Annotated in this window: 15 protein-coding genes (1 of these 15 only partly in view); 12 read left to right on the top strand and 3 right to left on the bottom strand. The window is 72.5% G+C overall.

Translation table 11 applies throughout. From position 1 onward, the window contains the following. Positions 1-998, top strand: a 998-nt coding sequence (locus ACFWVE_RS08340; RefSeq protein WP_384009479.1) for a hydrogenase expression protein HypA, incomplete at its 5' end; no start/stop codon positions are given. Between the two features lie 90 nt (positions 999-1,088). Here ACFWVE_RS08340 and ACFWVE_RS08335 read toward each other — a convergent pair. After that, complete coding sequence (locus ACFWVE_RS08335) at positions 1,089-4,418, bottom strand: right-handed parallel beta-helix repeat-containing protein (protein ID WP_384009477.1); 3,330 nt, start codon at positions 4,416-4,418, stop codon at positions 1,089-1,091. Between the two features lie 122 nt (positions 4,419-4,540). On the opposite strand from ACFWVE_RS08335, the gene ACFWVE_RS08330 reads away from it, so the two are divergent. Then, positions 4,541-5,806, top strand: a complete 1,266-nt coding sequence (locus tag ACFWVE_RS08330) for a S8 family serine peptidase (protein ID WP_384009476.1) — start codon at positions 4,541-4,543, stop codon at positions 5,804-5,806. A gap of 107 nt (positions 5,807-5,913) precedes the next feature. On the opposite strand, the gene eccCa is transcribed toward ACFWVE_RS08330, so the two are convergent. Continuing rightward, positions 5,914-9,912 carry a type VII secretion protein EccCa gene (gene eccCa / locus ACFWVE_RS08325; RefSeq protein WP_384009487.1) on the bottom strand — a complete coding sequence of 1,333 codons (3,999 nt, stop codon included), beginning with the start codon at positions 9,910-9,912 and terminating at the stop codon, positions 5,914-5,916. Between the two features lie 392 nt (positions 9,913-10,304). Here eccCa and eccD point away from each other — a divergent pair, with 392 nt between their 5' ends. From eccD to ACFWVE_RS08275, 10 genes are all read left to right on the top strand, one after another. Continuing rightward, on the top strand, positions 10,305-11,702 hold the full coding sequence (gene eccD / locus ACFWVE_RS08320) for a type VII secretion integral membrane protein EccD (protein WP_384009475.1): 1,398 nt from the start codon (positions 10,305-10,307) through the stop codon (positions 11,700-11,702). 19 nt (positions 11,703-11,721) lie between these two features. Then, positions 11,722-13,242 carry a type VII secretion protein EccB gene (gene eccB / locus ACFWVE_RS08315; RefSeq protein WP_384009473.1) on the top strand — a complete coding sequence of 507 codons (1,521 nt, stop codon included), beginning with the start codon at positions 11,722-11,724 and terminating at the stop codon, positions 13,240-13,242. Positions 13,243-13,591: 349 nt separating this feature from the next. Next, positions 13,592-13,942, top strand: coding sequence for a hypothetical protein (locus ACFWVE_RS08310; RefSeq protein WP_384009471.1), 351 nt, complete (start codon positions 13,592-13,594; stop codon positions 13,940-13,942). 200 nt (positions 13,943-14,142) lie between these two features. Further along, positions 14,143-14,463: a WXG100 family type VII secretion target gene (locus ACFWVE_RS08305; RefSeq protein ID WP_055690800.1), complete on the top strand. Its 321-nt coding sequence runs from the start codon at positions 14,143-14,145 to the stop codon at positions 14,461-14,463. A 28-nt stretch (positions 14,464-14,491) separates the two neighbouring features. Beyond that, the gene (locus tag ACFWVE_RS08300) at positions 14,492-14,935 is read left to right on the top strand and encodes a type VII secretion system-associated protein (RefSeq protein WP_384009469.1); all 444 of its coding nucleotides are present in this window, start codon (positions 14,492-14,494) and stop codon (positions 14,933-14,935) included. Between the two features lie 84 nt (positions 14,936-15,019). After that, positions 15,020-18,484: an AAWKG family protein gene (locus ACFWVE_RS08295; protein WP_384009467.1), complete on the top strand. Its 3,465-nt coding sequence runs from the start codon at positions 15,020-15,022 to the stop codon at positions 18,482-18,484. A 16-nt stretch (positions 18,485-18,500) separates the two neighbouring features. Beyond that, the gene (locus ACFWVE_RS08290) at positions 18,501-19,004 is read left to right on the top strand and encodes a YbaB/EbfC family nucleoid-associated protein (protein WP_384009465.1); all 504 of its coding nucleotides are present in this window, start codon (positions 18,501-18,503) and stop codon (positions 19,002-19,004) included. 2 nt (positions 19,005-19,006) lie between these two features. Continuing rightward, a complete protein-coding gene (locus tag ACFWVE_RS08285) occupies positions 19,007-19,354 on the top strand; it encodes a hypothetical protein (RefSeq protein WP_359740701.1) in 348 nt (115 codons plus the stop codon). Then, the gene (locus ACFWVE_RS08280; protein ID WP_384009463.1) at positions 19,355-41,515 is read left to right on the top strand and encodes a lonely Cys domain-containing protein; all 22,161 of its coding nucleotides are present in this window, start codon (positions 19,355-19,357) and stop codon (positions 41,513-41,515) included. It begins immediately after the preceding gene. Positions 41,516-41,597: 82 nt separating this feature from the next. Further along, on the top strand, positions 41,598-42,167 hold the full coding sequence (locus tag ACFWVE_RS08275; protein WP_384009461.1) for a type VII secretion system-associated protein: 570 nt from the start codon (positions 41,598-41,600) through the stop codon (positions 42,165-42,167). Between the two features lie 61 nt (positions 42,168-42,228). On the opposite strand, the gene ACFWVE_RS08270 is transcribed toward ACFWVE_RS08275, so the two are convergent. Continuing rightward, positions 42,229-42,323 carry the final stretch of a cold-shock protein gene (locus ACFWVE_RS08270; protein WP_384009460.1) on the bottom strand. It continues 313 nt past the right edge of the window, so the window shows 95 of its 408 coding nt (coding positions 314-408); its start codon lies beyond the right edge, outside the window — the gene reads right to left on this strand; it ends in the stop codon at positions 42,229-42,231.

Below are 42,323 nucleotides of genomic sequence, written 5' to 3'. Positions count from 1 at the left end.
CCGCCGGCACGGCCGCCGCGCTCGGCGCGCAGCCGCAGGCACGCGCGCAGGCGGCCCCGGAGGCCGAGGGTTCGGCGCGCGGCATGGCGGCCGCCGGTGGCGCGGCGGGCGCCGCCGGTGCGGCTGCCGCGGGCGGGGCGGGCGAACCGCCGTCCGGCAAGCCGAAGAAGCCGCTGCTCGCCGCCGCCGGTATCGCCGGTGTCGTCCTGCTCGCCGTGCCGCTGCTGATCTGGGCCACGGACGACGGCAGGACGAAGAAGGACAACGTGGAGGTGGCCGCAGGCTCCGACACCCTGCTCGACGAGGAGCCCCTGGACATACCGAAGGGCGCGTACGCGCCGGCCGAGCCCTCGCCGGAGCCGTCGGCCAAGAAGCCCAAGGCCGAGCCGACCCCCGTCGTCAAGGCACCCGTGCCGGTGCTGACGTCGGCGCCGCCCCGTGAGCCGGTCGAGAAGAAGGAGACGGGGAAGACGGCGGAGCCGGTGAAGAAGACGAAGACGGCGGAGACCGAGAAGGTCGTGGAGAACCCGCCGCCCAAGCTCCCGGCGAACACCGCCGGGGCCGCCGTCCAGCGTCTCGCCGCGTCGAACCCCGGACGGCACATCTGCTACCGGGCCTTCGTGAAGGACGTCGGCTGGCAGACCCCGCGGTGCGACGGAGCCGTCGCGGGTGTCAAGGGCAAGAGCATCAAGGCCCTGAACATCGCGGTCTCGGGGACCAAGGGCCTGTCCGCCAACGAATTCATCCAGAAGGACGGATGGACCACCGAGTGGGAGGGCGCGGCCAACGGCATCGACCTGGTCCTGGGAAGCTCCAGCCAGGGCGCGCCGAACCTCAGCGGCTTCATCATCGACGTCGGTGAGGGCCACGTCTGCCAGAACCACCGCGTCGGCGGGCACGGCTGGGGAGGCCTGGCATGCGACACGGTCGACCCGTGGATCTTCGGCGGATCGACGGAGCCGCACCTCTGGCTGGAAGTCGTCCGGCTCACCGTGTGAGCGGGGTGTGAGGGGTCCGACAGCCTGACGAACGCCCGCCGGTACGTTCTCCGGCGGGCGTTCGCCCTCACCGCGCGGCGGGGCGCGGCCTCACAGGGCCGCCTGCTGCCGCCGCGCGGGCGGCAGGTCCTCGGGCAGCAGCGTGGTGAGGTCGGCGAGGCTCGGGGACTGGAGCCCGCCCAGCCGGCGGGCCTGGCTGGTCATCATGGACTCCAGCAGCTGCCGGGCGAGCCGGGCGTTGCCGAAGGACCGGTCGCGCGGGATCGCGTCCACATGGGCGCGCAGCGCCGCGAGGGTGTCGTCGGCGCACTCGTACCCGGAGGAGGCCGCGTGCCGGGACACGATGGTGACCAGCTCGTCCGTGCTGTAGTCCTCGAACTGCACGTACTTGGAGAACCGCGAGGTCAGACCGGGGTTGGAGGCGAGGAAGCGCTCCATCTCCTCGGTGTACCCGGCGACCACGACCACGATCTCGTCGCGGTGGTCCTCCATCAGTTTCAGCAGGGTGTCGACGGCTTCGCGGCCGAAGTCGTTGGAGGACCCCTCGGGGGTGAGGGTGTAGGCCTCGTCGATGAACAGCACGCCGCCCAGCGCGCCGGTGAAGACCTCCTTGGTGCGGGCCGCGGTGTGGCCGACGTACTGGCCCACCAGGTCCGCCCGTGCCACCTCCACCAGGGAGGCGCGGGGGAGCACCCCCAGCGAGTGCAGGAGCTTGGCGTAGAGCCGGGCGACGGTGGTCTTGCCGGTGCCGGGCGGTCCGCTGAAGACCAGGTGGTTGCTGATCCGGGGGGCGGGCAGCCCCGCCGCGACCCTCTGCCGGGCGTTGGACAGCAGGCTCACCAGGTCGGTGACCTCCCGCTTCACGGCGCCGAGGCCCACCATGGCGTCCAGCTCGGCCATCGGGTCGACCGCGTCGTCTCCGGCCTGTCCCGTGCCGCCGCCTCCGACGGCCGCCGCCTCCTGGTCCCCGACGTCCTGCGGCAGCAGCAGCGTCAGGTCGTTCTCGGCCGGGTCCGCCATCGCCGCGAGCCGGAACGCCTGCCGGTCCACCATGTCCTCGAACACCCCGCGGGCCGCGCGGCCGTTGCCGAAGGACGCGTCGCGCGTCATCGCCTCGAAACGCACTGCCAGCGCCTGACGGGTCAGCGGCCCGAGCTCGAACTGGTGCTGGGCGCACATGGACTCGGTGATGGTCACCAGTTCCTCCACCGCGTAGTTGTCGAACTCGATGGTGCGGGTGAAGCGGGAGGCGAGACCCGGGTTGGCGGACAGGAACGACTCCATCTGCTCGGAGTATCCGGCCGCCACCACGACCACGTCGTCGCGGTGGTCCTCCATCAGTTTCAGCAGGGTGTCGACGGCTTCGCGGCCGAAGTCGTTGGAGGAGCCCTCGGGGGTGAGGGTGTAGGCCTCGTCGATGAACAGCACGCCGCCCAGCGCGCTGGTGAACGCCTCGGTGGTCTTGATGGCCGTACCGCCGATGATCTGGGCGACCAGATCGGCGCGGGCGACCTCGACCAGGTGCCCGCTGCGCAGCACGCCGAGATCCGCCAGGATGCTGCCGTAGAGGCGGGCGACGGTGGTCTTGCCGGTGCCGGGCGGCCCGGCGAAGATCAGATGCCGGCTCATCGACGGCACCGGCATGCCGAGCCGGCGGCGGCGTTCCGCGAGCTGGTTCAGGTTGACCAGCGTGTTCACCTGGTGCTTGACGTTGTCCAGGCCGATGAGCGCCTCCAGTTCGGCCAGCGGACTCTGGGGTCCCGACTCCTTGCCGGACCCGCCCGCGCCGCCGTCCTCGGCGTTCAGGTCGGCGCTCTCGCCCCAGCTGTCCGCCAGACCGTTGTCCGCGCTGGTCAGCTGGTCGACCGAGAGCCGCTCGCTCGCACGGCTCTGGCGCAGGCCCGCGCCGCGGTTGTCGCGCACCACGCACCGGGTGACGTCCACCGGCTCGGCGCTGTCGATCCGTACGCCGTCGCCCGTGCTGCCGACGACCTCGCAGCCGGTGAGTGCGGCCCGGCCGCCGCGCGACACCTGGATGCCGTGGGCCTTCGCACCGCTCACCCGGACCCGCTCCAGGGTGATCTCCGCGCCGTCCCGCACGGTGACGCCCGCGTCGGCGCTGTCGTTGACCTCGCAGTCCCGCAGGACGCCCCGGCCGCGCTCGCCGACGACGACACCCGAGCGGGCGGCGGAGTTCAGCACGGTGTCGCTGACCTCGGGGTCGGAGTCGTCGTCGATGCTCAGGCCGCAGCCGCCCGCGGACTCGACCTCGCAGTGCTCCAGCCGGCCGCGGCCGTCGTCGGTGATCTCGATGCCGTGGCCGCCCGCCCCGACCACCCGGGCCCGGCGCAGCAGGGGGTTGGCGGCGGAACGCACCGCGATGCCGACACCCGCCGCGTCCAGCACCTCCAGGCGGTCGAACTCGGCCGTGGAGTCGTCCGCGAGCAGCACCGCCCCGCCGGTGTCGGCGCAGTCGCTCACCACGGTGTCCCGCAGCAGCGGGGAACTGCCCTCGACGACACGGATCGCGGCCTCCGTGGAACTGTGGAACGCGCAGCCCTCCAGGGTGCCGCGCGAGCGGTCCAGGACGAGCAGCCCGCTGTTCTTGGTGCGCCGGGTGACGCACCGGGTCAGCAGCGGGTCGGCCCCGCCGGAGACGACGACGGCGCTCTGCGCGATGGACTCGAAGGTCGTCTCCTCGATCTCCGGCCGGGACATGCTCGACACCAGCAGGCCCACCGAGGTGTGGTGGACGGTGCACCGCAGCACCCGGGTCGAGCTGTGGCCCTCCAGGGCGATGGCCGGTTTGTCGGTGCCGGAGATGTCGCAGCCCTCCACGGTGCCCCTGGCCTCACCGCCGGCGAGGACGCCGTTGGCCCGCGCGCCCCGGATACGGCAGTCGCGCACCAGCGGCGAGGCCGTCTCGCCGATGACCACCGCGGACGTGCCGAAGTTCTCGAACACACAGTCCTCGACGATGCTTTCGCTCTCCGAGGAGTCGACGAGCCCCGCACCGCCCGGGTTCCCGATCCGGCAGCCGCGGGCGGCCAGCGAGCCCTTGCCGCGCACCAGCAGCGCCGTCCACCCCGCGCCGGTCACCGTGCAGCCGTCGAGGGCGGCCTGGCCGGCCGGTACGTCCACGACCGCCGCCTCCTTGTCGCGGCCCCGGATCGTGAGACCGCTGAGCATCACGGCGTCGGCCATGAGGCTGACGGCGGTGCCGCTCCGCGGGCAGAGCTCCACCGTGCCCGGCTCGCCCTCGCCGACGATCGTGACCCGGTTGCGGATGACGAGGTTCTCGGCGTAACGGCCGGGACGCACCCGGATCACCGCCCCGGTGCGCGCCTGGGCCAGTGCCTCACCGATCGTCTGGAAGCCGTCCGACCGTTCCGGGTCGACCGTGAGTATTTGCCGTGCCACGCGCCTCGAACCTCCTTGTGTTGCCGCGTCTTCGACTCGCCGCGCCCGGCGCCTGTCCGGCGGATCAGGCCGTGGACGCGGGGGCGTGCGCCCGAGCGTGTCATGTGCATATCATGCACTTCATGCGGAAAGTCATGAAATACCGGTGTGCGCGTCTCGCGCCGGCCGTCGCCGTCGCCGTCGTCCTGCCGGTCACCTGCGGGCCCGCCCTCGCCGCACCGGCCGCGCCCCACGCGTCCGGCGCCCCGTCGGGGGCCTCCGGTGACGACCCGGGGACCACCCTGCTGCCCCCGCTGCCCGTCCGGCTCGGCGAGGACAACCCCTGCACCGGGGAGTCGGAGGAGACGGCCACCAAGGCGGCGTGGTCGCAGACCACGCTCGGGCTGCCGCGGGCCCAGCGGATCACCCGCGGCGGCGGGGTGACCGTCGCGGTGGTCGACACCGGCGTCGCCCCCGGCGTCCCCGGCCTGTCCGGGCGGGTGACGGCCGTCGACGGCGCCGACGAGGACTGCGTGGGCCACGGCACCTTCGCCGCCGGCCTCATCGCCGCCGCGCCCCGGACGGGCAGCGGCATCACCGGCGTCGCCCCCGAGGCCGGGATCCTCGCCCTGCAGGGCACCGACGACCGCGGCGCCCCCTCGGTGGAACGCGTCGCGCTCGGCATCCGCGAGGCCGCGGACCGCGGCGCGAAGGTCATCTACGTCGGCCAGGCGCTGCGCACCGGACGGGCCGAGCTGACCGAGGCCGTCGCCCACGCCACCCGGCGCGACGCCCTGGTCGTCGCCCCCGCCGCCCCGGACGCCGTGACCCGCGAGGAACGCGGACCCGACGGGGAGATGCCCGAGGGGCCGTACTGGCCGGCCGCCGTGCCGGACGTGCTGGCCGTCGTGGACTTCGGGCCGAGCGGCGTACGGCAGAAGAACGCCCCGCCCGCCCACGAACCCGACCTGTCCGCACCCGGCAGCGGCATGGTCAGCGTCGGCCCCCGGGGCGCGGGCCACTACATCGGCTCCGGAGCCTCGCTGGCCGCGGCGGGCACCGCGGGCGCCGCCGCACTCGTCCGCGCCTACCGGCCCGAGCTGACCGCACACGAGGTCTCCCGGCAGCTCCTCGCCGCCGCCTACCCGTCGGACACACCCCGGCTCGACCCGTACGCGGCCCTGACCGTCGTCCCGGACCCGCACACGGCGTCCCCGGCCGAACCGGCCCCGGCGCACATGGCCGCCCCGGCCGACCCGACCCCCCACCGGCGCTCCCTGACCATCGCCGCGGTGGGCCTGGCGATCGTCCTCCTGCTCGGAGCCGCCGCCGCGGTCGTCCCCCGGGGCCGGGCCCGCAACTGGACCCCCCCGGGCCCCCACCCCCGGAGCACCCCCACGGGCCAGTAGCCCACGCCCGCCCCGCCCCCCGCGCCCCGCGCGTGCCGCGGGCCCGGCCGTCGGCCGGGCCGGGGCCCGGCCCGGGGCGGGCCGGTGTGCGGGGTGGGAAAGGGGCATCAGTTGGGGTTCTCCACCAGGGCGGTCTGGATCTGGACGGTCTTGCGGCGGGCTATGCGCACCGCGCGGCCGGGAATCAGTTCGCGGCCCTTCACGCTGCCGAAGAGGTAACCCTCGCTGGGCGGGCAGGACATCAGCAGGCCGGGCGTGTTGACCTCCTGGAGCCGGCGCAGCAGCGACTCGTTGAGGCCGCGCCCGGCGCCCGCGGAGGAGCGCGCCACGATCAGGTGCAGGCCGACCTCGTGGCCGAGTGCGAGATGGTCCAGCAGCGGGGCGAACGGCTGCGACATGGGACCGCTGCCGACCATGTCGTAGTCGTCGACCAGGATGAACAGCCGCGGCCCCTGCCACCAGTCGCACAGCCGCATCCGCGACGGCGCGATGTCCTCGCCGGGCACCCGCTGCTTCACCGCCCTGGCCGCCCCGTCCACCAGGTCCTTCAGCATGTCCGTGGAGACCGCGTGACCGAGCCGGTAGCGCTCCGGGACGCTCTCCACCAGCTCCCGCCGGTAGTCCACCGTCATGATGCGGGCCTCGGAGGGGGTGTACCGCTCGGTGATGCCCCGGGCGATCACCCGCAGCAGGTTCGTCTTGCCGGACTCGCTGTCGCCCACCACGATCATGTGCGGGTTCTCGGTGAAGTCGTGCCACACCGGCGCGAGTTCGTTCTCGTCCAGGCCGATGGCGATGCGCAGGCCCTGCTCGCCCTCCGGCTCGGGCAGCTCCTCGACGGGCAGCGAGGCCGGCAGCATCCGTACCCGGGGCGCGGTTGGTCCCGGCCAGTTCTCGCTGATCGCCGAGACCAGCCCCGCGACCCCGTCGGCGAGGTCGTCGGCGTCCTCCACCCCGTCGACGCGCGGCAGCGCCGACAGATAGTGCAGCTTGTCGGAGGTCAGACCCCGCCCCGGACTGCGCGGAATCGTCGCCGCCCTGCGGGAGTCGATCTGCGAGTCCATCGGGTCACCCATCCGCAGCTCCAGCCGCGTACCGGTCTGGTCGCGCACCGAGGACGACAGTTCCACCCAGCGGGCGGTGGTGATCAGCAGATGGACGCCGTAGTTGAGCCCGCGGGCGGCCAGCGCGTTGAAGGTCGGAATGTGCCGGTCGAAGTCCTGACGCACGGTCGACCAGCCGTCGATGACCAGGAAGACGTCCCCGTGCGGCTCGTCCGGGAACTCGCCCGCCGCGCGCCGCTTGCGGTACGTGGGCATGGAGTCGATGCCGTGCTCCAGGAAGAACCGCTCCCGCCTGCTGAGCAGCGTGCTCACCTCGGAGATCGTCCGGCCCACCCGCTCGGTGTCCACGCGCGCGGCCACCCCGCTCATGTGCGGCAGCCCGTCCAGTGCCGCGAGCGTGCCGCCGCCGAAGTCCAGGCAGTAGAACTGCACTTCGCGCGGGGTGTGGGTGAGCGCGAGACCGGTGATGAGCGTCCGCAGCAGGGTGCTCTTGCCGCTCTGCGGGCCACCGGCGATGGCCACATGACCGCCGGCCGCCGACAGGTCCACCGTCAGCAGATCGCGCAGCTGGTCGAACGGCCGGTCCACCACACCCACCGGCACGGTGAGCCGGCCCCGCAGCGGCCAGTCGGCCGTCGTCAGGCCGTAGCGCGCGTCCGGCGCCAGCGGAGGCAGGATCTGGTCCAGGGTGGCCGGCGCGCCCAGCGGCGGCAGCCACACCTGATGGGCGGGCGGCCCCGAACCGCGCAGCCGGTCCAGCGCCACCGACAGCAACGTCTCGCCGCTCTCCGCGTCGCCGCCCTCTCCCTCCGGGCTCTCCGCCTCTTCCTCCTCGCCGGGCCCACCCGCGGGATCCGGGTCGGCGGGCGCGCGCGGCACCACCCACTGAGCCGTCCACGGCACCACCTGACGGGCCACCTGCGCCTGCACGAGGGCACGCCGCCGCCGGTACGGACCGGAGACGTACGCGGCACGGAACCGGGTCAGCGCGTCGACACCGCTCTTGAGGAAACCGGCACCCGGCTGCGCGGGCAGCTCGTACGCGTCCGGCACGCCCAGCACGCCGCGGCTCTCCATCGCGGAGAAGGTCCGCAGACCGATCCGGTACGACAGATGGCTCTCCAGCTGGTGCATACGGCCCTCGTCCAGCCGCTGCGACGCCAGCAGCAGATGTACCCCGAGGCTGCGTCCGAGGCGGCCGATCATCACGAACAGTTCCATGAAGTCGCGGTGCGCGGACAGCAGTTCGCTGAACTCGTCGACCACCACGAACAGGCTCGGCAGCGGCTGCAACGGCACCCCGGACTGGCGCGCCTTCTCGTACTCCAGGGCGGAGGTGTAGTTGCCGGCCGCCCGCAGCAGCTCCTGGCGGCGGATCAGCTCACCGTGCAGGGCGTCCTGCATCCGGGCGACCAGCGACACCTCGTCCGCGAGGTTGGTGATGACCGCGGAGGTGTGCGGAAGCTCGTCCAGGCCGAGGAAGGTGGCGCCGCCCTTGAAGTCGACGAGGACGAAGTTCAGCGTCTCGGACGAGTTCGTCAGGGCCAGCGACAGCACGAGGGTGCGCAGCAGTTCGCTCTTGCCGGAACCGGTGGCGCCGATGAGCATGCCGTGCGGACCCGTACCGCCCTGCGCGGACTCCTTGATGTCCAGCTCCACCGGCCGGCCCTCGCCGCTGACCGCGATCGGCACCCGCAGCCGGGCACTGCCCGTGTACCGCTCCCACAGCGTGGCCGGCTCGTGCCGGTGCAGATCGGGGATGTTCAGCAGCGAGGTCAGCTCGACGTTGTCGGAGAACGGCTTCGAGTCGTCGCCGCCCATGCTCATCCGGTACGGCGCGAGCAGCCGGGCCAGCGCCCGCGCCCCCACCGGACCCAGCCGGTCGGGCCTGCCGAGCACCGTCGACTGCTCCTTGCGGTCCCGGTCGGTGCGCACCAGCGCGACGCCGTTCTCCTCCACCTCGAGCCGCAGCGTGGTCCGTCCGGGCTTCCAGGCCAGGGACCCGGACAGGTCGAGCACCACCGCGTTGCGGAACCCGTGCCCGTCGAACCGGTGGCCCGCCGGCACCGTGCACCCGTCGATCACGATCACCGTGTACGGCTCCTCGCGCCCCGGTACCGCGTCCGGGTCGGCGCCGGGCCGCTCGTGGAACTCGGCACCGAGCAGGCCCTCCAGCTCGTTGAACGCCGAGGCGATCATGCGGGCCGGCCCGGCGCCGTCCTCCTCGTGCCGGTGCAGACTGTGCGGGAGCCACTTCGCCCACTCCCACTCGGAGCGCCGCTCGTCCGAGACGCACAGCGCGATCCACAGGTCGTCGGGGGAGTGGAACACCGCCAACTGCGCGAGCAGGGAACGTGTCAGAGCCCGTACGTGCTCCTCCTCACCCCGCAGCAGCACCTTCGACCAGGCCCGCAGATAGATCGCGATGGGCTGGTCCCGCACCGTCGAATAGGCGCGGGTGAAGCTGCGCAGCGCGTGCGCGGACAGCGGCTCCAGGTCCTCCACGGGCTTCGTCGACAGCGGCGTCAGCTTCATCGCCAGCCGCTGGTCGCCGACGCCCATCCGGACCTCCGCGAAGTCCTCGTCGGACGCCCGCCGTTCCCACAGCCGGGTGCTGCGCACCAGCGACGACAGCGCGTCGGGCTCGGGGTGCCGCCAGGCCAGGGCGCGCTGCTGGTCGACGATGGACGTCCGCACCTTGCGCCGGGTCTGGCGCAGATAGCGCAGGTAGTCGCGACGCTCGCCCTTCATCCGCTGCTTGCGCTCGCCGTTGCGGCGCATGACCTGACCGAGCATCATGCCGGCGGACGCGATCACCATCACACCGAGCGCGATGTAGATGAACCCGCCGCTGGACCGGCTCATGCCGGGCCGCATGAACATCAGCATCATGGAGACCGACATCAGTGCCATCGGCAAGTATGTCCATACCGCGGAACTGTCCGGCACGACTTCCGGAAGGGTCGGCGGTTCCTGGAGACTCAGCTCCCCCGACGGCAATTCCGGTCCTCTGCGGCGTGCCGGCCTGCGGAACAGGATCACGCTCAACGAATGGCCTCCTCAATGATCTCGGAACAATTCCGCGGCAATGGCACGGGATTGCCCGGTGTCCACCTGCACGCGCCTGCCGGGAAAACGCCCCCCGTGAAGTCCACCTCGAAGTCCGCTCCGAAGTCCGGCGGGGCGCGGGAGAGATGAAACGCCGGAGCGCAACGCGTCACAGTCCCGCGCCATGGCTGCGGGAAAATTACCGCAGGGTTCCCGAACGCTGAATTCTTGACCGGTGTTGCGAAAAGGCCCGGACTGCCGTCAAACTCGTCGGCGCGTGCCCCGTCCGACGTTCCGTCGCGACGCAGCGACCGACCGATGTGCCGCTGCCACCTTCCAGCCACCGCGCACCCCGTGGTCCGCCAGAAAGCGTGAACCCGAAGCCCATGACTGACATTCAGGCGGCAAGCCTGTGCCGCGTCACCGTACGTGCTCCGGCCAGGACCGTCGACCTGGCCGTGCCCTCCGACGTTCCCGTCGCCGATCTGCTGCCCACAGTGATCGGTTACGGAGGGGACGACCTGGAGGAAGCAGGCCTGGAGCACGGCGGTTGGGTGCTGCAACGCCTCGGCGGCCCACCGCTCGACCCCGAGAGTACCTTGGACTCCCTCGGTCTGCGGGACGGCGAGGAGCTTTATCTGCGTCCCCGCGCCGAGGCGTTGCCCGAAGTGCACCTCGACGACCTGGTCGACGGCATCTCGGGCACCATGCAGCAACGCCCGCACGGCTGGAGCCCCGAGGCCGGCCGCCGGCTCCTGCGCGGCCTGGCCGTGGTCGCCCTCGCCCTCGGCATGGTGCTGCTCGCCCTGCCGGGAACCGAGGGCTGGATCCGGGCCGTCGCCGCCGGCGCGGCCGGACTGCTGCTGCTCGCCGGTGCCGGCTCCGCGACCCGCGCCGTCGGCGACGCCGGAGCCGGCTCGGCGCTCGGCCTCATGGCCGGCCCCTACTTCGCCCTGGCCGGCTGGCTGCTGCCCGGCGGCGACCTGGGCGGGGCCGACGGCGAAGCCGTCCTGGGCGCACGCCTGCTGGCGGCGTCGGCGGCCGGCGGCGCGGGAGCGGTGCTCGCCCTCGCGGCGGTCGGCGTGTACCCGGCGCTGTTCATCGGCGTGGCCTGCGTCGCCGCGGCCGGAGCGCTCGGCGCCACCCTGATCACCCTGAACCTGGCGCCGGAGCAGGCCGCCGGGGTGGTCGCCGTCGTGGTCGTCCTGTTCGGCGGGTTCGTCCCCTCGCTGTCGTTCCGGCTCTCCGGCATGCGGATGCCGCCGCTGCCCACCAACGTCCAGCAACTGCAGCAGGGCATCGACCCGTACCCCGCCTCCGACGTCGAGGTGCGGTCCACGCTGGCCGACGGCTGGATGACCGCCCTCTACGGCGCCATCGGCCTCATCTGCCTGCCCTGCCTGGTGGCGCTCGCCGCCGACCCGGGCCTCGCCGAGATCCTCACCGTGGTGGCCCTCTCGCTCCTGTTGCTGCTGCACAGCAGGGGGCTCGGCAACGTCTGGCAGCGTCTCGCGCTGACCACCGCCGGCGCCTGGGGCGTGGTCCTGCTGCTGTCCGTGTCCGCCCGCTCCCTGGGTCCGACGGACCGGCTGACCCTGACGGCCGGCCTGATGGGCCTCGCGGCCGCCCTCGCCATCGCCTCGTGGACCGTCCCCGGCCGGCGGCTCGTCCCGTACTGGGGGCGCGCGGCCGAACTGCTGCACTCACTCGCCGCCATCAGCATCCTGCCGCTGACGCTCTGGTCCATGGGCGTCTACGGCTGGCTCCGCGGCATCAACGGCTGAACCCGAAAGAACGGCGAGCATGCACAGCAAACGGGACCAAGTACAGGCGCACCTCTTCGTCATGGGGAGGCTGGCCTCGGCCATGCTGCGCGCCGAGCCCGACGACCCGGAGAGCCCTCTGGGCCGGACCAACCGCGGCGCCGCGATCGGCGTGATCATCGCCGTGCTGGTGTGCGCCGGCGCCTTCGTCTTCGGTCTCATCCAGCCCGGCGGCAACAACTCCTGGCGCTCCGGCGAGAACCTGGTCGTCGACAAGCAGACCGGCGCGCGCTACCTGTACCTCGACGGGCGGCTGCGCCCGGTCCGCAACTACGCGTCGGCCCGGCTGATCGCCGGCGGCGACCTCGGCGTCACCACGGTCGGCACGTCCTCGCTGGCCGGCACCCCGCACGGCACCCCCATCGGCATACCCGACGGCCCCGAGGCACTGCCGGGCACCGGCGACCTGGACCGTACGCCGTGGCTGGTCTGCTCGGGCGTCCGTCCGAGGTCGACCGGTGTCGTCGCGGCCACCACGACCCTCGCCCTCGGCACCGACACACCGCACAACGCCCCCGGCGCACGGCAACTGGGCGAGCGGGACGGCCTGCTGGTCACCGGACCGGGCGACGCCGCCTACCTGCTGTGGCAGGGCAGCCGGCTCCGCCTGGACGAGCGCGCGAACGCGGCCGAGGCCCTCGGCTACGGAAGCGTCATCCCGCGCCCCGTCTCCGCCGCCTTCCTCGACTCCTTCCCGCAGGGGCCCGACCTGTCCCCGGCCGACGTACCGGGCCGGGGCGGGAAGGGGCCCGAACTGGCCGGGCGCGCCACCAGGGTCGGGCAGCTGTTCCGGATCGACGTACCCGGCTCGGCCCCCCGCTACCACCTGCTCACCAAGGAGGGCCTGGTGCCGCTCACGGCCACCGGCGCGACCCTCCTGCTGGGCGACCCGCAGACCCGCGAGAAGGCCTACGACGGCGGCGCCGTGACCGTGGCGACGCTCGGGGCGGACACGCTGACGGAGCATCTCGCCCCGGACTCCGCGAGCGCCGCGGTGAACGCGGCGAAGCTGCCCCAGACCCCGCCGGAGGCGGTCGTGGTCGGCGTCGGCTCCGCCGCCTGCGCGGCCGTCGACTCCGCGGACGGCGGCGTCCGGGTCGGCACGTCCGTGCTGCCCGAGAACGCGCTGCCCGAGCCCGTCCAGCCGCCCGCAGCCGAGGTCGTACCGGCCTGCCTGAAGGTCGACTCCATCGCGGTACGAGCAGGGAAGGGCGCGCTGGTAAGGGCGTTGAGCGCGAGCGGCAGCGCCATGGGCGACACCACGTACCTGGTGACGGACACGGGCGTGAAGTACCGACTGCTGTCCCAGGAGGGCGTCGAGGCGCTGGGCTACGAGGGCGTCGAGGAGCGGACCATGCCGTCCCCGATGCTGGCCATGCTGCCCAGCGGCCCCGACCTCACCCCCGAGGCGGCCTCCTCGGGCGAGGCCCGGGTGACGCTGCGCTGCCCGCGGGACCGGGGGACGAGCGGGGACCAGCGGGAGCAATCCGGCCCGAGGTAAGTCATCCGACAGGGAAAATCTTGGATTCGGGGATGTCACCTCGTGTTAAACCGGACGACCGGCGGTGCCGTACGGAAGAAGGTGATGCCCGATCTGTCCGGCCCCTGTCGCGCCGCTGCTCAGGTGAGCGCCGCGAATTCTCCACACCTGCTCAATCGAGCGCCGGAAACCGGGATATGGGGGTGCCTTGGGCGTCCCGAGGGAAATTGCCAAACAACTTGTGGCGCGCATAGCATTTGGCCGCCCCATGACCCGGCGAACCACCTGGTGATCGCAGGGACACCCTGTCTGCCCACGGGGTGATGTGGGATCCACAGGTCGGTGAAATTCGCCGAAAGGGAGTTCTCTCATGGCCATGCAGCAGTCCGAAGAACAGGCGACCCGCAACGGGATCATGGCGCTGGAACAGGCCTTCAGCGGCGTCCAGCGCTGTCAGCAGGACGTCCAGTCCACCTCGCACAACCTCGCCGCCAATTACGGCGGCGCGGACGGCGGCAAGTACAAGTCGCTGCTCGAGCAGTGGGACAGCCACGTCGACACCATCCTGATCAACCTCGACCGGATGGTCGACGAGCTCAACACCACCCTCACGGAGCACGGCCTGGTGCAGGGCTCCTCGAGCGAGATCATCGACCAGGAGTACTCGCGCTCCACCGCCGTGTTCGACGAGCTCAACGGCACCAACACCTCCGGCAACTGACGTCCCCGGCCGACAGGGCCACCCGTCCCACCGTCGGCGCGTGCACCCGACGGCGCCTGCCCGCGCCTGCCCGCCGCCCCACGGCAACGCCCCGCACACGCTCAAGGCGATCACCGCCCGGCGGCCACGGTCCCGCCCACAGACCGTGCCGCGCACATCTTCCATAACCCGCGGTTCCCGCGGCGAATCGAGGAATTCCGATGGACTTCTCCGACGGTTACATCTACGTCGACTACAACCACGCCGAAGGCGCGGCGGACGACATGGTCAGCCAGTCGAAGGCGATCATGAGCATCCTGGCCAACCTCGAGATGGAGCTGGCCGAGCTCAGGAACAGCTGGATCGGTGACGACCGGGAGGTGTACAGCGAGGTCCAGGCGAAGTGGGACAACGCTGTCGAGAACATCAAGAACCTGCTGGCCAACCACTCCCACCTGCTCACCGACATCTCCAACAACTACCGCTACACGGAGCAGAACCTGTCGCAGCGGTGGAGCGACATCCGCATCGGCGGCCGCTGACCACTGCCGGTGACGGAAGGGTGATGACGTGGCCGTCACGGTCCTTGACAGCGAATTCCTGAGACAGTTCATCAACAACCAGATCACCGACTTCAGGAAGACACTGGAGAACATCCTCAAAGACGACGCGCACGCCGGCCCGGCGATCTCGTACATCGCGGACGCCATCTCGACCACCACGATCGAGGCTGCGAAGCCACTCGTCATCGGGCTCATGGCCGGAGAGAACAGCTCGGTCGGCGGGGGTGCCCTGAACGGGGTCATCCAGAAGGGCGCGGGCGAGGTCGAGCGGATCCTCGAGGCGCAGGGAGTCCTCTTCGAGGACCTCGAGGAGGCGTTGTGGGACACCATCGACCAACTGGCCAAGAGTCAGGGCAAGAACCTCGAGAGCATCACCGCGGACGAGTTCATGGACATCTTCGAGGACGTCGACAGCGACTTCGACAATCAGGGTGCCCCCGACGAGGACTGACCGGGTCGTCGGACATCAGGTGACCCAGGGCGCTTCGACGCACACCCGGTAGTTCTCCTCCCCACCACCTCGCGGAGCTCGGCGATGGCCAACCCCGAAGACAACAACAACGACAACTGGAAAAAGGCAGTTGACATGCTCACCGGCTACATCCTGCCGGAGCGGAGCACGTTGTTCGACAATCTGAAGGGCAACGACGGCATCCCGTTGATCCACGTCCGGCTGGACAAGGAGGGCGGGCCGGAGTATTCGTCCGGGTTCCTTTCCCCCAGTGGCTGGAAGACCAAGAACACCGACTACACTCTTCCGTTCTACCGTCCCAGCGGTGACGACGCGGAGGTGTCCGAGGGCAGCTACCTCTACCGGTACCGGGCGTACATCACCTTTCTCGGTTCGGGCCAGGCCTGGCCGCCGAGCGGTGACGACATCATTCCGGGCTACACGAAGACCAGTGAGGTCCTGAAGGACAAGGGCGGCTGGAACAAGGAGGGGGAGAAACTCGACTGGGACACCAATTTCCTGGTCCAGTACCTCTACGGTTCCAGGGACGCCCTCTCGCAGCTGACCATGTGGCCCTACTCCACCCACGGGTACACGAACCGTGGCATCAAGGTGGACGACGCCAACTACGTCGACCTGCGGTCCTTCACGGAGGCCGGCCAGGCGTTCGACCGGGTCGTCAAGTTCTTCGAGGACAGCCAGGCCACCGTCGGCAAGTGGGACACCGAGGACATCGGAGAGGGCAGCGACTCCTGGGACGGCACCTCGGCCGCCATCTTCAAAGAACTCATCCACAAACTGGCACGGAACTACGAGGGGTACGCGGACCAGCTCAACGGTGAGGGCGGTGAGGGCACCGCCCTCACCGTCGACGGTGTGACGGTGACGTCCGAGCCGGCCCGCGCCCTCGCCGAGGCCCAGCAGATCATCCTCACCCAGGCACAGAACCTCTACGACGCCTGGGAGGCGTGGAAGGCCGAGAGCAATCCGCAGCGCTGGCTCTACGACATGCTCGAGGACGCCCGCCTGACGCTCTTCGACACCCAGTACGACAAGACCGACATCGAAACGGTGAGCTACGGCTCCGGGATGTACACGTCCTGGCACAACAACGTGGTGGCGACGGCCGGTTTCCAGAACGACATCGTCATCGAGGGCAAGTCGTACGGCAGACCGAGCGAGATGGCGACGTGGAAGGCGATCGGCGACGAGGCGGTGCGCCGGTGGGAGCAGTCGGTGCAGGACTGGCTCAGCACGGCGGGCGCCACGGCCATCGTCGAAATCCACAAAGCGTTCAAAACCGCTCAAGACGCCTTTGACACCAGCATAACCGACAGGGACAGCCGGCCTCTTTCGGAGATCTCCGCCAAAGCGGAATCGGACGCCGAGAAGAAGAAGGCGAAAGAAGAGGCGGACGCCGCCAAGGCGCTGGCCGAGAAGGAGAAGGCGGAGGCCAAGGCGGAGCGCGACGCCGAGAAGGCCGCGCTGGAGAAGGAGAAGGCGGAAGCCAAGGCGCTGGCCGAGAAGGAGAAGGCGGAGGCCAAGGCCGAGCAGGAGGCCGCCAAGGCGGAGGCGGAGAAGGAGAAGGCGGAGGCCAAGGCCGAGGCGGAGAAGGAGAAGGCGGAGGCCAAGGCCGAGCAGGAGGCCGCCAAGGCGGAGGCGGAGAAGGAGAAGGCGGAAGCCAAGGCGGAGGCGGAGAAGGAGAAGGCGGAGGCCAAGGCCGAGCAGGAGGCCGCCAAGGCGGAGGCGGAGAAGGAGAAGGCGGAAGCCAAGGCGGAGCAGCAGGCCGCCAAGGAAGAGGCCGCCAAGGAGAAGGCCACAGCCAAGGCGGAGGCCGCCGAACAGCAGGCCTTCGTCCTCGCCCAGAACCAGAAGGCGCAGGACGAGGCGAAGAAGGAACGCGAACGGGCCCAGGCCCAGAACGACGCCGACCGCGCCGAGGCCAAGGCAGAGCAGGAGGCCGCCAAGGCCGAGGCCGCCGCCGAGAAGGAAGCCGCCAAGCAGGAACAGGCTCAGGCGAAGGCCGAGGCCGAGAAGGAGCAGGAAGCCGCCAAGGCCGAGGCGGAGAAGGAGAAGGCCGAGGCCAAGGCAGAGCAGGAAGCCGCCAAGGCCGAGGCGGAGAAGGAGAAGGCGGAAGCCAAGGCCGAGCAGCAGGCCGCCAAGGCCGAGGCGGAGAAGGAACAGGAGGCCGCCAAGGCCGAAGCGACCGCCGAGAAGGCCGCGGCCAAGGAGGAGCAGGCCCAGGCGAAGGCCGAGGCGGAGCAGGAGAAGGCGGCGGCGAAGGCCGAGCAGGAAGCGGCCAAGGAAGAGGCCGCGAAGGAGAAGGCCGCCGCCCAGGCCGAACAGGACGCGGCCAGGGCCGAGTACGAGCAGGAGAGGGAAGCCGCCAAGCAGGAGCAGTCCGACGCCAGGGCCGACGCCGAGGCCCAGCAGGAGCAGGCCCGCCGTGAGGCCGTGGTCGAGAAGCAGCAGGCCAGGCTGGAGGCCGAGCAGGCCAAGTCCGAAGCGCAGGCCGACTACGAGGAGCAGAAGGCCGAGGCCCGCGCCGAGCGCGAGGCCGCCGTGCGGGAGGCCGACCGTCAGGAGGAGGCGGCCAGGCAGGAGTACGAGCAGGAGAAGGCCGCCGCCCAGGAGCAGCGGGACCAGGCGCGGGAAGAGGCCGAGCAGGAGCGGGCGCAGGCGCGCCAGGAGTACGAGCGCGAGATAGCCGCCGGCACCGACGAGACCCGCGCCCGGCAGGAGTACGACGACCGGATCGCGGAGATCGACGCCGCCGAACGGGAGGCCGTCGAACGGGCCGACGCCGCCGAGGCCGATGCCAGGAGCGAGTACGAGCGGGAGAAGGCCGCCGCCCAGGAGGAACGGGACCAGGCGCGTACCGACGCGGAGCAGGCGCGGAAGGACGCCAGGGCCGAGTACGACGAGCGCATGGGCGACATCCAGGCCGAGTACGACCGGATCAACGCCGACGACAAGAACATCGACGAGCTGATCCGCCAGCGCATCGCGGACCTTCCCGAGCCTCCCGACCTCTCCGCCTACAACTCGGGCGGCACACCGACGGGTTCGGCCGGATCGGCGTACTCCTCCGTCTTCAACGACAACCTCTACAACCAGGACGACCTCTCCTCGGCGCTGGGACGCCCGCAGAGCGGCGGCAGCCTGGCGGCCGCCTCCGCGGACGGCGCCGGCACGGGAGCGGGATCGCCGGGGATGTATCCGCCGATGGCGCGGGGCGCCGGCGGCGGCGAGGCCGGTGGGAACTCCGGCGAGCGCGTCAGGAACGTCATCGAGCCGGGCGTCGCCCGGTCCGGCAGGGTGGCGGCCAACACGCCGACCGTCGACGACGAGGAACACCGCGTCGTGTCCAAGGGCACGCAGACCAGCAGCAGCATGCCCTTCATGCCGCCCATGGGAGGCATGGGCGGGGCGGGCGAAGGCAGGCCGCAGACGGAGAGCGGCGACAGGGAACGCACCACCTGGCTCGCCGAGGACGAGGACGTCTGGGGCACCGACGAAGGGGGAGCGCCCCAGGCCCTGGGGCGCTGACGGGGAGGAGACCGAGTTGAGTCAGTCGATGGAAGACCGTGTGGCCCAGGCGATGGCCCACCTCAAGGCGGCGGAGGAGGCCGCGGCTTCGGCGCGCGCCGAACTGGACGCCGCGTCGGTCACCGCGCGTTCGGCGGACCGGTCGGTCCGGGTCTGTGTCGGGGCGAAGGGCGAACTGACCAGCCTGGAGTTCCTCGACGGCAAGTACCGGACCATGGCCGCCCCGCAGCTGTCCGCGGCGGTGCTGGAGGCCGCCAACGCGGCACGGGCCGAGATGGCCCGCCGGGTCGTCGAGACGCTCGACCCGCTCACCCGGATGACCTCGCGGGGCGCCGCGCCGGAGCGGATGGGCGTCGACTGGGAGTCGATCTTCGGCTCGCTGCTCAGCGAGACCTCCGTGACGGAGGGCCGGCCGACCGCGATGAGCCGGCTCCGCGACGAGATCGTCGAGGACGAGGAGGAACCCGCGACCCCGCCCGGGACCCGCGGCACGAACGACCGACGGCAGGAGGGGAGGTAGTCATGGCCGGCAACTACTCCGCCGACATCCAGGCGATCCTGGCAGGTTCCAAGCACCTGGCCGACGCCGTCCGCTACGGCGACGAGATGCTGCCCCGGTTCGAGACCGGCTACGCCGTGTACTCGGGCTGGTGGGGCGAGGAGGGCGGCGACGACGAGTTCGCCAACGCCGTCGGTGAGCAGGTCCGAAAGGAACAGGAGCAGGTGTCGGCCACGGTCACGGCCATCACCGGCGGGTTCCTGGCCCTGGTCGACGCGGTCGCCGCGGAGGCCGAGCACGTGCAGCGGCCGCAGACCCAGGCGCTGGACGACATCGAGGCGCAGGGCTCGGAGAGCGAAACCAGGCGCTGAATGGCGATCATGTTCCCGCCCGGTCTGCTGGAGTTCATCGAGGTCTGGGTGGGCGCGAACGTCGCGACCGGCAACGAGGACCTGGGCTTCGCCAGCCGCAATCCCTACCGGCGGCTGGCGGACGACGTCCGTGACCTGTCCGACGCGATGAAGGGAGCGATCTCCACCGCCGGGAACTCGCTGCCGCCGCGGATCGCCGACGAGTTCGTCGCCGCGATGAAGCTGTTCGTCGACGACAACGGCCAGAACCACCTGCAGAAGTTCTCCGACGAGCTCCGGGACATCGGCTCGCGGCAGGTGGACCGCTCGATGAAGCTCTCCGAGGCCAAGTACCAGATCCTCCTCGAGTTCATCCTGATGAACATCGAGCTGGCCCTGATCGCCGCGCTGTCCGTCTTCACCGGCGGGACCTCGCTCACCGAGATCGCCATCGCCAAGGCGCGCACCGCGCTCACCATCCTGCTGCTCCTCCAGCGGCTGGGACGAGCCGTCCCCACGCCGCTGTCGGTCCTGCTCGAGGCGATCCAGGAAGCGTTCGTCACGTTCGCCGCGCAGCTGATCTCCATGACCGCGCCGGACGACCCGGACCGCCGGCGCAAGGAGTTCGACTGGACGGAGATCGGGCAGTCGGCGGTCGCCGGCGCGTTCGCGGGACTCTTCGGGGGCCTGTTCTCCCAGTTCAGCGCGCCGATCGTGCGCAACATCTTCAAGAACAACCACACGTGGAAGGAAGTGTTCGACCTTCCGCTCACCTTCGTCAACGAAGGCCAGGCGGAAACCTTCGCGGGGGCCTTCACCAACCTCATATTCCTGGGCACGTTCACGCTCAACCCCGCGACGTTCGTGAGCGCGGGCCTCAGCGGACTCCTCTTCGAAGCCGCCTCCACCGGCGCCGAGTACGGCGGCAAGTGGATGTACGACAAGTTCTTCCACAAGCCCGACTTCGGCCTCGACGACATCAACCACCTGACGAACGGCGGAGGCGGGGGCGGGGACAGGAACGGCTACCGCGACCGGTACGGAAATTCCTACGGGGACACGTACGAAACCACCTACGGGGACAGCTACGGGGACAGTGGCAACAACGCGTATGGGAAAACCTACCTGGACACCTACGAGGACGGGATCCATGAGCGGACCGGGGGCCCCTACAAGCCCTCGCTGTCCGATGCCGACCCGAACCCGGTCCCGTTGCCCCGCCCCGGGACGGTCTCCACCGCCGGCACCTGGGACGACCCGTACACGCCGCCCCGCTCCGTCACCTACGACGACGACACCTCCTCCCTCGGCGACGTCAGCGATATCAGCGACATCCCGACGGTCTCCTCCCTCACGGACTACGGCTCCGACCACGGCGGTCCCTTCGATGGTGCCCCTTACGGGCAGCCCGTGGCGGCCAACGGGAACACCGGCACGCAGCCCGGGCCGGGAGCACCGGGTGCGGGCAAACCGTCGTCCACGAACACCTCCTCGGACGCGTCCACGAACGCCTACGACGACTCCGCCGTGGACGGCCTCGAGACCACGGCCCCGGACTCCGTCATCGGCCGGAACACCCTGCCGACGCCGGCGAACGTGGACACCGACACCGTCTTCTCCACCCTCACCTCCCCTGTGGACACCGGCCCGGGGGCCGACGGGACCGCCGGCACGAACAACGGCCCGGGGAACATCCCGTCCACCGTCGGCTCCTCCGCCCCGGGGCTGCCGTCGACCCAGACGGGCGGCAACACCTCCGTACCGGACGGCACCGAACGCCAACGGCCGGCGGACGACGACACGACGACACCGTTCGCCGAGGACGTGGACACGGACGACGTCCGTACCCCCCGCGCCACGGGCGACACCGGCGGCACCCGGGACGTCTCCAGGGCGCCCGACACGTCAGGGACCCCCGAGACCCGGTCCGCCCCGGAACGCCAACGGCCGGCGGACGACGACACGACGACACCGCTCGCCGACGACGCGGACGACACCGAGAACTCCGCCGACGTCTCCAGGAACCCGGAGACGTCCCGGATCCCCGACACCCGGGTCACGCCCGACCAGCAGGACCGGGCCACCCCGCAGCCGGACCCGCGCACGGGTCCCCTCGCACCCCCGGTCGCCCCGGTTCCCGGCGGTTCGCCGGCCGCCGCGACACCCACCCCCTCGACCACCGCCTCCCCGGCCCCCGCCCCGCCGAACGCCACCCCGCAGCAGCGGCCCCAGACCACCCCGTCCGGTGAGCACGTCACCACCTCCACGGGCACCGACGCCGTCACCACCGACGACCCGGCGGCCACCGTCACCCCGGACGGCACCCGTGTCCCCTCGTCCGAGGGGACCGAGCGGTCCGGCCCGCCCTCCACAGGGCCGGAGGCCAGGACCACCTCCGAACTCCCGCCGCCGTACCGGCCCGTACGGACCGAGTCCGGGGAACTGCCGGCCGCCGCCTCCCTGGTGGAACCGGCCCCGGCCGTCGCCGGCGAGGTGTCCTCCGTACCGCCCGTCGTCACCGACGGGACGCCGCTCAGCTCCCGGGCACCGGCCGAGATCCCGGCCGGGCCCTCTTCCGTACCCGGCTCCCCGGACTCGATCGACATGATCATGGACTGGGAGGACGGCGACGCGTCCATGACCGACTCGCCCGAGCCCTCTCCGGCCACCGACGCGCTCGACCACCAGCTGCTGACGGGTGTGTTCGGCCCCGGCGTCGAGACCAACCGGATCTACCCCGCCCTCCGCGACACCCTCACGCACCTCGACCGGCTCCGGCAGGCCGACCCCGCGCTGCGCGACGGACCGCTCGACCTGGACGCCCTGACCCGCCGGGTGCTGCTCCTGGACACCGCCGCTGCGGTGACCGACGCGCAGCGCAGCGAGCTGTTCCGGGTGGCGATGGACCCGGCGGTGGAGTCGGCGGGCGGCCTGGCCGCCCTGGCGGCGTTCCACCTCCAGCTCCGGGGGGTGCTGTCACCCACCCGTACGATGACCGCCCCGGGCGGGGGCGTCCGGGGCCGCAACTGGACGAACGGCGCGATCCCCGACCTGGATCTCGCCCATGTCGGCAAGGTGGTCCGCCAGGCCGACGGCAGCCTGGCGCGCGGCGACGTGGGCACCGCGCCATGGCACCGTCCCGGTGAGCCGGAACCGTACGTCGTGATGACGGAGGGCGACCACCGACGGGTCGTCGTACGCGGCTTCGACGGAGCCCCGCGCCAGGTACCGATCGACGTGTTCGCCGAACTGCTCGCCCTCGACCCCGCGTTGAGCGGGCTCCCCCCGGACGTCCCCGTGGTGCTGCTCGTCCCCGACGCCGGTGCGCGGGGTCTGGATCTGCCCCGCAGGGCGGCGGACCGTACCGGCAGGGAGGTCTGGTCGGCCAACGGCACGGTGAAGGTGTCGCCCCAGCAGGACCCGGCCCTGCCGCACGTCGTCTCCCTGCAGTTCGGGGAAGGGCTGCCACGCGCCCACTGGATCCGCAGTACCCCCGGTCAGGTGCTCGACCCGGCGGAGTACGGGAACGCGCCGGCCTGGGAGCACGAGGTGCGGTCCCACAGCGTCGTCACCGACCGGGGCACCACCACCGGCAGAGGCGTGTTCGAGGACTCCGAGGCTCCGCGCCGGATCGAGGCGCTGCGGCTCGCGACGGAGTCGACGGAGCTGTGGCACTACAACCCGGTCACCGGGGAGTCCGTCAAGGACGACGCGCCCGTACCGTTCGCCGGCAAGCCAATGTACGTCTTCAGCGCACACGGCCGGCCCGGCGCGACCCGGGTACCGACCATGACGGACCCGCGCCACCACACCCGGCAGCGGGAGACCGGCGGGATGCTCAAGCGGCGTCCGAGCCTGGCGCAGCTCCCCAAGGACCACGCCGTCCTGATGGAGGCGTGCTCCAGCGCGAAGCCGCCCGGTGTGGTCCGCACCCGCAGGGGCATCGACGACACCTTCGTCCCCGACCCGCTGGCGGTCGTCAGCGAGAGCCAGCACGTCGCCAACGAGACCGGGCGCACCACCTACGGCGGCACCCACATGGTCAGCTTCGCGGTGCTGCCGGACCGGACGTTCGTGCACCGCCTCTACACGGACTCGCGGGGCCGGCGCGGCGCGTGGGTGGAGCACCGCCCCGAACCCGCCGGAGCCGTCCTCGACGACCGCGCCCGCGCGGCGGGCCTGCACACGGACCCCTCACAGCCGGTGTCCGACGCGACCCGTGAACGGACGCTGCGACTGGTCCGCGCGCTGCGCCTGACCTTCGGCGCGGCGATCGAGGACGACAGCCGGTACGGGGAACTCCTCGCCGGCATCGGCGCGCTGGAGAGCATGCGCGCAGCCGACCCGGCGCTGCGCGACCTCGGCCCGTTCTCCATGGACCTGTTCGAACGCGCGGCCCACGCGGACCAGCAGGGCGACGTGGCGGGTGCCCCTGCCCCCGACGCCTACCGGGACCTGCTCACCCGGGCAGCCGACGCCGTGAGCCGCCGACCGGACATCACGCTCACCGGCTTCGTCTCCCTGCCCCACGTGACGGCCGCGGCGCGGCGGCTGGGCGGACTGTCCGACCCGGAGCTGGACACCGAGGCCGCCCGCGTTCTGCGTCTCGGCGACGGCCCGGCGGCCGTCGGACAGCCCGAGCGGGCCCGGCTGTTCTGGGCGAGCGTGAAGGCCCTGGAGTGGGAGAGCCGGACCCCCGACCCGGAGGCCCTGACCGGCAGGGTCCTGCATCTGGACCGGCCGGACCCGGCCCGGCGGCCCGAGCTGCTCGGCCTGGTCGCGCAGGCGGCGGCCGTCGGCGTCGACGTGGACAACCTGACCGAACTGGGCGCGTTCCACCTGGAGACGCTGGGTGCCCTCGCGCCCCGGACGCAACTGCTCGACCTCAACGGCGTGCCGACCGGACGACGCTGGTCCCCGTCCGCGCCCGACGCGACCACGGCTACGACCACGGCCACCGACCGCGTCGTCGTCGCCGCCCCCAAGCAGGGCGGCGGTTACCAGGCCGTGGGCCAGGAACGCCCGCCGTGGAGCACCCCCGACAGGTCACCGGCCTACCTGGTGTGGGCCGGAGGCGGCCGGGACCACCTCCTCATGAACCTGCCCGGCGGCTTCCGCGGCAGGGTGCCCTACGACGAGGTCGCCGAGCTGCTGGCACGCGACCCGGTGCTCAACACCCGCCCGCAGGACACGGACGTCGTCCTGGCCGTACCGAAGGCCGCCCCTGCGACACAGGCGGGTCCGGCGACGCCCGCCGGGCCGGCCGGCAGCGGCACCCCGGACACCGACCCCCGGGCCGTCGTCAGCGCCGGCACCGGTCGTGCCGTATGGGCCTCGCAGGGCAGTGTGAGCCTGGCCCCGGCCGGGCCGTCACGGCCGTACATCCCCTCCCTCCTGCCCAGCGCGCCGGGGCGTCCCGCGGCAGCCGACTGGGCGGCCGTCCGCCCCGGCGGCACCGGAGCGGACGACATCACGTTCGCGGCCGAGGACGAGACCGAGGCTCCGGGCGAGCCGCCCTCGTCCACGGAGCCGGACCTGACGGTGGCCCTCGTCCCGAAGCCCACCGAGTCGGACCCGCCCCCCGCGGACCACCCGCGCCTCGACCGTGCCATGGCGCCCCCGCCCGCACGCCGCGCCCCGGTCCGGTTCGAGGACGGCAGGCGGATGCCCGAGTACGTCGACGACCTCCAGGCACTGCTGCCACCCGGGCTGACCGCCGCCGAGCTCGGACAACTCCTCGCCAACCCGAGTACGTTCGGCCAGAGCACGGTCGTCCTGCGGGGCTTCGAACAGGCACTGGACGCGATCGACGGCGAGCTGCGGCGCAGGCCGGACGCCCGGCCCGGCAAGGGCGCCACGCAGCTGCTGAGCGACATCCGTCAGACGCTCCGGGACAAGCCGAAAACGCTGGCGGACGGAGACGGGCGTCCGTTCCCCTACCTCAACGCGGACGGAAAGGTCCGGGTCCTGTACGTCAGGGCGCGTCACTACGGCAACTGGGCCCCGTTCGACGACGGCATCGGTGACGCCTCGAAGATCGACAGCATGCACCGGGGCGCCGCGACGTTCGGGTTCACCAAGAACATGCAGGCCAACTCCCAGTACGGCCTGGGCGGGCCGATCGGCCCGGCGGGCACCGCGGCGTTCGGCGGCTTCGGCCGTCTCGCCCTGCGGTTCGGCTTCATCAACAAGGTCGGCTACACGCTGGCCGACCAGCGCATGAACCAGATGGAGACCCGGACGCTGGACAAGTCACGGTCGTTCCTGGACGACGTGTACTACGAGATGCGCGTCACCGACGCCACCGGCCGGGTCGTCACGGGCACCGACACCGACCCGGCCGCCCCGGCCCGGTTCGCCTTCGGCCTCCGCAACGGGCTCGCGGTCCGCCTGCCCGACAGCGTGACGAAGATGCCGAAGCCGGGCCGCATCCCCCGGTCGATCGACCTGGACCGCAACTCCCAGTACCGCCTCGTCCGTACCGAGGGGTTCGGCCCGGTCGCGGCGATCCGCGACTGGGCTGCCGGACAGATCGGAGCCCTGCCCGGCAGCTCGGCCTACACCGAGCTGGACGTCTTCTTCTCGGGCGACAGCTTCCAACGGCACGGCGGCACGATGGCGCGCGGCCGCGTCACCACCCCGCCGCTGTTCGCCGACGACAAGAAGAAGTCACCGCTGGGCGTCTTCGTGGTGGAGGAACTGATCCCCCGGGCGGCGGTGCTCGTCGGGGAGACCGACCAGGCCGAGATGCGGGACATCAACACCTCGACGGTCCGCAACGAGCGCAGCCGGGCAACGGGCAGAAGCCTGCTGCTGCAAGCCGTCGCCGGACCGGCCTTCAACTTCCTCGACCCCGGCACGGCCCCCTTCGACCTGCGGCTCCAGGCCGGGCCGAGTGCCCAGTACTCGTACGCGAAGACCTGGTCGGTCGGACTCGGCGGGGCCGGCACCCTCAAGTCGGCCGGACAGGTGAAGGGTCCCAAGACCGCCCTGTACCTGGTCGTGAAGTCCGTGCGGGTCCGTCGGGCCGGCGACAACGCACCGCCGACGCGGTTCCTCACCTGGAGCCTGGACCGGATGACCAGCTCCGAGGCACGGCGGCTGGCCGGATGGGACGACGGGACCTCGCTCGCCCTGCGCAACGGCGTCGCCCCGCCGTTCGTCCCGCCCTATCTGACCGCGGACCGTCCGCGCACCCTGGGCATGCACCGGGTGAAGGAGTTCACCTTCGACGACGGCCTGCGCACCCGTGTCGCATCGGATGCGGCGGACGGTGTCGGCCGCACCCTGCTGGACGCGTTCGCCGACGGGGTGGTGGACGCCATCGCGCATCTGCGCCAAGGGCTGGTGGTGCCCCTCGACCAGCTGCTGCCGCCGAACCTGCCGAAGGGCTGGCGCGCCCGTTTCAACGACCTGCTCACGCGCAAGCCGGACCAGGTGCTCGACGCGGCCGCGCGTCTGCCCGTGCCGCCCCGGTGGACCGACCCCGTCAAGTACCGGATCGCGCTCCAGAACACCCTGCAGGTCCTCGGCGTGCTGTCCCAGCAGAACATCACCGCGAACCTGGAGGCGCTGACCACGGTCGGCCTGCCGATCAGGCTCACGGACCCCGACTCCGTCGGACAGACCTACTACAGCCTCCGGGTGCACGGGGCGCTGACCGGGCGACGGTACGAGGGCAAGGACGTCGACGAGGGGATGCGCTTCAGCGCACAGGGCATCGACCGGCTCGACGGCCAGATCAGCGCGAAACGGGGCGTGGACCTGGGCTTCGAAGGCACGTTCTCGGGCCGCGACAACAACGTCGACGACGCCGGGCTCCCCCGGAACACGCTCGGGCTGACCCTGGGCGCCCGCCAGGGATGGCAGTGGGAGGCGGAGACCTCCTTCGGCTCGACGGTCACCAACGAGCCGATGTCGGTGAGCAACCAGCCCACCCACCTGTACCGCTACGACATGTCCCTCACCGCGACCCTGGGCGGCTACTGGCGGCCCCGCGGCCTGATCCGCGGCCTCGGCCTCGGGCTGCCGGGACTGCTGGTCCTGGACGAGCCGGTCAACGTGCTCTTCGGCCGGACGGCGCTGGGCCACCTGCGCGGCGGCGGCCCGGTGACCGGACAGGTGCTCATCGGCGTCCCCGTCCAGCACACCCCCGACACGGACCCGCACGCGGACGGGGCGCTCAACCCCTATCTGTCCGACGAACCCGCTCCCGCCTCCCTGCCCACCGAACGGGCTCTCGCACTGGCGAAGGGCGACCTCGTGCTGCCCGCCGGCGCCGGCGAGGGGCAGCCCGCCGGGCGGCTCGCCGACCGCGGGACGAAGCAGTTCAGGCAGTTCCAGCAGCACCCGTTCGTGATCGTGAACATGATGCTGTCACCCATGCTGACCGCGGAGGTGAACCGGGTCCTGAAGGAGGCGTCGGGCAGCGCCTGGCAACTGGTGAAGGAGGGCGCCCCCACCCGGGAGGCGATCGTCCGCACCTTCACCCCCCAGTACCTCGCGGCGAGCTTCGACCAGAGCTCGGGGCCGCTGGGCCTGGTGGGCAGCGGCCTGCTGGGCAAGGGGCCGTACGGCGAGCTGTGGGGAACCTATCGGTACGCGACGACCGTCGGGGACCTGCACGCCCTCACGCCGTCGATGTCCATGGACACCGAGATGCCGCTCGGCGGCACCCGGCAGGCGGCCGGCAAGACCAGCAACAGCACGAGCTTCGTCTTCGGCGGCCAGCTGATCTACTCCGTCGCCCAGAGCCCGGGGCACGGCCTCATGGGCGGGTACGGACTCGTCGCCAACCCCGTCTCGACGTCCCGCGCGCACAGTGTCAGCGTCGTCCGGACGGTCGTCGCGGACATGAACCGCAAGGGCTTCACCCACCAGGTGCTGGTGGCCGGCGACGTGCACCACTGGTTCGCGCTGGTCTCCAGCCGGCTGGGAACGGGCCGGATCGGGACGGCCGCGGCGGCCAGTGCCCTCGTACCCCGTTCACTCGCCGGCGCGGCGGGGACGGAGCTGACGAGCCCGGGCGGTCTGCTGGGGCATCTGCCGGAGAAGAGCGCCCACCGGATGGGGCTGCTCGACGACGGCATGGGCGATGTCCCCCGCTACACGCGGCAGCTCTGGACGCCGCAGCCCTGGCTGCGCGGCGCCGCCTTCGGCACGTACGCGGTGAACTCGCTGGACCCGACCGAGGTGCTGCTCGCGTTCGACCGGCGGATCGGGGAGCTGGGGCTCGACGACGAGGGCCGGGAGAGGGTCCGGCAGCTGGTGACGGCCCGCGCCACGCGGGCCCTGAAGGGGGAGATGACGACCACCGGCCCGTCGACGCTGGTCACCGCCGGAGGCTGGGGCTGGGGCAGTGTGCGGATCGGCAGCCGGCGGGTGCGGGCCCGCGTCGAACTGATCCCCGGGACGCCCGTGTTCGACGGGCTCGACCACAGCGCGGAGCTGGAGGAGAACCGGCGGGCCATCGAGACCGCCCAGGAGAACTCGGAGGCCTCCTCCGGGGCGGACGTGGGCCTCCTGACCAGCCAGCTGGTGTACACCGGCAACGCGCAGGTCGTGGCCGCCGGACCGACGTACACCGAGGGCGGCTCCGACCGGAAGACGGTCGCGTCGAGTCACACGGTCACCACCGTCACGATCTACCGGGCGGCGTCCACCGAACCGCACGCGGAGATCGTCACCCCGTACCGCATGCGGATCACCCTGGAAGCCGACGACACCCCCAACACCGGTGCTCCGGCCGAGGAGGGGCGGTCGGAGAGGGAGACCACGGCCCTCGACCGTTTCCGGGGCCACCTGCAGATCATCGAGGAGGACGGCGTCGGCGAGCTGCGCGAACACGTGCCGCTCAGCCTGATGGAGCCGGTGGCGCCCCCGACGAAGACACCCGGGACGGACGGGCCCGGGGCCACCCCTTCCGACACCTCCACAGCCCCCCGGCTGCTGCCCGCACCCGATCCGACGGCCGACCCCGCCCTGGCCGAGGCACCCCGGCCGGCGTCCCTTCCCAAGGCGGGAGAGGAGATACTGGTCCGGGACGGGGAAGGCGTCATGCGGCCGTTCACCTTCCCCGAGAACGGCATGCACCCCCGCGGGATCGTCGGCATCGAGAACATCCGCATCGCGGGCGACCTCCTCCTGACGAAGGCGTACGACGCCGGCTTCTCCCTGAGTGCCCTCGAGGCCGAGGACGGCCCCGACGCCGCCGCCCTCACCGCACTCCTGCGCACCACCAGGGAGACCGGCCTGACCCGGCTGGGCACCGGCTCCGCGCAGGCGCTGGAGGACGGCACCAGCTCCACGGCGCTCACCGCGTTCTACCCGCGCACCACCGAACCGGACGGCTACCAGGTAGTGGGACTGACCGCGAAGTCCCTCGTGGGCACCGACACCGGCCGGCTGACCCTGCGCTCGACACCCGACTTCAGCCGCGCGCTGCTGCTGACGGTCGCCGACGGCAAGAAGCTGGAGGTGCTCAGGCGGTACGGGGAGAACGCCGGCACGTCCTCGTCCAGCGAGCACGGCCAGGCCGGGACCCTCGGCGCCGGCTTCCTGTACGACTCGCCCAACAACGCGGGTCTCAACCAGATCGGACTCTTCGGCCCCGGCCCCAACGACCTCGACGGCGACGGGATGCCGGTCGGAGACGACCACCTGACCTCGCGCAACCTCAAGCCCAAGACGGACCGCTCCTTCCTGTTCGCCGTCCCGGCCACCTGGCTCAGCGTCGGCGACGTGCACCGGAGCATCGTGGACTCGAAGCTCGCGAACAGGATCCGGGGCGGGACCTTCAGCAAGGCCAGATCGGGCCCTCAGGCGATGGAGTCCGAGGCGTACGTCCTCACCTGGATCCGCGAGGACATCGCCCGCGAGCTGAAGCTCGTCACCGACACGAACTTCCCCGAACAGGTCAAAAAGGCGTGGGACGCGGTCGGCAGTGCGAGCAAGGCATGGGTCGACGCCGACAAGGCCTACTGGAAGAAGCGGCGAGCCTCCGCCGGCCTGCGCACGGACCTCGACGCCGCGCAGACCTCCCTCGACAGAGCCGCCGGGACCGCCCGCGCGGCAGCGCGCGCGGTCGACCTCGCCCGGGCCGACGTCGACACGGCGGACACCGCCCTGCGGCAGGCCGGGAACGACGCGCGCCGGGACCACGGCACCGCGGACGCGACCGTGGCCGCCGCGCAGGCCGAAGTCGACGCCCTCGCCGAGAACGAGTACGGCGCCGAACCCGAACACGACGGCTGGGCGGACCTCCTGCGGGACGAACAGGACGCCGCCCGGGCCCGTCTGGCCGAGGCGACGGCCGCTGCCGGGAAACTGCGGAAGGCGGCCGACCTGCGGCTCGAAACCGCGCGTACCGAGAAGGCCGCGGCCGACGAGCGGCTCGAGGTGGCCCTGCTGTCCGCGAGAGCGCCCGGCCGGAGCCTCGACGACGCCACCGTCCTCCGGGACACGGCACGCGACGCCTTCGACGCCCGGCGCGCCGAACTGGACGCGCTCAGGGACGCGGCGGAGAAGGCCGCGGCGGAATACCACCGGGTACGGGCCGGGGCGGACCAGCTCACCCGCTGGCACCGGCTCGCGGCCACCGAGGACGGCCGCAAGGAGCTGGACGGTCTCGCCGAGCCGCCCGCGGTGACCTACCAGGCCCCGCCCACGGCGCCCAAGGAGCCGTCCCCGGCCCCGCCCCGCTACACCAGGACCGGCACGGGAGCGGACACCGTCCTCACGTCTCCCGCGAACGAGACGTACACGCTCCAGGACGTGCCGAGGGACGGTGAGGCCTTCTTCCGCGCGCTCGCCCACGGCCTCGAACGCGCCGCCCCGGGACTGCTGTCCGCGCAGGGCATCGACCCCGCCGATCCGCGGGCGACGGCCGAACTGCGCCGGAGGATGGCCACCTGGCTCACCGACCACGCCGACGAGGACCTGCTGGCCGCCGTGGCCCCGGACGCCACCGACTCCTTCAGCGCGGACGAGATCGCCGCGGCGGGCCTGGACCTCGCAGCGGACACCCCTGCACGCCGTGAGTTCGACGCCCTCGGCGGTCTCGTCCCGCACGCTGTTGATCTGGCACCCGGGGTACGGGCCGAACTGGCGGTCGCCCAGCTCCTCCGCCCGGGTGACGCCACGTCCGAGGCCGGCTGGAACCACTCCGCGGCGGACCTGCTCCCGCTGCTCGCCGCACGGACCTTCGGCGTGCGCGTCACGGTGGTCCGCAGCGACGGCGGCTTCCAGGACTTCACCCCCGGGCACCCGACGGGAGAGGAGAACCTGCGGGGACTCGTCGAGACATCCGGACACACCGGCGCACACGTGGTGCTGAGCCTCGACGACCGCCACTACCAACTGGCGCTGCCGGCCGGACGGACACCGCCGGCGGACACGCCATCCCCGGACACCCGGCAGCCTGTGCCGCCCGTGGACACCGTGGCGCCGCCCGTGCCCCCCGCGGACACCGTCACTCCGCCCGTTCCGCCCGTTCCGCCCGTTCCGCCCGAAACCCCGAAGACGGAAGGTGCGAAGACGGAAGGTGCGAAGACGGAAGGTGCGAAGACGGAAGGTGCGAAGACGGAAGGCACGAAGACGGAAGGCGAGGGATCGAAGGTCCCGCCGTCGGACGTTCAGGATCAGGAGGACGGCAAGAAGGGCTCCGGGCCGACGACGACCGACAGCCTCGGTGCGAGGGGCCGCCGCGTACGGGTGCCCGCCACGGGCGAGTGCCTCCTCTACTCCTTCATGGCCGGCGACCCCGTGCACATCCGGAGCCGTCTGCACGGCCTCGCCTCCACCGACCGCGCCGCGTACGACTGGCTCGGGCAGACCGACGCGGTACATGGTGAACTGAGTCGCCAGGCCGCGATCCACTCCACGACCGGCATGGACCCGGCCGGCCCGTCACAGGCCGTGCTCCAGGCCATGCGGTCCCTCGTGGAGGACCACGTGATCCGCAGCGAGGGGCGGCTGCATCCGCAGATCGTCGGACAGTTCCGGCAGACGGTCGCCGACGCGTTCGCGGCACGCGTCCAGGGAATGAACCGGGCAGAGATGCTCGCCCGGCTCGCCCACCACGGCGTCCAGCACGTCCCCGTACCGGAGGCCCTCGATCCCGCCGAACTGCTGAGGCGGTACGTCGACGCCCGCATGGCGTCACAACCCGCCGCCCCGGGCGTCTCCCCGCAGGACGCCCGGGCCGTCCAGGAGGCGGACGCCGAGAACCTGAGCCCGCGCCGGATGTTCGAGCATCTCGAGCAGCACGGTCTGCTGCCGACGCCCGACGACCTCGACGACGACGCACTGCGCCGCCTGCTCCCCACGGTCTATTCGCAGAGCGCCGCGCCGCTGGACGACCGGGAACTGCCCCTGCTCCTGGACGCCGTCGTCAACTGGGAGCAGCGTTGGGGGACACCGGAGGGAGAGATCTTCCTGCCTCTCCTGGCGCACGCGTTCGACCTGCGGGTCGACGTGGTGCGGTCGTTCCCGTCCGGTGTCCGGCGGGTCAGCGACGTGGGACCCGACGACGCCCTGCGGCAGACGGAGGTCTACTACAACGGCACCAACCACTACGAGGGCAGCGACGCCGTACCCCGCGACCGGTTCGGCGCCCCGGTCCTGCCGAAGCGGGTCAAGGACGAGGAACGCGACCAGGACGGCGACGTACGGCTGAACCCCCTGTGGGTGCCGCTGGACGAGGTGGATCCGAACCTGGTGATCACCGGGAACCGGGACGCGGTGTGGCTGTACACGGTCACCGATGACGGGCGGGTGATCCTGGGCACGGAGAGTCTGAGCGGGATCGTCACCCAGGAGCAGTTCGACGCGCTGCTGGCGGGCATGCGGGAGCGGGATCCCGATCTGACGGCCCAGGCACTGCGCGAGGCACTGGACGGGCTGGGCCACACCGGCATCGCCGCCGGATTCGTCGACGCCGACGACGAGAAGAAGGCCGGACGGACGCTACCGGGGCGCAGCCGGGTGTCCGGCGAGTTCCGCTGGAGCGAGAAGCTGCGTTCCTGGGTGGTGAACGACAAGTCGGGCCGCTACATGAGCGACCAGGTCCGGCCGGGCCTGGACGCCGAGGAAGCCGCCGACTGGCTGGCCAACGTGGCGGCCCTGTTCAGCGACCGCCTGGGCGTCGTCGTCCGGACCGACCAGGTGAAGACCGCCGCACCCGCCCCGGCCCCGCCGGCGGAACCCCCGCCGTTCCCGCGGCCCGCGCCCCCGCCTCCGCCATCGGCCCCCACCGCCACCCCGGCCGGCCGCGGTGTCCCGGGCCCCCTGAAGGGGGCTGGGGCGTACGAGCCGGGCACGCCGTCCGGTGACGGCACCGGCAAGCTGGACGTCGCGCGCCGGGTCGGTGCCGTGCTGCACGGCCTCGGCCACCCGGTGGTGCTGGCCGGAGCCGCCCGCGGCCGGGTGCAGTTCGGTCAGTCCCGGCCACTGGGTGCCGTGGAGTTCCAGCTGTCCGCGGCCGCCCTGCCCGACGCCGCCGGGATACGCGGGGCGCTGGAGCGGGAGATGCCCGGAGCGTCGGTGCGGGTCCGGCCCGTCACGGGCGGCGGCCGTGTTCTCGACCTGTCGGTGAACGGCGTCGACATCACGATCACGGCGGTGGACCGGCCGGCCTCCGGCACGGTCACGGTCGACGGTTTCACCGTGCCGGCGCCCGCGGACTCCCTGGCCGACGCCGCCCTCGCCCTGGCCACCGGGACCGACCCCGAACTGCGCGGACGCGACCTCCTCGACCTGCTGTGGGCGTTTCACCACACCCCCGCCGACAGCCCTCGTACGGTCACGCCGGCACTCGCGCGCGAGGACGCCTACCGTTCCGCGCGGCCCGTCGGCGCCGCCCCCTCCCTCGTCGTACGGCTCAGCGAACTGCTCGACTCCGCCGCCCTGGACCCCGATGCCCTCGCCCGCCACGAACAGACGTGGCGCTCCCTCGGCGTCACCGACGCCGACCTGCCCGCGCTGCGCGCCGGACTGACCGCGCTGGCCGACGGGCTGCGGGTCCGTCCGGAGGTGACCACGGACCCGGTCCGGGCGCTCGCCGCGCGGCTGCCCGGCCTGTCCGCCGCCGACCGCGACGCGACGCTGGCGTCGCTGCCGCCCGCGGACCGTGAGCGGTTGGCCGGTGATCCCGTGCTCGTCGATGCCTTGCGTGCCGGGCTCGCCCCGGCCGAGTTCGCCTCGGTCGCGGCGCGCCTCATGACGCAGGTGCCCGACGGGGTCGAACAGCCCGTCTCCGCCGGTGACCGGGCCCGTGCCCAGGTCGCCCGACTGCTGCGGGACCCCGACGTCGCGGCGCGGCTGCTCAAGGGCGGTTCGCGGGTCGTGGTGGTGCCCAGGAGCGAGGCCATGACCTCCCTGGACGCCTTCCGTTTCCTGCGGGGCGCCGTCACCGGCGACGGCCGCCCCTGGGACGACGTCCGCGGTGTCGGCACGCGCACCGCGGCCGTCACCGAGGAGAACCTGCTCGGCGAGCGCACCACCGTCGGCACCGGCATGTCCGCCTATCCCGACGGCTACTCGACCACCCTGCACGAATTCGCCCACACCCTTCACCTGCACGGTCTGGACGCCGTCGACCGGCAGCGCATCACCGACACCTTCCGCACCACCACACGGGCCGGCGAGGCGGGCAACTGGCCCGACGGCCCCCTCCACGGCTACGACGCCGACGGCCGCCGCAGCGCCCCCAACTACAGCAGCCATAACGAGCTCGAGTTCTTCGCCCAGCTCACCAACGTCTACCTCATGGCCAACGGCGGCAGCGACCCCTACACCGGGCTGCCCCGCAACAACGCCGGCCCGGAGTGGGTGCGCACCCGCCAGCCCGCCCTGTACCCCCTGTTGCGCCGGTTGTACGGCGAGGGCCCCCGGACGGCGCCCCGCCACCCGCGCAGCGTCGAACCGGCCCGTCCCCGCGGGTCGCGCCCCGCGGACGTCAACCCCGTCGAGGCCACCGACGTGGAGAACGAGGCACTGGCCCGTGCCCGTGCGCTGTGGGACGTCGCCGAGGGCGACCCGGGTGACGGCAGTGACTCCTACGTGGCCGTCCGCGCCCTGTGGGACGGCACCACCGGCGTGCACGCGCCGCAGCCGCACACTCCCGCCCCGTTGCCGTTGCCGCTGCCCACTCCGGTGCCGGAGGCACGGTCCGCCGCCGCACCGCCGCCCACCGACAGCGCGGTCCAGCAGCGTCTCCAGGAACTGTGGGCACTCGTCGACGCCACCTTCGGCTCCCAGCCGCTCCCGCCGGAGCTGCGCGACGGGCTGTTCAACTCGCTGCGCGTGATCGAGGCGGTGCGCGCCGGGCACCCCCGCTTCGGCGCCGACCTGGACCTCGACGGCATCACCCGGATGCTGTTGCACCTGGCGCCGGACGAACCGGTGGACGCGGCCCGGCACTACGACGCCCTCACCCTCGTGAGCAGTGCCCATCGCCGGGGCCGGAGCGGCAGCCTGGACGCCATCGCCGCTTACGGGCTGACCCGGCAGGGTTACCCGGAGCAGTCCGTGCTCAGCGGGGACGACGGCGCGCCGCACGGCAGGAACTGGACCGGACGTCCCGGTGTCCACCTGCACATGGACGTGGTCGCCGATCCCCGGGGCGTCCACCCCGCGCCCTGGAGGCCCGCCGCTTACGCGGCGGTGGCCGAACGGAACGCCGAGGGAGCGATGACGGCGGACGGACGGCCGGTGTCGGACGAGGAGTTCGCCGAACTGGTGCTGCACGACCCCGAGCGGCAGCCGAATGTGCCCGTGGTGCTCCTGATCGGGGAGGAGGACGGCCGCAACGAGGCCCTCGCACGGGTGATCGCCGACCGCACCGGCACCCGCGTCTGGTTCACCTACGGCGACCTGCGACTAGAAAGGGCCCCGGACGGCCGCCGGGTTCCGGTCCTGGCCCCGCCGGTCTCCGGGAGCGACCCGGCGGGGACCTGGATCCCCGCCGACCCGGGACTGGTCCCGGACGACCCGGCGGCCACCGTCAGGGCCGCGAACGGCACCGTCTTCCCCGACGCCGACGTCCACTCGTACCCGCTGGTCACGGTCGACGGGCAGACGCTGACCGGGCGGGCGTTCCTCAACGCGCACGACATGGCGATGCGGGAGGAGGCCCTGCGGGTGGTGTCCGCCATCCAGCACCACACCAACGAAGTGGAAGGACTGCCCGGTGTGTACGCCGGGCGGCAGGGCGGCCTGCTGCCCCTGCCGCGGGGCCTGGCCGACTCCTACGTCGTCGTCGGCCACGGCGACAGCGGACGCACCACCGTGCCCCGCCGCAGCACCCGCGCCAACCAGGCGGTCCATCCCCGGCATCTGGGCCGGATGCTGGCACGGCGCAGGAGCCTGCGGGCGCTGTCTCCCGAGCAGCCGGTGTGGTTGCTGTTCTGCGAGCTGTCCATGACGCGCGCCGACCAGGACCTGCTCACCCATCCCACCTCCGCCCAGTACGTCGCCAACGAGACCCGCCGCACCGTCTTCACCGTGGACCGGCAGATCTCGCCGAGCGAGGCCGAGGGCGGCCTGCCGCCGCGCCTGATCGTGTACGACGACCCCGACAATCCCACGGGCCACATCGAGGAGTTCCTTCCCGAGCCCGGGACCGCCGCCCTCGACGCGCTCGCCGACCTGGGCGGACTGCCCGACCGGCTGCCGGACCGCGCCGACCGCGCCCGGCACTGGGTGCGGGCCCTGCGGCAGACCCACGGCGTGCACATCGACTCCGACCCGGACCGCGAGGCGGAGTTCCACGAGCTGATCGAGGGCTTCGGTGCCCTGGAAAGGCTGAGCTTCCAGGCGGCCGGCAACGCCGGCCCCGGCCTGCTCACCTGGAGCGGGCTCCGGCACGTCGTCGGCCGGCACGCCGCCCGGCAGGGCTGGGACCGGTCGCTGACCGCAGGCTCCCTGGCACACCTGCTGCACGCCGCACGCGCCGGCCGGCTGCGGCCCTCCGACGCCGTGGGACCCACCGCCCCCGCCGCGCCGCCGACCTCCACCGACGCCCCGGCCCCGACGGACACGGTGGCGCGGCCGACCGCTCCGGGGGCGCTGTCGGACACCGTCCCCGAGCTCGGCCCCGACGACGAGGCCCAAAGCGTGGCGGTGTCGGACGACGACGGGCCCGCCGAGCCCGCCCCGACGCCTTCCCCGTCCCGCACCCGGGTCGCCTTCGAGCACCGCCACCGGGACATCACCGATCCGGTCCAGCGCCGGCAACTCGCCGAGCTGGCCGAGGAGATCGTGGTGTCCGGCCTGAGGGACCTCGGGGCCGGCCTCCGGCTCCCCGGGATCACGGTCACCGGTTACAGCAACGGCCCGCGCTTCGCGCTGTCCGGCGGTGCCGTTGAGCACGCCGGGACGGTCGGCCGGCAGCGGGCGGACGCCGTGCGCGACCTCCTCCTCGAGGAGATCCGGCGCCAGCTGGAACTCAACGAGCGGGCTGTGCGCGACGTCGCGGAAGTACGGGGCGGCACGGTCCGGGCCGAGGACTTCCCGATCACCACGGAGAGCGGCGGCCGGGACATCGGTGGCGTCGGCCCGATCGACGGCGCCACCGGGCGGGCGGCACGGCGGCAGGCGGTCATCACGGTCGACCGTTCCCCCCTGTCGGAGGCCGTCGCCCGGCTGGCGGAACTGAGTCCGGAGGACTTCGGCGAGGCGGACTACTTCACCGGCCCGGACAGGCTCGCCAGGAACCTCCTGCACCTCGACGACAACCCCGGGGACGACCCCGATTCGGACGGCGATTCGGACGGCGACTCGGACGGCGGGTCCACGGACTCCGCTCCCGTACCGGTGCGCTTCGACGTCGACGGTCTGTCGAACCGCGTGCGCAGGCTGTACGAGCTGGTGGACGAGGCGATGGCGGCCGGCCGGGCGACCAGCCGGGCGTCGCTGACCGCGTACCACCTGGGCAAGCAGGGCCTGCTGTCCGACGCCACCCGCCTGACCGCACCGGACGGCACCCCGCTGGGCCGGAACTGGACGGGCCGGCCCGCCCGGGACGTGGACGTCTCCTCGTACGACGTGGTGGACGGAGGGAGCAGGGACTCCCAGCCCTCGCCGTGGGCACGCCGGCCCGGTGCTCCCCTCCCGTACGTGATCGGGACGAAGGACGGTGACCACACGAAGGTCGGGCTGTCCCTGCCGGACGGCAGCAAGCGGTGGAAGCTGTCGTCGGAGGAGTTCGCCGAGCTGCTGGCGCTGGACGAGGAACTGGCGAGCCGTGAGGACGGCGCCGAGGTGGTGCTCGTCTCGCAGAACGCCGGCGCCATGGGACTGGATCTGCCGCGCAGGGCCGCGGCCCGGTCCGGCAGGACGCTGTGGTCGCACAGTGGCGAGGCCGCCCTGAAGCCGTACCCCGGCACCGGCCGCCACCGCATCGAGGTGGCCGACGACCGGGTCTTCGAAAGCGGGCCGCTGGGCGAGTGGATCGGCAGCGGGCCCGACGACCTGGGCCCGGACGAGGAACGGCCGGGGCCCGGGGAAGGCGTCCTGCACACGATCGAGGGGAGGACCCTCGAGGACGGGAAGGTCATGTCCTTCACCCTCACCGACGAGGGCCGGCCCGTCGGCCGTGCCGTGCTCAACGGCGCCGACCTGCTCCAGCTCGAGCCGTTGCTGCAGACAATGACCCGGTCGACGGAGTGGTCCGTCTACGACCCGCTCACCAGTGAACCGGTCGGAGACCCCCGGCCGGTTCCCTGGAAGGGCCGGAAGCCCTACTTCTTCCTGGTCCACGGTCTGCCGGGCCAGACCCTCATGGTCAATGAATTCCAGGGCAACGTTCCGGTCCGGGGCTCTGAAACCGGTGGCTTCCTCCGGCGGCGCCGAAGCGTGGCACGACTGGACCGGGACACCCCCATCGTGTTCCTGTCCTGCTGGGGGAGCGGACCGGAGGGGCACACCGCCGCCGCCCTGAAGCGGAGCCGCCCGTTCGTCCCCGACCCGCTCTCCGCCTCGTCGGCGGCCCAGGGCGTCTCCAACGTGACGCGGCGCGACGTCTATGCCCCCGAGAGGGAGCACTGGAGTCGCCACGCGAACGGGAAACTGCACCACCACGGGATCCCCACCACGCCGGCGAACGACCCGGTGGACATGGTGAAGCTGCGACCCGAGCCGACCCCGGACGAACTCGACGCCCTGGCCGCTCTGGCCGGCCTGGAGACGTCCCCCGACTTCACCCGGGCCATGGCCCGGGACACGGCGCTGCGGCTGGTCCGCGCCCTCCGGATGACGTTCGGCGTCGATGTGGAGCACGACAGGGACGACCCGGCCGGCACCTACCGCCGGCTCCTGCGCGGTATCGGCGCCCTGGAAGTCATGCGCCGCGGGGACGAGAACCTGCGGGGACACGGTGAGCTGACGCTCGACCTGCTCGACCGGGTCACCCGCGCGCACCACGGCCTGACGACCACCCCCGGCACCCGGCCCGCGCCGCCGGAGCCCGCCGACGTACGGACGATGCTCGAGGCCGCGTCGGCGCGGCTGTCCACCGACCCCCGGTCCGCGCTGCCCGACTTCGTCTCCCTGCCCTCCGTGGACCGGGCCCGCGAACTGATCGAAGAGCACGATCCGGACCAGTGGGCCCGTTCGGTGCTGGGTCTGCGCACGTCGGCGCAGGTCACCGAGGCCCACCGGCAGAACGCGCTGTGGGCCACGGTCAAGGCCGTGGAGAGCGTGGAGAACCATCCCGACCCCGACGCCCTGACGACGAAGGCGCTCCATCTGGCCGGCACCGGCGAGGATCCGCGGGACGAGGCCCTGCGGGCGGACCTGCTCCGGATGGCGGCCACGGCGGCGGCCCTCGGCCGTGACACCTACGATCCCACGGCGCTCGCCGCGTACGACCTCGAACGCCACGGCGCGCTGGATGACCGGACCCTCATCACCGCCCCGAACGGTGCCAAGGCCGGACGCAGTTGGACGGGAAGCCCCGTCCCGAACCGCTTGTGGGCGGACCGCTACGTGATCTCGCCCAGCGGCGGACTGAGCAACAGCCAGGGGGCCCTGGCGCCCTGGCACAGGCAGGGGGCCGCAAAGAGCGCCCATCCCGGTGGGTACGTGCTGGACATGAGCGGCACCACCCCGGGACAGGTGGACATGCCCTGGCCGGGCGACAGCACCCGCTCGGTGCCCTACGAGGAGATCGCCGAACTGCTCTCCCACGACCCCGTCCTGGCGCAGCTGGACCGGGACGTCGTGGTCGTTCCCGTCGGGGTGGATTCAGGGGCTCCCGAGCTGGCCGAGGCGGTTGCCGCCCGGACAGGTGCCGCCCGGAGCGTGTGGCTGCCGACGCGGCCCCTCCGGCTCCTCGACCGGCGGCCGGCGGTGAACGAGAGCCTTCTCGTGATGACCTCGCCCCAGGACAACGCGGCACGCTGGTCGCGGATCCGTCCGCCCGAGTTGCCCGGACAGTCCGCCGGATCCGCTTCCGGCGCCGTCATCACGCTCGCCGGAACCGCCCCCGACGTCGTCACGGCCGACGGCGACGGCCCGGACGGCAGCGCAGACGACCCGGCCTCGCGACAGGGCTCCGCCGACGTGGGGTACGTGCCCGTCGTCCCTCGTGACGCTGCCCAGCGCCAGTGGGTCGCCAGGCAGCTGACGGCCGAGGACCTGCCCGGCAATCCGCCGCGGTTCGACGGTGCCGACATCGTCGGCCTGATCGACCTGAGGGCCGCGGGCATCACGGTGACCCCCGGAATGGATGTCGAGGCGCAACTCGGTGGAGGCCTGCGGGGCAGCAGACTGGCACCGCTCGACCAGGTGCGGCTGCTGTTGGCACGGCCCGGCCCGTGGCCGGACACGCTCGACGCCATCGCGGCCACGGTGTCGCGGCGGATCTGGCGGTCGGCGTTCACGGCCTTCGAGAGGACGCTCCCGGCCGAGGGCACGGGCATGGACGCCGTCCGGGCGTGGGACACGGCCATCGGGCTGGTACTGCCGCGCGAGGCGCACTCCGTGCTCGCGGATTCCCGGTACGCCGGGGAGGAATTCCGTGACGCGGTGCGGCAGATCGCCGACCTCCTGGCGGCGGGGAGGGCGGACCTTCAGGCGGCGATGCACCTGGCCGCCCGGCTCCGGCACGGACTCGGACTGCCGCCCCTCGGGACGGATGGTCCACATGCCCGGTGGGTGAAGCAGGCGGACGAGTGGCAGTGACGAGTGGAGCGACGGATGGCAGCCATGTGTGTCGGGAGAGTGCGTGCGGGTGAATGAGGCGAGTGAGCGGAGTGGGGCAGTGATGCCCATGCCCCCCGAGGACATCGTCGAGGCCGCACGGCTCGCGCCGGAGCACTGGATCAGCATGGTCGACCCCGGCTGGCACGGCGAGGGCGTGCCGCCCGACTGGGCCGTGGTCGGCCGTTGGCGCACGGGAACGACCGGCGAGATCGAGGAGTGGGAGGACAACGAGGCACACCGCCCCTCCCCGGAATCGCTCGGCTGGCCCGAGGCCACCGACGGCGTCGACGAGGCCCTCCAGCTCGCTGCCACCGGTTACGGGCCGGCCGAGGACGTACTCCGCGCTCTGGCCGCCGCCGAGGTGGCGGTGCTGACCCTGCCGGACGGAACACCGGTGACCGCCGCCGTGGAGGACGGCAGGCTCGTGGTCCCGGTCTTCACCGCCGCGCCCCACCTCGACACCGTGGGCGGCTTCGCCTTCGAACTCGTCGCCGCCTCGGACCTCCTGGCCCGCCTGCCCCACGGTCACGCGCTGTACGTCAACCCGCCCAGCCCCGCGGGCACCGTGCTGGAGTCCGGTCCGCTCGCGGAGACGATCGGGAGCAGGACACGGACGGACGGCGCAGACTGACCGGACAGGGCCGGAGGGGCCGGAGCCGAGCCCGGCCGGTGCGGGCCGAACCCGCCCCGTCTCACCCGTCGCACCAGCCGTGGGTCTTGCCGAACTGCAGCAGCCCGCGACGCGCCTGGAGGATCTGTTCGCCGGTCAGCGTGGGCGCGGCGGACA

Source organism: Streptomyces sp. NPDC058632 (assembly GCF_042717095.1).
Classification (GTDB): Bacteria; Actinomycetota; Actinomycetes; order Streptomycetales; family Streptomycetaceae; genus Streptomyces.
Note: the sequence above shows the minus strand (reverse complement) of the source record. Positions and strands in the feature narration are given on the sequence as shown.

Excerpts from the sequence above, each read along its gene's own strand:
- ACFWVE_RS08330 (WP_384009476.1), top strand. The coding sequence starts at position 4,541 with ATGCGGAAAGTCATGAAATACCGGTGTGCGCGTCTCGCGCCGGCCGTC.
- eccD (WP_384009475.1), top strand. The coding sequence starts at position 10,305 with ATGACTGACATTCAGGCGGCAAGCCTGTGCCGCGTCACCGTACGTGCT.
- eccB (WP_384009473.1), top strand. The coding sequence starts at position 11,722 with ATGCACAGCAAACGGGACCAAGTACAGGCGCACCTCTTCGTCATGGGG.
- ACFWVE_RS08310 (WP_384009471.1), top strand. The coding sequence starts at position 13,592 with ATGGCCATGCAGCAGTCCGAAGAACAGGCGACCCGCAACGGGATCATG.
- ACFWVE_RS08305 (WP_055690800.1), top strand. The coding sequence starts at position 14,143 with ATGGACTTCTCCGACGGTTACATCTACGTCGACTACAACCACGCCGAA.
- ACFWVE_RS08295 (WP_384009467.1), top strand. The coding sequence starts at position 15,020 with ATGGCCAACCCCGAAGACAACAACAACGACAACTGGAAAAAGGCAGTT.
- ACFWVE_RS08285 (WP_359740701.1), top strand. The coding sequence starts at position 19,007 with ATGGCCGGCAACTACTCCGCCGACATCCAGGCGATCCTGGCAGGTTCC.
- ACFWVE_RS08280 (WP_384009463.1), top strand. The coding sequence starts at position 19,355 with ATGGCGATCATGTTCCCGCCCGGTCTGCTGGAGTTCATCGAGGTCTGG.
- ACFWVE_RS08275 (WP_384009461.1), top strand. The coding sequence starts at position 41,598 with ATGCCCATGCCCCCCGAGGACATCGTCGAGGCCGCACGGCTCGCGCCG.